The 55,833-nt window shown below is 71.1% G+C and carries 56 protein-coding genes and 3 pseudogenes (1 of these 59 only partly in view); 43 read left to right on the top strand and 16 right to left on the bottom strand.

Annotation, left to right across the window (positions count from 1 at the left end; translation table 11 throughout):
- Positions 1-154: 154 nt before the first annotated feature.
- The gene (locus tag LOK55_RS02140) at positions 155-1,660 is read right to left on the bottom strand and encodes a CBS domain-containing protein (protein WP_229934053.1); all 1,506 of its coding nucleotides are present in this window, start codon (positions 1,658-1,660) and stop codon (positions 155-157) included.
- A gap of 765 nt (positions 1,661-2,425) precedes the next feature.
- Between LOK55_RS02140 and LOK55_RS02145 the strand changes: the two genes are divergently transcribed.
- Both LOK55_RS02145 and LOK55_RS02150 read left to right on the top strand, forming a co-directional pair.
- A complete protein-coding gene (locus LOK55_RS02145) occupies positions 2,426-2,911 on the top strand; it encodes a VOC family protein (protein WP_229934218.1) in 486 nt (161 codons plus the stop codon).
- Complete coding sequence (locus LOK55_RS02150; protein ID WP_229934054.1) at positions 2,904-3,695, top strand: MerR family transcriptional regulator; 792 nt, start codon at positions 2,904-2,906, stop codon at positions 3,693-3,695. Before LOK55_RS02145 ends, LOK55_RS02150 begins: the two co-directional genes overlap by 8 nt.
- 318 nt (positions 3,696-4,013) lie before the next feature.
- Here the strand turns inward: LOK55_RS02150 and LOK55_RS02160 are convergent, their stop codons facing one another.
- Positions 4,014-4,361, bottom strand: coding sequence for a helix-turn-helix transcriptional regulator (locus tag LOK55_RS02160; protein WP_229934055.1), 348 nt, complete (start codon positions 4,359-4,361; stop codon positions 4,014-4,016).
- Positions 4,362-4,452: 91 nt separating this feature from the next.
- Between LOK55_RS02160 and LOK55_RS02165 the strand changes: the two genes are divergently transcribed.
- A complete protein-coding gene (locus LOK55_RS02165; RefSeq protein WP_229934056.1) occupies positions 4,453-5,772 on the top strand; it encodes an FAD-dependent oxidoreductase in 1,320 nt (439 codons plus the stop codon).
- 55 nt (positions 5,773-5,827) lie between these two features.
- Here the strand turns inward: LOK55_RS02165 and LOK55_RS02170 are convergent, their stop codons facing one another.
- Positions 5,828-6,226: a low molecular weight phosphatase family protein gene (locus LOK55_RS02170; protein ID WP_229934057.1), complete on the bottom strand. Its 399-nt coding sequence runs from the start codon at positions 6,224-6,226 to the stop codon at positions 5,828-5,830.
- A 21-nt stretch (positions 6,227-6,247) separates the two neighbouring features.
- Complete coding sequence (locus LOK55_RS02175; protein ID WP_229934058.1) at positions 6,248-6,922, bottom strand: helix-turn-helix domain-containing protein; 675 nt, start codon at positions 6,920-6,922, stop codon at positions 6,248-6,250.
- Between the two features lie 48 nt (positions 6,923-6,970).
- On the opposite strand from LOK55_RS02175, the gene LOK55_RS02180 reads away from it, so the two are divergent.
- The 6 genes and pseudogenes from LOK55_RS02180 (at position 6,971) to LOK55_RS14380 (ending at position 10,913) form a co-directional block, all read left to right on the top strand.
- Positions 6,971-7,732: an MIP/aquaporin family protein gene (locus LOK55_RS02180; RefSeq protein ID WP_229934059.1), complete on the top strand. Its 762-nt coding sequence runs from the start codon at positions 6,971-6,973 to the stop codon at positions 7,730-7,732.
- Between the two features lie 11 nt (positions 7,733-7,743).
- A complete protein-coding gene (locus LOK55_RS02185; RefSeq protein ID WP_229934060.1) occupies positions 7,744-9,129 on the top strand; it encodes an FAD-dependent oxidoreductase in 1,386 nt (461 codons plus the stop codon).
- 321 nt (positions 9,130-9,450) lie between these two features.
- A complete protein-coding gene (locus tag LOK55_RS02190) occupies positions 9,451-10,056 on the top strand; it encodes a hypothetical protein (RefSeq protein WP_229934061.1) in 606 nt (201 codons plus the stop codon).
- A gap of 63 nt (positions 10,057-10,119) precedes the next feature.
- A pseudogene (locus tag LOK55_RS02195) lies at positions 10,120-10,656 on the top strand (dihydrofolate reductase family protein); the annotation flags it as partial.
- A 19-nt stretch (positions 10,657-10,675) separates the two neighbouring features.
- Positions 10,676-10,720 (top strand): annotated as a pseudogene (locus LOK55_RS14375) (hypothetical protein); the annotation flags it as partial.
- An 85-nt stretch (positions 10,721-10,805) separates the two neighbouring features.
- Positions 10,806-10,913 carry a hypothetical protein gene (locus LOK55_RS14380; protein ID WP_374107608.1) on the top strand — a complete coding sequence of 36 codons (108 nt, stop codon included), beginning with the start codon at positions 10,806-10,808 and terminating at the stop codon, positions 10,911-10,913.
- 51 nt (positions 10,914-10,964) lie between these two features.
- Here LOK55_RS14380 and LOK55_RS02205 read toward each other — a convergent pair whose 3' ends face one another.
- From LOK55_RS02205 to LOK55_RS02220, 4 genes are read right to left on the bottom strand one after another with little or no spacing between them, the layout of a single operon-like run.
- Complete coding sequence (locus LOK55_RS02205; protein ID WP_229934062.1) at positions 10,965-12,683, bottom strand: glycoside hydrolase family 13 protein; 1,719 nt, start codon at positions 12,681-12,683, stop codon at positions 10,965-10,967.
- Positions 12,684-12,735: 52 nt separating this feature from the next.
- Complete coding sequence (locus tag LOK55_RS02210; protein ID WP_374107603.1) at positions 12,736-13,653, bottom strand: carbohydrate ABC transporter permease; 918 nt, start codon at positions 13,651-13,653, stop codon at positions 12,736-12,738.
- On the bottom strand, positions 13,653-14,564 hold the full coding sequence (locus LOK55_RS02215) for a carbohydrate ABC transporter permease (RefSeq protein ID WP_229934063.1): 912 nt from the start codon (positions 14,562-14,564) through the stop codon (positions 13,653-13,655). The genes LOK55_RS02210 and LOK55_RS02215 overlap by 1 nt, the downstream gene beginning before the upstream one ends.
- Positions 14,564-15,853: an ABC transporter substrate-binding protein gene (locus LOK55_RS02220; protein WP_374107609.1), complete on the bottom strand. Its 1,290-nt coding sequence runs from the start codon at positions 15,851-15,853 to the stop codon at positions 14,564-14,566. Before LOK55_RS02220 ends, LOK55_RS02215 begins: the two co-directional genes overlap by 1 nt.
- A gap of 119 nt (positions 15,854-15,972) precedes the next feature.
- Here LOK55_RS02220 and LOK55_RS02225 point away from each other — a divergent pair, with 119 nt between their 5' ends.
- The 5 genes from LOK55_RS02225 (at position 15,973) to LOK55_RS02245 (ending at position 21,313) form a co-directional block, all read left to right on the top strand.
- On the top strand, positions 15,973-17,193 hold the full coding sequence (locus LOK55_RS02225) for an ROK family protein (RefSeq protein WP_229934064.1): 1,221 nt from the start codon (positions 15,973-15,975) through the stop codon (positions 17,191-17,193).
- A 135-nt stretch (positions 17,194-17,328) separates the two neighbouring features.
- Positions 17,329-18,321, top strand: a complete 993-nt coding sequence (dhaK, locus tag LOK55_RS02230; RefSeq protein ID WP_229934065.1) for a dihydroxyacetone kinase subunit DhaK — start codon at positions 17,329-17,331, stop codon at positions 18,319-18,321.
- 1 nt (position 18,322) lies between these two features.
- Positions 18,323-19,009: a dihydroxyacetone kinase subunit DhaL gene (gene dhaL / locus LOK55_RS02235; protein WP_229934066.1), complete on the top strand. Its 687-nt coding sequence runs from the start codon at positions 18,323-18,325 to the stop codon at positions 19,007-19,009.
- Positions 19,006-19,758 carry an HPr family phosphocarrier protein gene (locus LOK55_RS02240; protein ID WP_229934067.1) on the top strand — a complete coding sequence of 251 codons (753 nt, stop codon included), beginning with the start codon at positions 19,006-19,008 and terminating at the stop codon, positions 19,756-19,758. The genes dhaL and LOK55_RS02240 overlap by 4 nt, the downstream gene beginning before the upstream one ends.
- A 43-nt stretch (positions 19,759-19,801) precedes the next feature.
- Positions 19,802-21,313, top strand: a complete 1,512-nt coding sequence (locus LOK55_RS02245) for an SDR family NAD(P)-dependent oxidoreductase (RefSeq protein ID WP_374107604.1) — start codon at positions 19,802-19,804, stop codon at positions 21,311-21,313.
- Between the two features lie 146 nt (positions 21,314-21,459).
- On the opposite strand, the pseudogene LOK55_RS02250 reads toward LOK55_RS02245, so the two are convergent.
- Positions 21,460-21,903 (bottom strand): annotated as a pseudogene (locus tag LOK55_RS02250) (NUDIX domain-containing protein); the annotation flags it as partial.
- Positions 21,904-22,121: 218 nt separating this feature from the next.
- On the opposite strand from LOK55_RS02250, the gene LOK55_RS02255 reads away from it, so the two are divergent.
- Both LOK55_RS02255 and LOK55_RS02260 read left to right on the top strand, forming a co-directional pair.
- Complete coding sequence (locus LOK55_RS02255; protein WP_229934069.1) at positions 22,122-23,210, top strand: serine hydrolase; 1,089 nt, start codon at positions 22,122-22,124, stop codon at positions 23,208-23,210.
- 1 nt (position 23,211) lies between these two features.
- Positions 23,212-23,643 (top strand): HAD family hydrolase, encoded by a 432-nt coding sequence (locus LOK55_RS02260; RefSeq protein ID WP_374107610.1) that lies wholly within the window; start codon positions 23,212-23,214, stop codon positions 23,641-23,643.
- 58 nt (positions 23,644-23,701) lie between these two features.
- On the opposite strand, the gene LOK55_RS02265 is transcribed toward LOK55_RS02260, so the two are convergent.
- The gene (locus tag LOK55_RS02265) at positions 23,702-24,613 is read right to left on the bottom strand and encodes a DUF808 domain-containing protein (protein ID WP_229934070.1); all 912 of its coding nucleotides are present in this window, start codon (positions 24,611-24,613) and stop codon (positions 23,702-23,704) included.
- Positions 24,614-24,733: 120 nt separating this feature from the next.
- Here LOK55_RS02265 and LOK55_RS02270 point away from each other — a divergent pair, with 120 nt between their 5' ends.
- The 7 genes from LOK55_RS02270 to LOK55_RS02305 all read left to right on the top strand — a co-directional run bounded on the left by LOK55_RS02270 (position 24,734) and on the right by LOK55_RS02305 (position 29,961).
- Positions 24,734-26,263 carry an MATE family efflux transporter gene (locus LOK55_RS02270; protein WP_229934071.1) on the top strand — a complete coding sequence of 510 codons (1,530 nt, stop codon included), beginning with the start codon at positions 24,734-24,736 and terminating at the stop codon, positions 26,261-26,263.
- A 233-nt stretch (positions 26,264-26,496) separates the two neighbouring features.
- Positions 26,497-27,003: an alpha/beta fold hydrolase gene (locus tag LOK55_RS02280; protein WP_229934222.1), complete on the top strand. Its 507-nt coding sequence runs from the start codon at positions 26,497-26,499 to the stop codon at positions 27,001-27,003.
- 31 nt (positions 27,004-27,034) lie between these two features.
- Positions 27,035-28,003, top strand: coding sequence for a Gfo/Idh/MocA family protein (locus LOK55_RS02285; RefSeq protein WP_229934072.1), 969 nt, complete (start codon positions 27,035-27,037; stop codon positions 28,001-28,003).
- Between the two features lie 68 nt (positions 28,004-28,071).
- Complete coding sequence (locus LOK55_RS02290; protein WP_229934223.1) at positions 28,072-28,374, top strand: helix-turn-helix transcriptional regulator; 303 nt, start codon at positions 28,072-28,074, stop codon at positions 28,372-28,374.
- A gap of 1 nt (position 28,375) precedes the next feature.
- On the top strand, positions 28,376-28,813 hold the full coding sequence (locus tag LOK55_RS02295) for an iron chaperone (protein ID WP_229934073.1): 438 nt from the start codon (positions 28,376-28,378) through the stop codon (positions 28,811-28,813).
- Between the two features lie 129 nt (positions 28,814-28,942).
- On the top strand, positions 28,943-29,626 hold the full coding sequence (locus LOK55_RS02300) for an acyl-CoA synthetase (protein ID WP_229934074.1): 684 nt from the start codon (positions 28,943-28,945) through the stop codon (positions 29,624-29,626).
- Positions 29,623-29,961, top strand: a complete 339-nt coding sequence (locus tag LOK55_RS02305) for an amino acid transporter (protein ID WP_229934075.1) — start codon at positions 29,623-29,625, stop codon at positions 29,959-29,961. The genes LOK55_RS02300 and LOK55_RS02305 overlap by 4 nt, the downstream gene beginning before the upstream one ends.
- Positions 29,962-30,121: 160 nt before the next feature.
- Here LOK55_RS02305 and purB read toward each other — a convergent pair whose 3' ends face one another.
- Both purB and LOK55_RS02315 read right to left on the bottom strand, forming a co-directional pair.
- Positions 30,122-31,507, bottom strand: coding sequence for an adenylosuccinate lyase (purB, locus tag LOK55_RS02310; RefSeq protein ID WP_229934076.1), 1,386 nt, complete (start codon positions 31,505-31,507; stop codon positions 30,122-30,124).
- 53 nt (positions 31,508-31,560) lie between these two features.
- On the bottom strand, positions 31,561-32,067 hold the full coding sequence (locus tag LOK55_RS02315; RefSeq protein ID WP_374107605.1) for a low molecular weight protein-tyrosine-phosphatase: 507 nt from the start codon (positions 32,065-32,067) through the stop codon (positions 31,561-31,563).
- 121 nt (positions 32,068-32,188) lie between these two features.
- Between LOK55_RS02315 and LOK55_RS02320 the strand changes: the two genes are divergently transcribed.
- On the top strand, positions 32,189-32,500 hold the full coding sequence (locus LOK55_RS02320; protein ID WP_141380622.1) for a hypothetical protein: 312 nt from the start codon (positions 32,189-32,191) through the stop codon (positions 32,498-32,500).
- Between the two features lie 3 nt (positions 32,501-32,503).
- Positions 32,504-33,913, top strand: coding sequence for a hypothetical protein (locus LOK55_RS02325; protein WP_229934077.1), 1,410 nt, complete (start codon positions 32,504-32,506; stop codon positions 33,911-33,913).
- Here the strand turns inward: LOK55_RS02325 and LOK55_RS02330 are convergent.
- A complete protein-coding gene (locus LOK55_RS02330) occupies positions 33,882-34,277 on the bottom strand; it encodes a phage holin family protein (protein ID WP_229934078.1) in 396 nt (131 codons plus the stop codon). The two genes, LOK55_RS02325 and LOK55_RS02330, sit on opposite strands and share 32 nt — an antisense overlap.
- A gap of 163 nt (positions 34,278-34,440) precedes the next feature.
- Between LOK55_RS02330 and LOK55_RS02335 the strand changes: the two genes are divergently transcribed.
- The 4 genes from LOK55_RS02335 (at position 34,441) to LOK55_RS02350 (ending at position 39,328) form a co-directional block, all read left to right on the top strand.
- A complete protein-coding gene (locus tag LOK55_RS02335) occupies positions 34,441-35,508 on the top strand; it encodes a histidinol-phosphate transaminase (protein WP_229934079.1) in 1,068 nt (355 codons plus the stop codon).
- 115 nt (positions 35,509-35,623) lie between these two features.
- Positions 35,624-36,754, top strand: a complete 1,131-nt coding sequence (locus LOK55_RS02340) for a thiamine pyrophosphate-dependent enzyme (protein ID WP_229934080.1) — start codon at positions 35,624-35,626, stop codon at positions 36,752-36,754.
- 95 nt (positions 36,755-36,849) lie between these two features.
- The gene (locus tag LOK55_RS02345) at positions 36,850-37,815 is read left to right on the top strand and encodes an alpha-ketoacid dehydrogenase subunit beta (protein WP_229934225.1); all 966 of its coding nucleotides are present in this window, start codon (positions 36,850-36,852) and stop codon (positions 37,813-37,815) included.
- Positions 37,816-37,900: 85 nt separating this feature from the next.
- Positions 37,901-39,328 carry a dihydrolipoamide acetyltransferase family protein gene (locus tag LOK55_RS02350; RefSeq protein ID WP_229934081.1) on the top strand — a complete coding sequence of 476 codons (1,428 nt, stop codon included), beginning with the start codon at positions 37,901-37,903 and terminating at the stop codon, positions 39,326-39,328.
- A gap of 90 nt (positions 39,329-39,418) precedes the next feature.
- Here LOK55_RS02350 and LOK55_RS02355 read toward each other — a convergent pair whose 3' ends face one another.
- Both LOK55_RS02355 and LOK55_RS02360 read right to left on the bottom strand, forming a co-directional pair.
- Entirely contained in the window at positions 39,419-39,967 is a 549-nt protein-coding gene (locus tag LOK55_RS02355; RefSeq protein ID WP_229934082.1) for a manganese efflux pump MntP family protein, read from the bottom strand.
- A gap of 25 nt (positions 39,968-39,992) precedes the next feature.
- Positions 39,993-42,143: a heavy metal translocating P-type ATPase gene (locus tag LOK55_RS02360; protein ID WP_229934083.1), complete on the bottom strand. Its 2,151-nt coding sequence runs from the start codon at positions 42,141-42,143 to the stop codon at positions 39,993-39,995.
- A gap of 145 nt (positions 42,144-42,288) precedes the next feature.
- On the opposite strand from LOK55_RS02360, the gene LOK55_RS02365 reads away from it, so the two are divergent.
- The 13 genes from LOK55_RS02365 (at position 42,289) to LOK55_RS02425 (ending at position 53,214) form a co-directional block, all read left to right on the top strand.
- The gene (locus tag LOK55_RS02365; RefSeq protein ID WP_229934084.1) at positions 42,289-43,293 is read left to right on the top strand and encodes a metal ABC transporter solute-binding protein, Zn/Mn family; all 1,005 of its coding nucleotides are present in this window, start codon (positions 42,289-42,291) and stop codon (positions 43,291-43,293) included.
- 2 nt (positions 43,294-43,295) lie between these two features.
- Complete coding sequence (locus LOK55_RS02370; protein ID WP_229934226.1) at positions 43,296-44,168, top strand: metal ABC transporter ATP-binding protein; 873 nt, start codon at positions 43,296-43,298, stop codon at positions 44,166-44,168.
- Positions 44,165-45,022, top strand: coding sequence for a metal ABC transporter permease (locus tag LOK55_RS02375; protein ID WP_229934085.1), 858 nt, complete (start codon positions 44,165-44,167; stop codon positions 45,020-45,022). The genes LOK55_RS02370 and LOK55_RS02375 overlap by 4 nt, the downstream gene beginning before the upstream one ends.
- A 47-nt stretch (positions 45,023-45,069) precedes the next feature.
- Positions 45,070-45,549, top strand: coding sequence for a Fur family transcriptional regulator (locus LOK55_RS02380; RefSeq protein WP_229934086.1), 480 nt, complete (start codon positions 45,070-45,072; stop codon positions 45,547-45,549).
- Positions 45,542-46,576: a permease gene (locus tag LOK55_RS02385; RefSeq protein ID WP_229934087.1), complete on the top strand. Its 1,035-nt coding sequence runs from the start codon at positions 45,542-45,544 to the stop codon at positions 46,574-46,576. Before LOK55_RS02380 ends, LOK55_RS02385 begins: the two co-directional genes overlap by 8 nt.
- A 97-nt stretch (positions 46,577-46,673) precedes the next feature.
- Entirely contained in the window at positions 46,674-47,456 is a 783-nt protein-coding gene (locus LOK55_RS02390) for a TIGR03943 family protein (protein ID WP_229934227.1), read from the top strand.
- Positions 47,446-48,861 carry a hypothetical protein gene (locus LOK55_RS02395; RefSeq protein ID WP_229934088.1) on the top strand — a complete coding sequence of 472 codons (1,416 nt, stop codon included), beginning with the start codon at positions 47,446-47,448 and terminating at the stop codon, positions 48,859-48,861. Before LOK55_RS02390 ends, LOK55_RS02395 begins: the two co-directional genes overlap by 11 nt.
- Positions 48,862-49,016: 155 nt before the next feature.
- A complete protein-coding gene (locus LOK55_RS02400) occupies positions 49,017-49,727 on the top strand; it encodes a DNA-3-methyladenine glycosylase (protein ID WP_141380633.1) in 711 nt (236 codons plus the stop codon).
- Positions 49,728-49,865: 138 nt separating this feature from the next.
- Entirely contained in the window at positions 49,866-50,102 is a 237-nt protein-coding gene (gene rpmB / locus LOK55_RS02405) for a 50S ribosomal protein L28 (RefSeq protein ID WP_005051771.1), read from the top strand.
- Positions 50,102-50,272 (top strand): 50S ribosomal protein L33, encoded by a 171-nt coding sequence (gene rpmG, locus LOK55_RS02410; RefSeq protein WP_005051772.1) that lies wholly within the window; start codon positions 50,102-50,104, stop codon positions 50,270-50,272. Before rpmB ends, rpmG begins: the two co-directional genes overlap by 1 nt.
- Before the next feature lie 4 nt (positions 50,273-50,276).
- Positions 50,277-50,582 (top strand): 30S ribosomal protein S14, encoded by a 306-nt coding sequence (gene rpsN / locus LOK55_RS02415; RefSeq protein ID WP_141380635.1) that lies wholly within the window; start codon positions 50,277-50,279, stop codon positions 50,580-50,582.
- A gap of 265 nt (positions 50,583-50,847) precedes the next feature.
- A complete protein-coding gene (locus LOK55_RS02420; RefSeq protein ID WP_196324560.1) occupies positions 50,848-51,126 on the top strand; it encodes an HU family DNA-binding protein in 279 nt (92 codons plus the stop codon).
- 93 nt (positions 51,127-51,219) lie between these two features.
- Positions 51,220-53,214 carry a cytochrome c oxidase assembly protein gene (locus LOK55_RS02425; RefSeq protein WP_229934089.1) on the top strand — a complete coding sequence of 665 codons (1,995 nt, stop codon included), beginning with the start codon at positions 51,220-51,222 and terminating at the stop codon, positions 53,212-53,214.
- Positions 53,215-53,262: 48 nt separating this feature from the next.
- Here LOK55_RS02425 and LOK55_RS02430 read toward each other — a convergent pair whose 3' ends face one another.
- Complete coding sequence (locus LOK55_RS02430; RefSeq protein ID WP_308066626.1) at positions 53,263-54,489, bottom strand: hypothetical protein; 1,227 nt, start codon at positions 54,487-54,489, stop codon at positions 53,263-53,265.
- 60 nt (positions 54,490-54,549) lie between these two features.
- Between LOK55_RS02430 and LOK55_RS02435 the strand changes: the two genes are divergently transcribed.
- Positions 54,550-55,833, top strand: the 5' portion of a protein-coding gene (locus tag LOK55_RS02435) for an ATP-dependent RecD-like DNA helicase (RefSeq protein ID WP_229934090.1). The gene runs 120 nt beyond the window's last position; the window shows 1,284 of its 1,404 coding nt (coding positions 1-1,284); the start codon lies at positions 54,550-54,552; its stop codon lies off the right edge, out of view.

The raw sequence follows: 55,833 nt of genomic DNA on the forward strand, positions 1-55,833 counted from the left end.
CCGACCACCGATCCGTGCAAGCGCTCGAGAGGGACCTCCGAGAGTGGGTCAAGGCATGGAACGAGAACCCGAAGCCCTTCATCTGGACCAAGACCGCAGACCAGATACTCGAATCCCTCGGACGACTATTGCAACGAATTAACGGCGGAGGACACTAGCTAGGGCTTTCAGAACGGCGGGAGCGCGCAGAGTCAACGGCGCGCAAGAGCCTGAGCGTCCCCTCGAGTTTGGCGAAAGTGTCGTCGGGGAGGGGGTCAGGGGAGAAGTGCATCAGGCTATTGCGGACGTCCGCAATGAGTGTCACGAGTGAGCGCAGTCGCTCCCGAGTGATTCCGACCCAGCCGAGCTTCTCCCAGTTCAGGTCATCATCGAAAAGATACGGATACGCACCGAGGGTCAATCGCCCGATCGTCTTGCAGTTGGCTGGTGAGCGCTCCACGTCTGCGTCGGTCAGCCGTAGCCTTACCGCGCGGCGCATCCGCATTTCGATTTCCTCGATCATCACGAGAGGTCGCCGATCACGCCCGAACTCGGCGGTGAGATCCGCGATGGTCACGATCCCACCGATTTCGTTGGCTTCGCCGCGTACGAAAACGTAGCCGCTCGACTCGATCTGAGCCACGACATCCAGCACATTCGCATAAGGCGCCACCGTCGGTGGAGACGTGGTCATGGCATCGCCGACCGTTGTCGGCTTGCCATGCATGTGGGCGATGGCGATTGATTCCCACGTAATAACGCCGACGAGCCCGCCCGCCTCGACAACTGCGAGTTGCGAGTAGTTGCCCTCGAGCATCGCCGTGCGTGCATCCGCGATGAGATCGTCTCGCGAAACGGACACAGGTGCGCGTCGAGCGGATGGAATCTGAAGCACGCGGTAGCCGACGGCGGGCTCAGCCTCATTTTCCTCTGTGAGAAACGTGCCAGCGTCGAGCTGGTCGTGCTGACCGCGGCGCGCGATGGGCGTGACGACGATCTGCTCATCCATGTCGGCCTCGGTGACTGCGGGCACAGAGGTCAGCCCCGTCTTGTGCAGCAGCTCATCGATCTGAGCCACTGTCTGGGCCGTCCGGCGGTCCACACCTGCAAGATCGAGGAGCTCGCGAACGGTCATGGGTGTTGGTTTGTCCGGGGGGAGCTCCTCGATGCTTGCCGGCAGCGGCCCACCGTCGCGAGACGGTCCAGGGTCGGCCCTTCCGTCGCGGACTTTCATCAGACGCTCGGCTGCCCCGAATCGAGCCAGCTCGCACACCGTGAGGAGTGAGCCTAGCGATGCGCGCAGGTCATGTCTCAAGGTCGCTCGATCGACGTCCGAACGCTGCCATGCGACCGACCTAAAGTGCTCGCCGTGCTCGTGTTCATCGAATCCGTAATCCGACCGCACAGTTCCGATTGCCAGTGCGCCATCGGACTTCAACGGCATGACGACGATGTCACCCACTTGCATCTCATTGACGAACCTGTCCAACTGTCCCGTCCAGTTGCCGATGAGGTAGTTCGAGGCGCTGGGGTGCACAGCGGTCAGGGCTTCTCTAATCTGTTCGCGAGAGAGATTAGTCAGGTCTCCGACTTCGGACCATCCGATCAAAGCTCGGCCAGCGCTCAAAGCAGCTTGTTCGCGCTGCCCCTTGCGTCCACCGCGTACCATCCATGCCCGCATCTCGCCATTGTGGGTGAGTACGCTCGCGGGCCGCAACCGTCAGTCGCGGCCCCCACATTGCGGGAGGCACGATAGCCGATGTAGCCACCCCAGGTATCCCGACGCATGTCAGTGCCCGAGGCTCGCGTTCACGATGACGAACCCGACGGGGGAGGCACAGCGGCGCCGATCTGCCAGCCGGCGGACATGAGCCCCCGTCCGACATCATCACGAGGAAGAGCGATGTCAACGCGAGCGCCGCGAAGCCGAGGATGCCGGCGATCATGAGGATCCCGGAGACGATCACGTCAGCGATGCGGCCGCCGGACCAAAATGCTCCCGGGACGGGTGGCTGAGCTGCGGACGAGAATGACGCGGGCGGCGTTGTCGATATGCCGGAAGTACGGGCATTGGGAACGTGCCTGCCACCGGAGCGCATCGTCGCCCGCGCCGAGGCATCCCATCACGTTGTGCGACGATCAATCCGTGGGGGAAACGATCGTGTTGCTGGCCAATGACTTGCAGCAGGAAGAGCTCGAGCGGGCCGGCTGGCACGTCAGCGCGCGGTCCTTCGGAGCCCAGCTCGACGTGGACCGCATCGATTCTGAGGGCCTTGCCCGACTCGTTACTCGCGCAGGGCCAGCTATCCGTGAGCTCCGCGCCGACGACGTCAATGCCATCCTCACGCTCGATGCCGCGACGAGCGGCGACTACCCCGGCGGCGTGGCGACCCGACACGACCCCCTCACACCACACAGCGCGGCCGACCTTCCCGACGCTTTCGACATCAGCCCCGTCCCCGCTCCGGGACCCGACGCCGTCGCCCCGCCTCTGTTTCGCGGCATCTACGGCATGCCCATGTTCGTGACGATCCCGACGGCCGATCTCGCGGCATCCATCGACTTCTGGACCTGCGGCCTCGGCTTCTTCGAGCTGTTCGGCATTCCGGGTCAGATGACGCACCTGCGCCGGTGGGCGTTCCAGGACGTCCTGCTCGTCGCGGGCGCGCCGGCCGACACCGCCCCGGCTGCGAGCGTGAGCTTCGCCTGCGTGCTCGACCAGATCGATCCGATCGCCGAGGCCCTGCGCGCCCTCGGCGTCGACGCCCACCTGCGCGACACGATGTGGAACACCCGCGACATCGAGGTCATCACCCCCGAAAACACCCGCGTGATCTTCACGGCGGGCAAGGTGTTCGACCCCGACAGCGTCGAGGGCCGCACCCTCCGTGCGGTCGGCATCGGCACCGACGACAATGAGTCCCATGTCTGACGACGGACTGCCGGTGGGCGAGACGGCCGCGCGCCTGGGTCTCACCGTGCGGACGCTCCACCACTGGGACGAGATCGGCCTCGCGAGTCCCGCGGAACGCTCGCGGGCCGGCTACCGGCTCTACACGGATGCCGATGTCGAACGCCTCCGGCGCATCGTCGTGTACCGCGAGCTCGGGCTCGACCTCGACGCGATCCGGGCCATCCTCGATGAGCCGGCGGGCGGTGTCGCCGACCAGCTGCGGGTGCAGCGCGCTCAGCTCGCGCAGCGCATCACCCAGCTGCACGACCTCGACGACGATCTCGCCCGCATGATCGAGGCGCAGGAGCGCGGCATCCTGCTCTCCGACGACGAGCAGCGCGAGATCTTCGGCCCCGACTGGAACACCGACTGGCCCGCCCAGGCGCGCGACGCCTACGGGCAGTCGGCGCAGTGGCAGCAGTACGCCGAGCGTGCGGCGGCGCGCTCGGCCGGCGACTGGGCGACGGTGACCGAGGCGATGGTCGCGTTCGAGGCGGAGCTCGGTGCCGCGGTCGACGACGGAGCGACATCCGGGGATGCCGTGTCGAACAGCCTCGTCGAGCGACACCGCACCCTGTTGTCGCAGTTCTTCCCGATCACCCGGCAGATGCAGGTGTGCCTCGGGCGGATGTACGTCGCCGACCCGCGGTTCTCGGCGCACTACGACGCCGTGCGGCCGGGGCTTGCCGTATGGCTGAGCCGGGCCATCGATGAGAGCGCGCGCGCCGCGGGCATCGACCCCGATACCGCCACCTGGGAGTAGCGTGCCGGGTGGCTGCGGTGCGCCGAATCGCGGCGCCGGCACCGCGCCCGCGAGCCTTGTTCGCGACATAGACCGAGTGCTCGACCACGCTCCGGTAGACCTCACGAGACGACACCGGTGAGGCGGCGACCCATCCGATGACGACCCCGGCGGCGTCCTCGGCAATGAGCCGCCCCAGGGCGAGTTTCCCCGAGTCGAAGGCCGTCCACGTCGGCGGCTCCGCCTCGAACGTCGCGTTGCCGGTGGCGATGCCTTCTCGGTAGATGGATTCCACCGCCGTCCAGTCGGTGGCGGTCATCGCGCGGATGAGAACGCCGCTCATGGGCGCAGCGTGCGGGAGGCCTGTTCGAGGGCGTCGGTGACAACGCGGTAGTAGGCCCACCGGCCGCGTTGTTCGCGGGTGGCGAGGCCCGCGTCGACGAGCAGTTTCATGTGATGGGAGACGGTCGGCTGGGATAGCCCGACGGGCTCGGTGAGGTCGCAGATGCATGCTTCACCATCGCCGGATGCGGCGATCAGCGAGAGAAGTCGCACCCGTGTGGGGTCGCCTAGAGCCTTGAACGTGCGCGCGATCCGCTCGGCCTCGTCGGGCGTCAGCACCCCGCCGGTGACCGGCGAGCAGCACGCCGCCGCGTCGGTCGGGAGGAGGGGAAGCGTCGTGGGCATGGAACGATTCTGGCACGTCACATTGACATTCGTTGATGCATCGAGGATTCTCGATCCATCGAGTTCTGTCGATGCGTGAGGAGTGAATGTAATGGAGAGCGCGTTGCCCGTGGTTGTGATCGGTGCCGGCCCGCAGGGGCTCGCAGCCGCCGCCCACCTGGTCGAGCGAGACGTGCCGGTCGTTGTGCTGGAGGCTGGAACCGGCCCGGCGTCGGCAGTTGCCGAGTGGGGTCATGTGCGCCTGTTCTCGGAGTGGCCGGAGCTGATCGACGCGGCGGGTGCGCGGATTCTCGAGCCCACCGGCTGGGCCGCTCCGACGACGGGGTATCCCACGGGCGCGCAGTGGATCAGCGGCTATCTCGCGCCGCTTGCCACCGAGCTGGGCGAGCGCGTGCGGTACGACGCTCGGGTCGTGGGGGTGTCCCGCCTGGGCCGTGACCGTCTCGTTGATGCCGGCCGCGGCGATCAGCCGTTCACCGTGCACGTGCAGCAGAGCGATGGGGAGGAGTACCGGTTGCAGGCGCGCGCTGTGATCGATGCCTCCGGTACGTGGTCCTCACCCAACCCCGCGGGCGCGGATGGTCTGCCCGCACTGGGCGAGCGGGCCGCCGCGAAGTTGCTGTCGTACCGCATCCCCGACTTCCGCGACCGGGAAGGCTTCGAGGGGAAGCACACGGTCGTCATCGGCTCCGGGCATTCGGCAGTGACCGCGGTCCTCGCGCTGGCGCGCATGGCGCGCCGTGACCCGGACACGACGGTTACGTGGGCGCTGCGCCGCGCCACCGCCGGTAACGCCTTCGGCGGCGGCGAGGCTGACGAGCTGCCGGCACGTGGGGCGCTGGGGATCAAGGCGAAGGAGTTCGTCGATGCCGGCCTGGTGTCGCTCGTGACGGGGTTCCGTGTCGAGCGCGTCACCACGGACGGGGACCGGCCGGTCCTGGTGGCAGAAGACGGCCGCACGCTCACCGGCGATCGCGTCGTCGTGCTCACCGGGTTCCGTCCCGACCTGTCGTTCCTGTCGGAGCTGCGGTTGGAGCTGGACCCCACGTTGCAGGCCCCTGTGCGTATCGCTGCGGAGGTCGACCCGAACGTGCATTCCTGTGGTTCGGTCGCGGCGACCGGCGCTGCCGACCTCGCCCAGCCGAAGCCTGACTTCTACCTCGTGGGCGCAAAGTCCTACGGGCGGGCACCGACCTTCCTCGCCCTCACCGGGTACGAACAAGTGCGTAGCGTCGTCGCGGAGCTCGCGGGCGACCACGATGCCGCCCGCCGGGTGGAGCTGGTGCTCCCCGACACGGGCGTCTGCGGCGGCGCCGGCCTGTTCGACGCTTCCGGTGCATCCCTCGGCGGCGCGTGCTGTGCCCCGCCGGCTCAGGTGCTCCAGATCGGGCGCGCCCCGGCCACCGTCTGACAAGACGCACGAGAGGGGGCGAGTCGCATCAGCGATCCGCCCCCTTGCTCGGTGCTCAGCGTGCGAGGAGGGTGGTCTGAATCTTCTCGGATACGGCTTCGCGCAGCGGCCGCACGGCCTCGGCGTCCCAGGTCTCCGGGTTGGGGAAGGACCACTCCAGGACCTCACCGCGGGGCGTGGACGGCAGGGCGAGGCCGGGCTTCATCAGAATCACGACGTCCGCCTGATCGAGGTCGTCCGCGGTCACGGCACGGGGCACCCGGTCGGTGATGTCCATGCCTAGCTCAGCGACCGTGGCGGCCACGGCGGGGTTGACTCGGCCGGCGGGCGACAGTCCCGCCGACGTTGCGGTGAACCGGTCGCCGGCCAAGTGCTCCAGGAGCGCGGCGCCGAGCTGGGAGCGGCCGGCGTTGTGCTGGCAGATGAACAGGACGGTCGGAGTGGTGTCAGTCACGGGTTCTCTTTCTGGGAGGGGTTAGGTGGCGGCGAGCCGGGGCGCGAGTTCCGTGATGCGGCGCTCCAGCTCGTCGTAAGCGGTGTCGAAGGCGTCATCGGTGCCGACGCGCACCGGGTCAGGGATTGACCAGTGCAGATGCGCGTTCACACCGAGTTCTTCGTGCGCGTTGTCGCACACGGTGACCACGAAGTCCGAACCGGTCAGCACCGTCTCCAAAGCCCGAGGCGACTCGTCGGAAAGGTCGAGCGCGTGACGATCCGCCGTCGCGATCGCGCCGGGGTCGATCCGGTCTGCGGGGTGAGTGCCGCCGGACGCGGCAGGGATGCTGCTGCGGGTCGACCACAACGCTGCGGCCAACTGCGATCTGGCCGAGTTCGCCGTGCACACGAACACCACCCGGCTCGCCCGCTCGACTCGACCGGGAGTGAGGCCCTGCAACGCGGTATCGATCAGGTGGACGTAGCTGCGTCGCTTGTCCGCTTCCGACCGCGACCGGGCCACCATGCCCGCCGCCTCCAAGACGTTCAGGTGGTGAGCAACGAGGTTTCCCGGCATGCCCAGAGCCGTCCGAATCTCCGACGGCGACAGGTCACCCAGCGTCAGGAGGTCCACGATCCGCAGGCGCGACGGGTCGCTCAACGCCGCGTGCCGAGCTGCGCGTGCCTCCAACGTGTCCATTCGTTCGATGTTCATTGATTCAATGTTGACTGATCTATCCGGTTCGGGTCAAGATGAGCCGACATGAAAACCACCACTCGCTCCTACCCGGCCGTGACGCGGCCGCACGTGCTGCGCCGTGCCGCTGCCGAGTTCGTCGGGACGGGGCTGCTCGTCACCGTCGTGGTCGGGTCGGGGATCGCCGCGCAGCGTCTCTCCCCAAATGATGTGGGGTTGCAGCTTCTCGAGAACAGCCTGACCACGGCGCTCGGCCTGACGGTGCTGATCCTCATGCTCGGCCCGGTGTCGGGGGCACACTTCAACCCCGTGGTGTCGCTGGCCGACTGGTTGCTTGGCCGTCGCGCGGGGACCGGCCTGCCGCCGCGCGATCTCGCCCCGTACCTCGCCGCGCAGATTCTCGGCGGCATCGCCGGCACCCTCCTGGCAGGAGTGATGTTCGACACCGCGCCCGCGCTCTCCGGCAACGACCGTGCGACCGGCGGGCACCTGGTCGGGGAAGTGGTCGCCACCGCCGGGCTCGTGTTGCTGATCTTCGCGCTCGCCCGCACCGGGAAAGGCTCAGTGACCGCGGCAGCGGTCGGTGCCTACATCGGCGCCGCGTACTGGTTCACCAGCTCCACATCGTTCGCCAACCCCGCCGTGACCATCGCCCGCATGTTCACCGACACGTTCGCCGGCATCGCCCCCGCATCGGTGGTCCCGTTCATCCTTGCCCAGCTCGTCGGCGCGGCCCTTGGGCTCGCGCTGCTGCTCGTTTTCTACCCGACCGCCGCGCGCACCGCGGGCGACGTCGTGGTGCCCACGCAACCCGAAACCACGTCCTGAAAGGCACCCCCATGCACCTCGTAGCGATCGGCGGAAGCGACGCCGGCATCTCCACCGCCCTGCGCGCCCGCGAACTCGACCCCTCCGTCGACGTCACCGTCGTGGTCGCGGACGCCTACCCGAACTTCTCCATCTGCGGCATCCCCTACTACTTCTCCCGCGAAGTGCAGCCCTGGCAGTCCCTCGCCCACCGCACGCACGCCGACCTCGAAGCAACCGGCATGAACCTGCGCCTAAACACTCTCGCCACCAGCATCAACGTCGACGGCCGCACGCTCACCGTCCGCGACGCCGCCGGCACCGAATCGACGATCGCGTACGACGAGCTCATGGTCGGCACCGGAGCATCCCCGTCAACCGCCGGGATCGCTGGCCTCGACCAGCTCGGCCCCGATGACGGTGTCCACCTGCTGCACTCGATGGGCGACACCTTCGCCCTCGAGCGCTACCTCGACGAGCACCAGCCCGAAACCGCGATCATCGTCGGCGCCGGCTACGTCGGCCTCGAAATGGCCGAAGCCCTCACCGTCCGCGGCCTGCACGTCACCCAGCTCCAACGCGGCCCCGAAGTGCTCTCCACCCTCGACCCCGAACTGGGCTCCCTCGTCCGTGAGGAACTCACCCGCCACGGCGTCGACGTGCTTACCGGAACCCGCGTCGAAGCTGTCACCCGCGACGCGGGCCGCCTCACAGTGACCGGCATCCGCGACGGTGACACTTTCTCCCGCAGCGCCGACCTCGTGCTCGTGGTCGTGGGCGTGCGCCCCAACACCAGCCTGCTCACCGCCGCGGGCGCGGCCACGGGCGCCGGTGGTGCGGTCGTCGTCGACGAGCACATGCGCACCGGCCTGCCGAACGTGTGGGCCGCCGGAGACGGCGTGGTCACCCACCACCGCCTGCTCGGCGTCACCTACCTGCCCCTCGGCACCACGTCCCACAAGCAGGGCCGCGTCGCCGGAGAAAACGCCATCGGCGGCAACGCCCGCTTCGCCGGCAGCCTCGGCACACAGGTCGTGAAGGTCTTCGACGTCGTAGCCGCCCGCACCGGCCTCCGCGACCACGAAGCCGCCGCCGCCGACTACGCCCCCCACAGCTACACCGCCATCGCTGACGACCACAAGCGCTACTACCCCGGAGCCACCCCCATCAGCATCCGCATCACCGGAGACACCCGCGACGGCCGCCTCCTCGGTGCACAACTCGTCGGCACCCGCGGCGCCGAAATCTCCAAGCGTGTCGACACTTACGCCACCGCCCTGCACCACGGCATGACGGTGGCCGGAATGAGCGACCTCGACCTCTCCTACACGCCCCCGCTCGGCTCCCCATGGGATGCCGTGCAGATGGCAACCCAGGCATGGGAGCGCGATGCGCGCTCGTTGACGGCCGCGATCTAGCCGCTACGACCCCTTCGCCGTACACGACGAGGGCCTGCACGTATGCGCGTGAAGGCCCTGCGGTCCGGTCAGACGCGCTGGCTGAAGTAGTGCCCCATAAGGTGGTGTAGCCCGCGGTGGCCGGCCTCGTCGTGGACGTGGGCGCGGTCACCGTGTGATCCTTCGAGGAAACTCTCACATCCCACTCGAAAGGCATCATCACGATGACCGCACCTCATATTGTCGACCCTGCTGGCCTGCTCGGCGAAGCCCTCGCCGATTCGTCTCCGGATCTGATGCGCGGGCGACGGCGCGCAGTTCGACGGCGCCGTCGCCGACGCCGTGATCGCGGCGTTCTCCGGCACCGGAAAGCCCTACGTCCACACCGGGGGGCTCTGGATCCACGGACCCTCCGACGACCTCACCGAAGACACCCCCTTCAACCCGCCCGCGCTCGTCGCGTGGCGCGAGGGCGTGGAATCCCGCCTCGAAGCCGCCGACCTGGAGCTGTCGATCGTCGAGCCCGGCATGGTCTACGGGCATGCGGCGGGCATCCCGGCATCCCTCGCCGATGCGCCGAAGGATGCCGAGGGCCGTCTCACCGTCGTCGGACTCGGCACCCAGCACTGGCCGACCGTGCATGTCGACGACGTCGCCGACCTCTACGCCTTGATCGTCGAGAGCCCGTCGCCGGCCAGCCGCGTCCTGGCGCTCAGCGGGCAGAACCCGACGGTCGCCGAGCTCGGCGAGGCCTTCGCCGGCGGCCCGGTCGCGCCGGAGGGGGTGGATGCCTCGCGCGCCCGCCTGGGCGCGGCATATGCCGACGCGCTCATGCTCGACCAGCAGGGCAGCGGCGCGAAGGCCCGCTCGATCGGTTGGGCGCCCTCGCGCCCGTCGCTTCTCGAGGAGATCCGGTCGGGGCAGTACGCCGCCACGGCCGCCGACTGACCCGGTTCCACCGGCGCCGCCCCGGGGCTACGCCCGGAAGGATCCTCGACGGAGAGGCACGGCATGAGAACCCTGCGCTACGCGATCGGCGTCAGCCTCGACGGTTGCGTGCACCACGAGGCGGGCGTCGCACCCGACGAAGAGCTGATGCGCTTCTGGACCGATGAGATCGCCCGCGCCGACGCGCAGATCTACGGTCGCGTTACCTACGAGATGATGCAGGGCGCCTGGCACCGGCCCGACGACGGCGTCTGGCCGGAGTGGACGGATGCCTGGGAGGTGCCGTTCGCGGAGACCCTCGACGCGGCGAAGAAGCACGTCATGTCGAGCACGCTCCCGTGCGTCGACTGGAATGCCGAGCTCGTCCGCGGCGACGTCGTCGAGGCGGTGCGCGCGCTCAAGGCCGAGCCGGGCGGTGCGCTCTCCGTCGGCGGGGTGACGTCGCCGACCGCGCTCGCGAACGCGGGCCTCATCGATGAGTACCTCTTCGCCGTCCATCCGTTGGTCGCCGGCCACGGCCCACGGTTGCTCGACGGCCTGCACGAGCGCCTCCACCTCGACCTCGTCGAGCGCCGCGAGTTCGGCTCGGGCGCCGTCGCAACTGACGCGCGACGAAGGCATCCGCGACGACGCGTCGGTCGAGAAGCTCGCCGGCCTCCGCGCGCTGTTCGCCGCCGACGGCACGGTGACCGCCGGCAACTCGTCGTCGATCAACGATCGGGCACTCGCTCGGGGTCTCGGGCGGCCGCATCACCGGCCACGCCGCGCACGAGCTCGCCCGCCGCGGCGGGGGCGTCGCCGTCGCCGCGATCTGCATCGGCGGCGGGCAGGGCCTCGCCGTCGTCCTCGAATGCTGAGCCCGGGCACGGGCCTTGCGACCCGCGCCCGTAGCCGGGAGCGTCCGCGCGTCAGGCCGGCGCGAGCCAGACGGTCGTCTCGCCCGGCACGAAGCTCGCGGCGTCGGAATCCGGGCCGGATGCCGCGTCGCCGCGCGCGCTCGTCGCGACGACCTGCCCCGACGCTGCTGACAGCTGATACGGCTCGACGCCGAAGTTCGTGATGACCTGCCACCCGTTGGGGCGGGCGAAATGCAGCACATCGTCTCGTCCCGTCTCGATCCATTCCAGCTGTTCGCCGGTCTGCAGCTCGTGACGCAGGGCCAGTGCGCGCCGGTACATCGACAGGGTCGAGTCGGGGTCGGCCTCTTCGACGGCGACCGCGTGCTCGGCGAACCACGCCGGCTGCGGCAGGTGAGCGCCGTTCTCGCCGAAACCGAACGACGAGCCGTGCGCCGTCCAGGGGAGCGGGACGCGGCATCCATCCCGCCCGTACTGCTCCCGGTTCGTGCGGAAGAACGTCGGATCCTGACGCTCGTCTGGCGCGATCTCGGCGACCTCGTGGAGCCCGAGCTCTTCGCCCTGATACAGGTAGGCCGATCCCGGCAGCCCGAGCAGGAACAGCGACGCCGCTCGCGCCCGACGCTCGCCGCCCTCGCGGTCGAGAGCGGCTTCGTCGGCGCCCGACTCGAGCCAGCCGCCGCCGTGGCGGCGCGGCACCGCCCCTTCTTCGTCGGCGGACGGCAGGGTGCGCAGCCCGTAGCGGGTCGCGTGCCGGAACACGTCGTGGTTCGAGAGCACCCACGTCGACGACGACCCCGATCGGGCGGCGAGGGCGATGTTGTGCGTCACGATGTCGCGGAACTGCGCCGCGTCGAAGTCGGCGACGAGCAGGTCGAAGTTGAACGACTGCCCGAGGCTCTCGGGGCTCGCGTACTTCGGTACGCGGTCGGAGGCGACCCACGCTTCGGCGACGGCCGTACGCGGCGGGTCGTACGAATCGAACACCTCGCGCCACTGCGCGTACACCTCGTGCACGTCGTCGCGGTCGAGGAGCGGGTGGTTGCCGTCGACCGGGATCGCGGCGAGCTCGGCCGCCGAGGGCAGCGGCTCGGTGAGGTCTTTCGTCAGCATGTGCGCGACGTCGATGCGGAACCCGTCGACCCCGCGGTCCGACCAGAAGCGCAGCGTGCGCACGAAATCGTCGCGCACGTCGGGGTTCGACCAATTCAGGTCGGGCTGCTCGATCGCGAAGCTGTGCAGGTACCACTGTCCGTCGTCGACGCGCTGCCAGGCGCTGCCTCCGAACGCCGCGGTCCAGTCGGTCGGCGGCTCGGATCCGTCCGGCCCCGTGCCCTCGCGGAAGATGTACCGCTCGCGTGCCGCCGAGCCGCGCCCCGCCGCGAGCGCCTCCTGGAACCAGACGTGCCGGTCGGACGTGTGGTTCGGCACGATGTCGATGACGACCCTGATGCCGCGCCCGTGGAGGGCCGCGAGCGTCGCGTCGAAGTCCTCGAGTGTGCCGAGCCGCGGGTCGACGTCGCGGTAGTCGGCGACGTCGTAGCCGCCGTCGGCGAGCTCCGACGGATAGAACGGGCTGAGCCACACCGCGTCGATGCCGAGCTCGGCGAGGTAGTCGACGCGCGAGAGGATGCCGCGGATGTCGCCGAGGCCGTCACCGGAGGCATCCGCGAAGCTGCGCGGATAGATCTGGTACACAGCCGCCTGGCGCCACCAGGGCGCGTCGGTGGGGGCGGAGTCGTCGTGGACGACTGCGGCGGGGAGGGTCACGCGGGTCCTTTCGGAGGATCGGGCAGGCAGGTGATGGATGCCGGATGGGCGCTCAGCCCTTGACGGCACCCTGCGTGACGCCCTCCATCACCCAGCGCTGTGTGAACAGGTAGGCGACGATGGCGGGCGCCATCGCCATGAGGTACGAGGCGAACGACACGTTGTAGTTGTTGCTGAACTGCGTCTGGAAGAGGTTCTGCCGCACGGGCAGGGTCTGCAGCGCCGGGTCGGAGATGATGAGCGAGGGCATCATGAAGTCGTTCCAGGCGTAGAGGAACGCGAAGATCCCCACCGTCGCGCTCATCGGCGCGAGAAGCGGGAAGATCAGCCGCCAGAACGTCTGCCACGTCGTCGCGCCGTCGATGCGCGCGCTCTCTTCGAGCTCGATCGGGATCGAGCGCAGGAACGCGGTGAACAGCAGCACGCTGAAGCTCAGCTGGAACATCGTGGCGAGGATGACGACGCCCGCAGGGTTGTCCAGACCCACCCGACCCGTCAGCTGGATCTGCGGGAGGGCGACGACGGGGAACGGGATGAACATCGCCGCGAGCAGGTAGAAGAACGAGTAGCGGAACAGGCGCCTGTCCCAGTTGCGGACGATCGCGTAGGACGCAAAGGCGGCGAGGATGATCGTGGCGCAAACCGTTCCGGCGGTCACGACGAGCGAGATGGCCGCGCCGACGGGGAACTTCGTGAGATTCCACGCCTGTACGAACCCGTCGATCGAGAAGGGTGCGGGCAGCGAGAATGCGTTGCCGTCGACTGCCTGACCGGTGGTCTTGAAGGCCATCGAGATCGTGACGTACAGCGGCAGCAGCACCGTGACGGCGCAGAGCATCAGAATGATCGTCGTCGACCAGTTGACGCGTTCGAGCATCGGCGAACGGCCGCCGCGGGTTCTCCTCGTCCCCGTGCGCGGCTCGGTCGCTTCGGCGGCCTCGAAGGCGAGAGCGGGCTGTGTCGTGGACATCAGAACTGGTTCCTTCCCCGCGTGAGCGAGAGCTGGAGGACGGAGATGATGATGGCGACGATGAAGAAGATGGTCGCGTTGGCCATCTGGTAGGCGTAGTCGCCGCCGTTGAAGCCCGCGATGATCGTCATCGCGACGCTGCGGGTGGCGGTGCCAGGCCCACCGTTAGTCAGCCCGACGATGATGTCGTACGCGTTGAGAAAGCCCTTGAAGCCGAGGATCACGTTGATGACGACGTACCCGGCGACGAGGGGCAGGGTGATGCGCAGCAGCTGCTGCCGCTTGCTGGCGCCGTCGAGATCGGCGGCTTCGTACACGTCGGCGGGCACCGAGAGGAGTCCCGCGATGTAGATGAGGAGCGTGCCGGGGATCGCCTGCCACGCCGTCACGATGACGATGGCGACCCAGGCGAAGTCGGGGTTCGCGAGGATGCTCGTCTGGAGCCACGGGATGCCGAGCGCCGTGCCGGCGGCGGGCAGCGAGTTGGAGAAGAGGAAGTTGAAGACGTAGGCGATGATGATGCCCGAGATCACCATCGGGATGACGAAGATCGTGCGCAGGCCCGTCTTGAACCGGATGCGCGAGGTGAGCCCGACCGCCAGCAGGAAAGCGCAGACGTTCACGACGATCACCGTCGCGATGGAGAATCCGAGGGTGAACAGATAGCTCTGCAGGATCGCGGGATCACTGAACAGGGCGATGTAGTTCGTCAGCCCGATGAAGTGCCAGTCGCCGATGCCGATCGAATCGGTGAAGCTGAAGAAGATGCCGATGACGCCCGGCACCGTGATCGCCAGCGTGAACAGCACGAGGCTCGGCAGCAGGAAGAGGTAGTAGATCGGCTCGACACGACGGGTGCTGCGGCGCGCTCGCCGGTCGTTCCGGGTGACGGTCGTGCTGGTCGTGGCCATCACTGACCCTCCTTGTCGGTGCTGGCGGGCTGGCGGAACGCGAGTCGCGCCCAGTCCTGATCCATGGTGCGCAGGACGGATGCCGGGGACTGCCCGAACACCATCGCCTGCGCGTAGTTGAAGACCGGGATGGTCTTCGGCACGAGCACCGACGGCCCCTGGTAGACCGCGCCGGAGCTGTAGTAGGGGATCATCCCGGCGATGCGCGGATCGCTCGGTTCGGGGCCATCCTCGACCGGGCTGAAGCCCAGCTGCGACTCGTTGTAGGTCTGCACGCGGTCGGGCTCGAAGAGGTACTCGAGGAAGTCGCGGGCCGCCTCTTTGTGCCCCGATCCCTCCGGGATCATCGCCGCGAGGTCCATGTTCACGCGGACCTTCAGGTCGCTCGGGTCGTCGGTCATCGGCAGCGGGAACGTGCCGAGATCGAGGTCGGGCGACGTCTTCGCGATCTCGCTGAAGGCCCACGGCCCCTGCAGGTACATCGCCGCCTGTCCCTTGGCGAAGGCCAGGTTGCCGTCGCCGTACCCGCGGCTCGAGGCATCCTTGTTCACGTATGTCGACGTCAGCTGCAGCATCTTGTCCATCGGGGCGGCGAAGTCCTTCTCGAACGAGACTTCCGAGTCGGGCCCGACGTCGGCGCCCTCGGCCTTCAGCCGGTCGAAGAAGTCGAGCACGTCGAGCGAGCCGCCGACCGAGTAGTCGTACCAGCCCTGGCCGATCGTCCAGTCGTCCTTGAATGTCGCGTAGAACGGGGTCACGCCGGCGGTCTGCAGCACGTCGCAGACGTGCAGCAGCTCGCTCCACGTCGTCGGCACCTCGAGGCCGTTCTCGGCGAAGATCTGCTTGTTGTAGATCACCGAGGCGGCCATGACCGAATAGGGCAGCGCACTCGTCCGCCCCGCGCAGGAGCCGTACTGATCGAGGAGCGGCTGCAGGTCGTCGCGGCTGTGCCGTGCGGCATCCGTGCCCGCCAGGTCGCTCAGGGCGCACCGCTCGACGAACCGTGCGACCTCGTAGTTGTAGTTCGCGAGCATGATGTCGGGCGGGTTGCCGCGCACGAAGCTCGCCGACACGACGTCGACGCCCGAGGTGTCCATGACGACCTGGACCTTGTCTTGCGACGCGTTGTAGTCGGCGACGACCTTGTTCATGAAGTCGATCGCCTCGCGTTTGCTGAACGTGAAGCGGATCGTCTCACGCCCGTCGGCGGAGCAGCCGCTCAGGGCGGTTGCGGCCAGCGTCGCCGCCGCGACGACCGCGACCAGCCGCCGCAGCGCTCGGGTTGTCACAGACACCTTCGTCCTCCGTTCGCGTCGGCATCACCGCCAACGTCGATGAGTAGATTTACTCGCCAAATCAATTGGATGCAGGCAGTATTGCAGCAGCTTCATCGAAAGGTCAAGAGCCCGTGTCTGACTTCTCGCCCGCCCCGACGGGCGCGCCCGCGATCGCGGCTGCGCCTGCGGTTCGCTCCCCCAGCCAGGAGGCCGCGTGGGAGTACGCGTGGACGGTGCGCGAGTTCACGGCGAGCGATGCGATGGCGGCCACCGGCATGACCCGATCGACGGTCATCGACGCGCTCGAGAACCTCGTCGGCACCGGCCTGCTGCGCGAACTGCCGAACGCACGTGACGCCGGCGTCTACCGCAAGGGGCGCCCCGCGCGGCGGTTCGAGCTGCGAGACGACGCGGCGCTGCTGGTCGGGGTGGATGCCGGTCGCACGCACATCACCGTCGTCGTCGCCGATCTGCGCTCGCAGCCGCTCGCGACCCATCGCGTGGTCGCAGACGGAACGAGCGAGGACGTCGCTCAGCGCCGCCGCGTGCTCGCCGGAGCCGTCGACGAGGCACTCGTCCTCGCCGGTCGCACACGCGATGAGGTGGGAGCCCTGTGCGTCGGGGTGCCCGCGCCGGTGGATGCGGCGGGGCGCTCGCCGAGGCATCCTGAGGGCTTCTGGGACCTCATGAATCCCGACCTCATGTCGCTGTTCGACTGGGCCGTGCTGCGACGGGTCGACAACGACGCGTCGCTCGCGGCGGTCGCCGAAGGGGCCGCCGGGGCGGCGGCCGGACGCCGTGACTACATCGCGCTGCTCGCCGGCGACCGACTCGGGGCGGGGGTCGTGCTCGACGGGCGCTTGCTGCGCGGCGCGCACGGCGGAGTCGGCGAGATGATCGCCTTCGACCACGTCGAGGGGGTGGGCTCGGCGCACGGCCTCGGCCAGATCGCGGCCCAATGGGCGGCCGAGGCCGTCGCGGCGGGTGAGGTCGACCCCGCCAGCCCCCTCGCGCTGGCGCCCGAGATCGACGGGCGTGTGGTGCTCGAACTGGCCGCGGCCGGCGATCCCGACGCGCGTCGCATCACTGCGCGGGTGAGCCGCGTGCTCGCGCTGATCGTGAGCGTGCTGGGGAGCATCTTCGACCCGAGCCTCGTCGTGGTCTCGGGAGCGGTGGCGGCGGGCGTCGATGAGGTCGCCGACGCGGCGCGCCGGTCCCTGCCGACCGACCTGCACCTGCCCGCGCCCGAACTGGTGGTTTCGACGCTCGGCGCCGACGTCGTGGTCATCGGCGCGGTGGCCGCCGCAGCGGACCTCGCCCGCGAGTGCCTTCTCGAGCGCTGGTCCGCCTGACGCGCCCGCGCGTCAGGCGCGTGCGCGGCTCTCGACCGGCGGGCGCCAGACCAGGAAGGTCGACAGCGCAGCTGCGAAAGGGGAGGATGCGAGAGGGAGCGCACGCTCACGACTCGACGAAGAGGAGACTCGCGCATGAAAAAGCTCATCAACTCGCCCGACACGGTGGTCGCCGATGCCCTGCGCGGCGTTGCGGCCGCCCATCCCGAACTGACCGTCGATCACGAGAACCGCCTCGTCATCTCGAACGCCCCGCGCGAGAACCGGGTGGCGCTCATCTCGGGCGGCGGCTCCGGCCACGAGCCGCTGCACAGCGGATTCGTCGGCGCGGGCATGCTTGACGCGGCGTGCGCGGGCGAGATCTTCACCTCGCCGACTCCCGACCAGATGCTGGCCGCGGCGCAGGCCGTGGACTCCGGAGCCGGCGTGCTCTTCATCGTGAAGAACTACACCGGCGACGTGCTGAACTTCGAGATGGCGGCCGAGCTCGCCGGCGACGAGAACATCCAGACGGCCTCGGTCGTCGTCGCCGACGACGTCGCCGTGCAGGATTCGACATATACCGCCGGACGCCGCGGCGTCGGCACCACCGTGATCGTCGAGAAGATCGCCGGCGCGGCCGCCGCCGAGGGCAAGAGCCTCGCCGAGGTCGCCGCCATCGCCGAGAAGGTGTCGTCGGCCGGCCGGTCGATGGGCGTCGCACTGACCAGCTGCACGGTGCCCGCCGTCGGGCATCCGAGCTTCGACCTGCCCGATGACGAGATGGAGGTCGGCGTCGGCATCCACGGCGAGCCCGGCCGCAAGCGCGTGCCCCTCGAGGACGCCAAGGGCATCGCCCACGACATCGTGACGGCCATCACCGACGACCTCGACTTCACGGGGGCCCCGGTGATCGCGCTGCTGAGCGGCCTCGGCGGCACGCCCCTCATCGAGCTGTACGTCGTCTACGCCGACATCGCCGCGGCGCTCGCCGAGCGCGGCATCGAGGTCGCGCGCGTGCTCGTCGGCGACTACATCACGAGCCTCGACATGGCCGGCTGCTCGCTCACCCTCGTGAGAGCCGACGACGAGATGCTGCGGCTGTGGGATGCCCCGGTGAACACGACCGCGCTGCGCTGGGGGGTCTGACGTGGCCGACACCACCGTCGTCACCTCCGCCCAGGTGGAGGCGTGGCTGCGCGCCGCCGCGGGCGAGCTGAACGCACACGCCGACGAGCTGACCGCGCTCGACTCGGCGATCGGCGACGCCGACCACGGCACGAACATGGCGCGCGGCTTCGCGGCCGTCGTCGACAAGCTCGACGCCGCGGGCGATGACAGCCCCGGCATCCAGCCTCTGCTGAAGTCGGTCGGCATGACCCTGATCTCCAAGGTCGGCGGTGCGAGCGGATCGCTGTACGGCACGCTCTTCCTCAACATGGGAAAGGCGGCACCCGACGCCGCTGAGATCGGGGTGGCCGACTTCGCCTCGGTCGTCGCGGCCGGGGTCGCGGGCGTGGTCGGCCGCGGACACGCCGCTGTCGGCGACAAGACGATGATCGACGCGCTCGAGCCGGCGGTGTCGGCCCTGACAGAGGCCGCGGCCTCGGGTGCCTCGGCAGCAGACGCCGTACGGGCCGCCGCCGAGGCCGCCGCGATCGGCCGCGACTCGACGGTGCCGCTCGTCGCCCGAAAGGGGCGTGCGTCGTACCTCGGAGAACGCAGCGCCGGGCATCTCGACCCGGGCGCGGCGTCGGCGACGATCCTGGTGCAGACGCTCGCCGACACCCTGGGCGACGCTGGCGGGTCGCAGGCAGGCGACGGAGGCGCTGCATGATCGGGTTCGTCGTCGTCTCGCACAGCGAACCGCTCGCGCAGGCTGCCGTCGATCTCGCGATGCAGATGATCCACGGCGAGGCGCCACCGGTCCGCGTCGCCGCCGGCGCCGATGGCGGGTTCGGGACGGATGCCGCCGCGATCGCCGCCGCCATCGACGATCTGGCCGACACCGACGGGGTGCTGATCCTCACCGACCTCGGATCGGCGGTGCTGAGTTCGGAACTCGCGCTCGAGCTGCGCGAGAGCACGCAGCCCGTCGTGATCAGCGGCGGTCCGTTCGTCGAAGGCGCGACCGCCAGCATCGTGCGCGCCGCGACCGGCGGCACGCTCGCCGACGTCGCCGCCGAGGCGGCGGGGGCCCTCGCCGCCAAGCAGCCGCACGGGGCTGCCGCCGAGGGCGACGGGGGTGGCGCCGAGGGCGACGAGGGGGCGCCCGCGGCGGCAGAGGCGTCTGCGCCCGGCGCGGAGGCGGTCGAGCGGGAGGTCACCGTCGTCAACCCCGTCGGGCTGCACTCGCGCCCGGCATCCCTCATCGTCAAGGCGGCGACGGGGTTCGACGCCGTGCCGACGATCACGGATGTGACCACGGGGAAAGGCCCCGCGCGCGCCGACAGCATGATCGCGCTGCTCGCGCTCGGGGCCACGCAGGGTCACGTGCTGCGGGTGCGCGCCGAGGGGCCCGACGCCTCGGCCGCCGTCGACGCGATCGCCGACCTCGTCGAGGACGGCTTCGGCGAGGGCGAGTGACCCGCGCCGTCGAGGTGTCGTCTTCTGTCGCGATCTCGCCCGGATGGCGCCGAAACGCGGCACCTCGGCGGCGACTCAGGAGCGATCGATAGACTTTCCTGTGCCCGAAAAAACCTCCATCGACCCCGCCGAGCTCGAGATCGCCCTGCGCGTGATCGCGGCGACCGCCGATCTCGACCCGGAGGACCCCGACTACATCGCCCTGCGCCGGGCCACGGGCAAGATGTACAAAGACGTCAAGCGGCTCGCCCGCAAAGACAAGCGTCAGCGCATCGCGGACGCCGACCGCGCCGTTGTCGCGGCGACCGCCACCGGCGCGCCCGACCGCATCGACGACGAGACGCGCGGCATTCCGCTCGCGAGCCGGGCGACCACGCCGCACGCCGGCGAGCTGATCAAGCCGCGAGCCTGCTACATATGCAAGCAGCCGTATACGCTCGTCGACGCCTTCTATCATCAACTCTGCCCCGAATGCGCCGCGATGAGCCACGAGAAGCGGGACGCGCGCACCGACCTGACTGGCAAGCGCGCGCTGCTGACCGGAGGACGCGCCAAGATCGGCATGTACATCGCCCTGCGGCTCCTCCGCGACGGCGCGCACACGACGATCACGACCCGCTTCCCCCGCGACGCGGTGCGCCGGTTCACGGCCCTGCCCGACTCGGCCGAGTGGATCCACCGGCTGAAGGTCGTCGGCATCGACCTGCGCGACCCGGCCCAGGTGATCGGCCTCGCGGATGCCGTGGCATCCGCCGGTCCGCTCGACATCCTCATCAACAACGCGGCGCAGACGGTGCGCCGCTCGGCGGGGGCGTACAAGCCGTTGGTGGATGCCGAGTTGGCGCCCCTCCCGCAGGGCCCGCTGCCCGAGCTGCTGACCTTCGGGCACACGAACGACGCGCACCCGCTCGCGCTCGCGCAGTCGGTGTCGAGCCACCCGATCCTCGCCGCGGCCGCTCACGATGCCGAGACCCTCACCGCTGAGGCGATGGCCGCGGGGTCGTCGTCGCTCGAGCGACTCGCCGCGGGCACGGCGATCGACGCGGGCGGGCTCGTGCCCGACGAGAACCACATCAACAGCTGGACGCAGCACGTCGATCAGGTCGAGCCGCTCGAGATGCTCGAAGTGCAGCTCGCGAACATGACCGCGCCCTTCCTGCTCGTGAGCCGGCTGCGGCCGGCGATGGCCGCGTCGCCCGCGCGACGGAAGTACATCGTCAACGTCTCGGCGATGGAGGGCGTCTTCGGCCGTGGGTACAAGGGCCCGGGGCATCCGCACACCAATATGGCGAAGGCCGCGCTGAACATGCTGACTCGCACGAGCGCGCGCGAGATGTTCGAGACCGACGGCATCCTCATGACCGCCGTCGACACCGGCTGGATCACCGACGAGCGCCCGCACTTCACGAAGGTGCGCCTCGCGGAGGAGGGGTTCCACGCGCCGCTCGACCTCGTCGACGGCGCCGCGCGCGTCTACGACCCGATCGTGCGCGGTGAGGCCGGTGAAGACCTGTTCGGCATCTTCCTGAAGGACTACCGCAAGAGCTCGTGGTGACGCCGGTGTCACTCCCCTTCGACCAGGGGTGATGCGAGGATCTCGGCGACCTCGGTGATCGCCCGAGAACGGCGTCGCGGTGCCGACCCGTGCGCCTCAACTGAGTCGTCGCCGACCAACCTCGGATCCTCACCAGGCTCCTCCGCGGGCAGGAAGTAGGCGGCGGCCAACGGGGCGACCTCGAGGGTGGATGCCTCGGCGCGGGTGACCCAGCGGAGCTCCTCGATCTCGGCGGCCGTCACCGGCGTCTGTGCGCCGATGTCGACCCGGAAGACGTCGGCGACGACCGCGAAGCCGGGCTCGTTGGCCGCCGCGGCGGTGAACTCGCCGAGCGGCGTCAGGTCGCCCGGTTCGACCTCGAGACCCAGCTCTTCCGCGAGCTCGCGGATGAGCGTCTCTGCGGGAGTCTCGCCCGGTTCGGGTTTGCCGCCCGGCTGCATGAACGCCGTCGTGCCGGTCTTGCGCACGAGGAGCAGACGCTCCGCGCCGCCGGCAGGCCCCGCGCCGTCGGCGTCGGCCGCCGCGGCGACCGAGGTGATGACCGAGGCGGAGACGCGGATCTCCCGCGGCCCGTCAGTGGATCGAGGCATCCGCGGCCCTCACCCGCCAGGCGTGGAATCGCACCGCGAGACCCTCGCGGGTGGGCGCCGCGAGAAACGGACCGCGGAGTCATCGACGGCGACGGGCGCGTGGGTCCACGCGCCGGCGCTCCACGGAATGTCGTGGGGAGTCGTTGAGGTCATGACTTCATCGTGGCATCCCGCCCCGCCCGGCCGCGCCGTCCGGACCGGTGCGTAGGGTCGAGAGCATGCCCGCATCGCTTTCGCGACCCCTCGTCCGCCGCGCGCCCGAAGAGGTCGGCATCCCGTCGCCCGCCACGCACGCGCTGTCGGCGATCGTCACCGCCGTCACGGGCGAGCCGCTCACCGCGTACCTGCGGCCGCGGCTGCTCGACCCGCTGGGCATCGGCGACCGGTGGATGAGCGCCGTCGGCGGCATCGAGCACGGGGCATCCGGCTACCACCTCACCGTCGACGACCTCGCCCGCACCGCCACCATGCTCGGCGCGGGCGGCGTGTGGCAGGGCCGGCAGGTCGCGCCGGCCTGGTACGTCGAGGAGATGAGCCGTCCGTGGGCGACGACGGCCGCCTTCGACGGGCCGCCCGCCGGTGAAGGCGAAGTGAACGACTGGAGCCTCGGCTACGGTTACCAGGTGTGGCGCGGGCGGCACGGATTCCGCCTCGACGGCGCCGCCGGGCAGTTCGGCCTCGTGCTGCCCGAGCACGATCTCGTCATCGCCTACCAGGGCGCGACCCTCGACACCCAGGCGACGCTGCGCGCGTTCTGGGCGTTCGTCGAGGCCGCCGAGGTCGCGGCAGCGGCCGGTGGTGCCGACGGGATCGGTGAGGCGGTCGACGGGGCGCCGGCGGTGCCGGCGCCGCACGACACGTGGGATGCCCGTGACCTGCTCACGATCATGGCCGAGGCCCCGTTCGACGCGGCCGGTCTCGCCCTCGTCGACGCGGGCGACGGGTGGGCGCTGACACTGCCGACCGTGGGTGAGCTCCCCGTCGGCACGGCGTGGCAGGAGGTCGCGGTCGACGCGGATGCCGATGTGGTTGCCGGTGCTCCCGGCGTCGGCGACCCGGCGACCCGGCTGGCGATCGCGACGCGTGGAGAGGCCCGCGGCGACGGGTCGGTGCTCGTGCACGTCGTCGACACGACGTCGCCGCACCGCGCGATCGTCGTGCGGGAGGCGGATGGCACGCTCCGTGCGGGCTGGCACATCCCACCGCTCGGCGGCGGCTGGGCTGCGCTGCGCGTGCCGGCATCCGTCATCGCTGCGGACGACGCCAACACCGCCGCCGCACGAGGAGAACCTCGCCGAGAACCGTGAGCTGTTCGCCGCCGAGACGGCCCAGACGGACGGCGTCGTCGCGATCGCCGGCGCCGCGCGGCTGCTCGCCGACCTGCGCGGGCTGCCGCACGCGCTCGTCACCTCGGCCAGCCGCGACCTCGCGCACGCGCGGATGGATGCCGCGGGCCTGCCGATGCCGGGGAGCGCCGTCACCGCCGAAGACGTCGCGCGCAGCAAGCCCGACGCCGAGGGGTTCGTCGCGGCCGCCCGCGCGCTCGGCGTCGACCCGGCCGACTGCATCGTCGTCGAGGACTCCGCCAACGGCATCGCCGCGGGGCTCGCCGCGGGCATGCGCGTGATCGGCGTCGGTCCGCACGCCGCCGAGGGCGAGCCGACGTGGCTCGTGACGGATGCCTCAGGCATCCACGTCGCCCCCGCCGCGGACGGACGGATCGCGGTCACGATCGGCTGACGCCGGGCGCCGGGTGGGCGCGCCGTCTGCCGCAGGCGCCGGGCGAACCCGCCGGCGCTCAGTGCTCCGCGGCGGCCGCGTGGCCCTCGGAGAAGCTGAGGTTCTTGCCGAACGCCTTGCCGATGACGAGGACGATCCCGACGATCACGAGCCCGAGCGCGAGGCCGGCGATCGCCGAGACGAGGGTGTCGCCGATCCAGACGACGACGGGCCCGGCGGGCTCGAGGAAGTGCTCCACGGCGTGCAGCACGTCGAGCGGTGCGTGCCAGCCGACCTCGGCGAGGTTCGCAATCACGAGGTGACCGCCGACCCACAGCATCGCGATGGTGCCGATGATCGAGATCACCCGGAAGACGCCCGGCATCGAGCGCACGATGCGCATGCCGGTGTGGCGCACCCGCGGCGAGTCGCCGCGCGCCATCCGCAGGCCGATGTCGTCGAGCTTGACGAGCAGCGCGACCGTGCCGTAGACGAGAGCGGTCATCGCCAGGGCGATCACCGCGAGCACGGCCAGCCGCGACCAGAAGTCGAGTTCCGGGTCGATGTTCGACAGCCCGATCAGCATGATCTCGGTCGAGAGGATGAGGTCGGTGCGCACGGCGCCGAGCACGAGGCGCTTCTCGTCGCGTCCGCCCTCGTCGTGACCGCCGTGATGGAAGCCGAACCACTCGAGCACCTTCTCGGCGCCCTCGAAGCACAGGTAGGCGCCGCCGACGATGAGCAGCCACGGCAGCACCCACGGCGCGAACGCGGTGAGCAGCATCGCGAGCGGAATGATGATGAGGAACTTGTTCGCGAGCGAGCCGAGGGCGATCCGGCCGACGACGGGCAGCTCTCGGGCGGGGGACAGCCCCTGCACGTACTGCGGCGTGACCGCGGCGTCGTCGATGACCACCCCCGCCGATTTGGCGGATGCCTTGAGCGCGGCGCTCAGGATGTCGTCGACAACGGCGAGCAGACCCACAGACATAGGAGCCACACTACCGGGCGCGCCGGCGGTCTCGATTTGACTCCGTTCGAATCGATTCGATACAGTGGTGTCGCAGCGCCCTGTCCGGGGCGCTTTCGTCGTTCCCCCGAAGAGTCCCCCATGCCCCGCACCCTCACCACCGGTAGCCCGTGGCGCGTCATCCTGGCGTTCTCGGTGCCGCTGCTGATCGGCAACGTCGTGCAACAGCTCTACCAGTTCGTCGACGCGATCGTGGTCGGGCGGCTGCTCGGCGTCGACGCCCTCGCCGCCGTCGGCGCCACGGGCGCGCTGCTGTTCCTGCTGCTCGGGTTCACCTGGGGTCTGACGAGCGGTTTCGCGATTCCGACGGCGCAGGCCTACGGGGCGAGAGACTTCGCCGCGGTGCGCCGCTCCGTCGCGACGGGCGCCGTGCTGTCCGCCGCGACGACCGTCGTGCTGACGGTGTTCGCGCCGATGCTCGCCGGCCCGCTGCTGGCACTTCTCCAGACCCCCACCGAGCTCCTGCCGGGGGCGACCGTGTTCGCGCAGATCAGCTTCCTCGGCACGGGCGCGATCGTGGCCTTCAACTTCCTCGCGTCGATCATCCGCGCGATCGGCGACTCGCGCACGCCGCTCATCTTCCTGACGATCTCATGCCTGCTCAACGCCGGTCTCGTCATCGTCATGGTCGGCCCGCTCGGCTGGGGCATCGCCGGCGCCGCCCTCGCGACCGTCGTCGCCCAGGCCGTCTCGGTGCTGCTGTGCCTCGAGTACGTCCGCCACCGCGTGCCCGTGCTGCACGTCCGCCGCTTCGACTGGCGCGTCACGCGCGCCGACCTCGCCGAGCACCTGCGCCTCGGCCTGCCGATGGGGTTCCAGGCATCCATCATCGCGATCGGCACGCTCACCGTGCAGGTCGCGCTGAACACCCTAGGCGCCGAGGCGGTCGCCGCCTACACCACCGCGTCGCGCGTCGACGGCCTTGCGGTGGCGCTGCTGCAGTCGCTCGGCCTCGCGGCATCCATGTACGCGGCGCAGAACCTCGGCGCGCGCCGGCCCGATCGCATCCGCCGCGGCGTCCGCCAGGCGCTGCTCATGGCGACGGTCGCGGGGCTCGTGCTCGGCGCGCTGCTGATCACGTTCGGCGGCGATCTGGTGCGGCTGTTCGTCGGCGACGGCTCGGAGCGGGTCGTCGACCTCGCGACGCTCATGCTGCACATCAACGGACTCTTCTACTGGGTGCTCGCGGTGCTGTTCATCCTGCGCGGTTCGCTGCAGGGGCTCGGATCGACCGTCATCCCGACCGTCACGGGGCTCATCGAGCTCGTCATGCGCGTCGGTGCGGCGGTCATCCTCGGGCACCTCATCGGGTTCGAGGGCGTCGTGTGGTCGAACCCGCTCGCCTGGATCGGCGCGTGCGTCGTGCTCGTCCCCGCGTTCCTGCGCGCGAACCGCCGGCTCGCCGCGCTGCCGGTCGACCCGATCGAGGTCACCGAGACGACCGCGATCCCGATCGTCGGCCCCACCGACGGGTCGATGGTGGTGGATGCCGTGGTCACGGCCTCGATGCCGATCATCGCGCCGCAGGACACCGGTCGCGGCCGCGGGCGACGCCGCGGCGAGTCCGCGCGCGGGACGGGGCGGAGCCGGAAGGTCGGGACGCGGGATTAGCCTCTCGTACAGGCGAAAGGGGCTCCCATGAAAGCCGTTCTGAACGACACCGTCATCGCCGAGGCTCCCCGACCGCGCCTGGAGCTATCCGCACCCGTACCCGTCCGGAATAGATCGGGTCGGCAAGGACTTCTCCGACTATGTCGCGTTCTGGAAGGAGATCCGTGTCATCGAATGAGCAGGCGCCCACCGCTCTCGCCGGGCTGACGCAGCTGCCCGACCCGCAATTCATCATGGTCGGCGACGGCCTGCGCATCGCGACCTATTCGTGGGGCGATGAGGCAGACCCCGTGGTCGTCGTCGTGCACGGGTTCGCCTCGAGCACGAAGGACAACTGGGTCGCGACCGGATGGGTGCGCGACCTGCTCCGCGCCGGCTATCGGGTGATCGGTCTCGACCAGCGCGGGCACGGGGCGAGCGACAAGCCGCACGAGCCGGGCGCCTACTCGATCCGTCAGCTCCGGCTGACCGAGCGCGTGGCGGGCAACGACCTGCGCGCCCTGCTCGCGATCGCCGGGGGCATGCGCGAGTCGAAGACCGTCGATCCCGATGCCCGGCACGCCCCGCAGCAGCCCGTGCTGTTCGCGACCGGATCCCTCGACGCGATCATCGACGGCTCGCGGGCGCTCGCCGCCGCGACCCCGCAGGCGCGCTTCCTCGAGATCCCCGACCGCCACCACTTCAACGCCCCCGGATCGCGGGTCTTCCGCCAGGCCGCGATCGAGTTCCTCGGGGAGTGACTCCCGCCGGCCCGCGCCCTAGGCTGACGGCATGATCCGGGTCGCGACCATCGGCACGAGCAGTATCACGGAGCGCTTCGCCGGCGCCGTGGCGGAGGTCGACGGCATCCGCGTCGACGTCGTCTTCTCGCGGAGCGCCGAGCGGGGCGCCGCCTTCGCCGACCGCATCGGCGCGCCGCGGGCGAGCGACGACCTCGATGCCCTGCTGCGCTCGGGCGAGATCGACGCCGTGTACGTCGGGTCGCCCAACGGCGCGCACGCGGCGCAGGCGCAGGATGCCATCGACGCGGGCGTCCACGTCTTCCTCGAGAAGCCCGCGACGCCCGGCTCCGCCGAGTTCGCCGACCTCGTCGCCGCGGCCCGCGCGCGCGGCGTCGTCGTGTTCGAGGGCATGCGCAACGTGTACGACCCCGGCATGGCCCGGGTCGCCGAGCTGCTGCCGCACATCGGGCCGGTGCGGCTCGTCTCGTTCGGGCAGTCGCAGTACTCCGCACGCTACGACCTCGTGCTCGCGGGCGAGACGCCGAACATCTTCGACCCCTCGCTCGCCGGCGGCGCCCTGTTCGACCTCGGCGTCTACCCGCTCAGCGCACTCGTCCACCTGTTCGGCGCTCCGACGTCGGTCAGCGGGTCGACCGTCACGATCGCGACCGGCGCCGACGGGGCGGGGGCCGCGGTGCTCGCCTACCCCGACATGGTCGGGCAGGTCTCGTTCTCGAAGATCGGGGTCTCACACCGGCCGAACGAGATCCAGGGCGAGTGGGGCACGATCGAGATCGACGAGATCACCGCGCCGCGCGAGATCGCCCTGAGCCTGCGCGCCCGCGGCGGGGCGCCCGGATCGCACACCGCCGACCGTGTCGAGGGCGCCGCGAACAACATGGTCTACGAGGTCGCGCGGTTCGCGGCGCTCGTGCGGGGAGAGGCCGATCCGACCCCCGACCAGGAGCGCACGCTCGCCGTGCTCCGCGCGGTCGAGGCGATCCGCGGCAGCGGGTGAGAAGGCGGCGCGTGGCATCCGGTCAAGACCTCGACACTCTCGCGCGTCTCCGGCGTGTGCGCGACCGGATGGACCGCGACGACGCTCGCCCGCTCGACATCGAATCGCTGGCTCGGTCGGTGCACCTGTCGGCCGGTCACCTCTCGCGTCAGTTCCGCCTCGCCTACGGCGAATCGCCGTACGCCTATCTCATGACGCGGCGCATCGAACGGGCGATGACGCTGCTGCGCGCGACGCCGGCGACGGTCACCGAGGTATGCTTCGCGGTGGGATACCAGTCGCTCGGGACCTTCTCGACCCGGTTCCGCGAGCTCGTCGGCGTCTCGCCCAGCGTCTACCGGCGCACGACGCACGAACAGAGGGAGAGCTGACATGGCCGACACCGAGAGCGGATTCAGCGCCGACGAGCGCGCCGCGATGAAGCAGCGCGCCGAAGAGCTGCGCACGACCAAAGGCCTCAAAGGCGCGGCCAAGCTCGCCAAGGAGTTCGAGGCGTGCGTCGCCGCGATCGACGCGCTCGAGGGCACCGACAAGGCCGTCGCCACCGCCCTCCACCGCATCGTCCTCGAGGTCGCGCCGCAGCTCGAGCCGAAGACCTGGTACGGGTTCCCGTCCTATGCGCAGGGCGGCAAGGTCGTCGTGTTCTACCAGCCCGCCTCGAAGTTCGACTCCCGCTACGGCACGGTCGGCTTCCAGGAGGACGCGCACCTCGACGACGGGCCGATGTGGCCCACCTCGTTCGCCGTGATCGAGGTGACGGATGACGTGGAGAAGCGCCTCCGCGACCTCGTCGCCCGCGCCGCGGGCTGAGCGGGCCCCGCGCCGGGGGCTGAGCGCCGCGGGCTGAGCGCCGCCCACGCGACCCCCTCCGCCGCGGCCGATTCGTGATCACGACCTAGACTGGAGGGGTTCCCTTCCGCCTGCCTGGATGAGCCCCACGTGACCGACGCGCCGACCCGCACCTTCGAGGTGCGCCATCTGCAGCTCGCGCGCGCGTTCCTCGCCGCGATGGCGGCGATCATGATCACCTTCTCGGCCGACCACTCCGCGGCGGTCGGGCTCGCCGTCTTCAGCGGGTTCGCGATCGCGACCTCGCTCGTCTTCTTCGCCGCCGCGTGGCTCGTCTTCGCCGCGGGAGAGCGCGCCCCGGCGGTGCTGCTCGGCGTCGTCACCCTCGTGACCGGCATGATCACGGGCCTGCCGGCGCTCCGCACCACGACGATGTTCTTCGTCGTCGTCATCGTGTGGGCCGCGGCGTCAGGGCTCATCGAGCTGATCGCCGGCCTCCGCGCCCGGCGCACCGGCGACCCGTACGCGCGCGACGCGATCCTGATCGGCGCGGTGACCCTCGCCCTCGCGATCGCGCTGCTGCTCGTCAACCCGGCCTACAGCCTGGACTACTTCATCAAGGAGGCCGGCGCGAGCTTCACCCTCACCGGCATCACGATCGGGGTGGGGCTGTTCGGCGGCTACGCCGCGATCGTCGCGGTGTTCCTCGGCATCGCCGGGTTCTCGCCGCGGCGCACCGCCCCCGCGGGCCCGGCGCAGCCGGCATCCACCCCGACCACACCGACAGCGGAGCCCGGCGACGCGCCGGTGCGCCCCGCAGGAGAGACCGCATGACCGACCCCCGCCCCACCCGTCGCGACCTGATGAAGCCGGTGCAGCTGCTCGGCTTCGGCTTCGCCGCGGCGGCGTTCGGCGGGCTCATCACGCTCGTGTCGATGGGGTTCTTCCAAGACCTCGACGGCGACGAGCGCATGCACGTCATCGTCGTCTCGCTCATCGTCGCGGGCATCGCGTTCATCGCGACGCTCGTGATCATCGCCCTGCTGATGCTCGCGGTCGATCCCGCACAGGTCGTGAAGCCCGTCGACCGGGCCGTGCTGCTGCCCGAGTCGGAGGATTCCGGCGACGCGGGCGACGCGGATGCCGAGGCATCCGACCCCCGCCCCTGACCCGGTCGCCTCAGCCCCTCAGCGACGGCCGCCCCTCCGCGACTCGCGCCCCAACTGCAAGGCCGTCGAAGCGACACGCCGCTGACAGGGCCGCCGCCGCGGCGTGTCGCTCACGATCCCTTGCAGTTGCGGCGCGCGCGGGCCAGGGTGGACCGGCGGGTCAGAGCTCGTCGACGAGGCGGTCGGCGAGGCCCGTGTAGGTCGCGGGCGTCAGCGCGACCAGGCGCGCCTTGGCATCCGCGCCGATGTCGAGGCCCTCGACGAACTCGGCCAGCTCCGGCCCGCCCACGCGCCGGCCACGGGTGAGGTCCTTGAGTAGCGCGTAGGGGTCGGTGATCTGCGAGCGCCCGGCGACGATCTCGGCGCGCACGACGGTCTGGATCGCCTCGGCGAGCACCTCCCAGTTCGCGTCGAGGTCGGCCAGCAGCACGTCGCGTGCGAGCAGGATCTCGGTGAGGCCCCGCTGCAGGTTGTCGAGCGCGAGCAGCGAGTGCCCGAACGCGACGCCGATGTTGCGCTGCGTGGTGGAGTCGGTGAGGTCGCGCTGCAGGCGCGAGGTCACCAGGGTGGATGCCAGGGTCGCGAACAGTCCGCCCGCGATCTCGAGGTTCGCCTCGGCGTTCTCGAACCGGATCGGGTTGATCTTGTGCGGCATCGTCGACGATCCGGTCGCGCCCGCGACGGGGATCTGTGCGAAGAAGCCCATCGAGATGTAGGTCCAGACATCCGTCGCGAGGTTGTGCAGGATGCCCCCCGCGTGCCGCGCCCGGTCGTACAGCTCGACCTGCCAGTCATGCGACTCGATCTGCGTCGTGAGCACGTTGAAGTGGATGCCGAGGCCCTCGATGAACGTGCGGGAGAGCTCGGGCCAGTCGACGTCGGGAGCGGCGACGACGTGCGCCGACCAGGTGCCGGTGGCGCCGGAGAACTTCGCGAGATATTCGCCGGCCTCGATCTGATCGGCGACGCGGCCGAGGCGCCACGCGAACACGGCGAGCTCCTTGCCCATCGTCGACGGGGTCGCGGGCTGACCGTGCGTGCGGGAGAGCATCGCGGCGTCGCGGTGCTCGCGGGCGAGGTCTGAGAGCGCGGCGATCACGGCGCGCAGCTTCGGCAGCCAGACGTTCTCGACGGCGCGCTTGACGGTGAGGGCGTACGAGGCGGAGTTGATGTCCTCGCTCGTGCAGGCGAAGTGGGTGAGCTCGGCGATCGCGTCGAGGCCGAGGGATGCCAGTCGGTCGCGCACGAGGTATTCGACGGCCTTGACGTCGTGGCGGGTGACCGCCTCCTTCTCGGCGAGCCAGTCGATCTCGGCCTGACCGAAGTCGCGGTACAGGGCGCGCAGGCTCTCCTTCTGGGCATCCGTCAGCGCCGTCGCCCCGAACAGACCGCGGTCGGCGAGGAGGATGATCCACTCGACCTCCACCTCGACGCGCGCCCGGTTGAGGCCCGCCTCGGAGAGGTAGTCGGCCAGGCCCGAGACGGCGGCGCGGTAGCGCCCGTCGAGCGGGCTCAGCGGCTGCGGCGGCAGGGAAGGAGTGGTCACGAGGCTCCGATCGTGGCGGGTGCGCGGGTCGCGCAGCGGATGCGTCGCCGTCGTCAGATGTTCGGGCGGATCGCGGGTTCGAGCTGCCGGAAGAGCGCCCGGCTGGCACTCTCGATCATAGCGAGCACGTCGTCGAACATCTCCGGGCCGGCGTAGTACGGGTCGGGGACGTCGAGGGTGTCGCCGGCTGCGTCGTCGAACGCCAGCAGCAGGGCGAGTTTGTCTGCGTCGTCGGGCGTGCGCGCCCAGCTCGTCAGAATGCGCTCGTGCGAGCGGTCGAGGGCGACGATGAGGTCGTTGCGGTCGAAGTCTTCGAGGGTGAACTGGCGCGCGCGGTGCCGTTCGCCGTCGTACCCGCGGCGGTGGAGCGCCTCGATCGTGCGCACGTCCGCGCGCTCGCCGACGTGCCAGTCGCCGGTGCCCGAGCTCGTCGAGACGACGTGCGAGCCGAGCCCGGCGCGCTCGGCGAAGTCGCGGAAGACGATCTCCGCCATCGGCGAGCGGCAGATGTTGCCCGTGCACACGAAAGCGACGCGATAGGGCGAGTCGCTGCGGGGCACCACCCCATTGTGTCGCTCCCACGCCGTCACCGCCTCCTCCCCAGACGGGTTCTCGCGCGATCCCTCCACCGATCGGCCCTCCCGGCGCCCGCGCACGCCCCCGGCCGGGCAGGGTCGAGACATGGATGCCACCTCGCCCGCCCCCTCCGTCGACTCACCCGACGTCGCGCAGCGTCAGGTCGCCCTCGGCGCGGCGCGGCGCATCGTGCAGAACGCGCTCGCCGATGCGATCGCGCTGCGCGGGCGCGTGATGATGCTCGCGGATGCCACCGACTGGCGCGCCCGCGGCGCCGAGGGCTACCGGGCCGGAGTCGCCGCGCTGCAGAGCGACCTCGATCGCCTGGTGCAGGCCGTCGCGGCATCCGACGACGACCTCGCCGCCGCGCAGCGCGAGACGTGGTCGGCCGCGCCCTTCACCCCGATGGGGTGGTGACGCGTGGCATCCGACGACCTCGACATCCGCAGCGGCGGCATCGTCGCGGTCGACACCGAGACCCTGCGCGCCGCCGCCGCGCGGCTCGTGGCCGAAGGCGTCGCGTGCGAGGAGCTGCGCGCGAGCCTCGACCGGGCGCGCCGGCTCGTGAGCGCGGAGGGGGTGTGGTTCGCACCGCCCACGGGGGCGGCCATCGACGCGGGCGAGCGCTGTCGCCGCCTCGCGCACGATCTGCAGGCGATGGCGAACACCTACGAGGTCGCCGAGCTGGCCTCGGCGGCGGCGATCGCCGAGGCGGCGGGCGACGCCGACCTCGCCGCGAGCCTGCGCGGACGGGCGGCGGAGATCCTCGTCGCCGATCCCGCGGCGATCGCGAAGCTCGCGGCCCTGGCGGTGCACTGGCGCGGCCAGAACGTGACCGCCCTCATCGGGCAGTACTCGGCGCCGGGCATCCCAGGCGCGCCCTCCCCGTTCGACGCGGGCGGGTTGATGGTCGTGGCGACGACGCTCATCTCGATCATCGGCCGCGGCACGGTGGAGCAGGGTGCGCGGCTCGGCGGCACAGGCGATCCGGTGCGCATCGCGCGACGGGGTGAGGGGCGCACGACGGCGCCGACGTCGCTGACGCAGGTCGTCGACCGCATCCCGCAGGGCGAGAACCGGGTGCGGGTCGAGCGGTACACGCTGCCGAGCGGCGAGCGGCAGTTCATGGTCTACGCGACCGGAACGGCGGGCCTCGGCGTGCGCGAGGTCGCGAACTGGCGCGCCAACACCGACCTCTACCTGGGTCGCGGACGCGCCGCCTCGTTCGAGGCGACGATGGCCGCGCTCGCCGACGCCGGCGCGCGGCCGGGTGACACGGTGAACGTGGCCGGCTATTCGCAGGGCGCGGCGGTGGCCTCGTTCATCGCCCTCGACGACACCTACGACGTGCCGATGCTGATCACGTTCGGCGACCCCGTGCAGGCCGACGTCGGCGCCGACACGCTGAGCGTGGCCGTGCGTCACAACGACGACCCGGTCTCGGCGCTCGCCGACGGCGGGTTCGCCGCGGGCGTCGGGGCGGAGGGCAGTTTCGTCGCGTCGCGCGAGACGCCGGGGACGGCGTGGACCGGCCAGGGTCCGATCGGCTCGCACCTGCTCGACACCTACCGCGAGACCGCGGGGATGCTCGACACCTCCTCCGACCCCCGTATGGACGGGGTGCGCGAGCGGTGGCAGGCGCTCGCGCAGGCGACCTCGGTGGAGGTATTCGTCTACGAGGCGACCCGCGGCACGGGCGAGTCGGTCGACGTGGGCGCGCCGGCCGTGCCGGGGGCGCCCGCGGTGCCGGGCGTCGGTGGTGCGCCGGCGGCGCCCTGGCCGCGGAGCGGGGGCGGTGTCAGCTCCGGCGCGTCTGCGGACGCAGGATGATGCCGAACACCCAGTTGATGAGCGAGATGATCAGCGCCGCCACCACGCCGAGCCAGAAGCTGCCGAGCGAGAGGCCCCAGCCCCACCACTGCGTGAACCACGCGGTGATCCACAGCAGCAGTCCGTTGATGAGGAGCGAGATGAGACCGAGCGTGAGGATGTAGAGCGGGAAGGCGACGATCTTGATGACCGTGCCGATGATCGTGTTCACGAGGGCGAACACCGCCGCGATGGCGAGCAGTGTCAGTACGAGCTGCAGGGTCTCGCCCGGAGGGAAGGGCGTGACCACGACCTGCAGCGCGGTGATGAGGGTCACGACCCAGATGGCGAAAGCATTGACGACGACGCGGACGATGAAGCGCATAGTGGCTCAGTCTTCCACGGCGGAGGCGTCGTCGGCAGGAGGACTGCGAACGTCAGGGAGAGCGAGAGGTGCTTGTTTCCGTCGAACGGGGGATGATTCTGCGCGAGAGAGCTACCGATCCGGTATCACCCGGGTGGATGCTTCGCCCTCGTAGACTGCTCGCGTGAGTGACCTCCCCGTGCGCATCCGTCCCGAGATCGCGGCGCTGCCCGCCTACAAGCAGGGCAGGCAGGCCGGCGCCGACGTGTTCAAGCTCTCGAGCAACGAGAACCCGTTCGATCCGCTCCCGGGTGTCGTGCAGGCGGTGCAGGCGGCACACGGCTTCAATCGCTATCCGGATGCCACGGCCGCGCGCCTGCGCGCGCGCCTCGCCGAGCGGTTCGGCACGACCGACGACCACGTGCACGTCGCGGCGGGCTCGGTGTCGATCCTGTTCCAGCTCGCTCAGGCGACGAGCGGCGCGGGCGACGAGATCCTCTTCTCGTGGCGGTCATTCGAGGCGTACCCGAGCCTCGCCACCGTCGCCGGATCGACCGCGGTCACCGTGCCGAACGACGCCGACGGCCGGCACGACCTCGACGCGATGGCGGACGCCGTCACCGACCGTACCCGCATGATCATCGTCTGCACGCCGAACAATCCGACCGGGCCCGTGGTCACGCAGGCGGGGTTCGACGCGTTCCTCGCCCGTGTCCCCGCCGACGTGCTGATCGTGCTCGACGAGGCGTACGCCGAGTTCGTCACCGACCCCGACGCCGTCGACGGTGCGCGCGTGCTGGCGGCCGGGCATCCGAACGTCGTCGTGCTGCGCACGTTCTCGAAGGCGTACGGGCTCGCCGGGCTGCGGGTGGGCTACGCCGTCGGCGACCCGCGCGTGCTCGCCGCGGCGCGGTCGGCGGGCATCCCGCTGTCGGTGACGGCCGCCGCCGAAGAGGCCGCCCTCGCGAGCCTCGACGCCGAGGATGAGCTGCGGGAGCGCGTCGCCGAGCTCGCCGCGCGTCGTGATGAGCTGGCCGCGCGGCTGCGCGAGACCGGCTGGGATGTCCCCGAGGCGCAGGGCAACTTCGTGTGGCTGCCCGCGGGCGACCGCGCCCTCGAGGTGGCGGAGGCCTTCGAGGCGGCGGGGCTCATCGTGCGCCCCTTCGCCGGCGGCGGCGTGCGCATCTCGATCGGCGAGGCCGAATCGCTGGGGCACATCGTCCGCGTCGCAGCATCCGTCGCCCCGCGCTGACCCCCGCGCACCCCCAAAACGACCCACCCCGGTTGTGCCGGGTCGACGGCGGTTCGAGGCATCCGTGGTGCTCGTCATGCAGACCCGCGCATACGTGCGGGTCTACCGTGGATACATGACCCCGCCTGACGACCCGGCACTCGTGCGTGTTCTGGCCTCCGACGGGACGTTCGCGCCGACGCCCGAAGCGGAGCGCTACCTCCCCCTGATCGACGCGCTCACCGACAGCGACCTCGAGACGTTCTACCGCGACATGGTGACCGTGCGCGCGTTCGACCGGCAGGCCACCAACCTGCAGCGCCAGGGCCAGCTCGCCCTCTGGCCGCCCTCCTTCGGCCAGGAGGCCGCGCAGGTCGGCTCGGTGCGCGCGACGCGCCCGCAGGACCACATCTTCCCGAGCTACCGCGAACACGTCGTGGCGACCACCCGCGGCGTCGACCCGATCGACATCATCCGCGTGATGCGCGGGCTCACGCACGGCGGCTGGGACCCGACCGACCCGAAGAACGGCAACACGCACATCTACACCCTCGTGCTCGGCTCGCAGACCCTGCACGCCACCGGCTACGCGATGGGCCTCGCCTTCGACGGCAAGTGCGGCACCGGCGATCCCGAGCGCGACACCGCCGTCATCGTCTACTACGGCGACGGCGCCTCGAGCCAGGGCGACGTGCACGAGGCGATGGTGTTCGCGAACACCTACCGCACGCCCGAGGTGTTCTTCCTGCAGAACAACCAGTGGGCGATCTCGGTGCCCGTCGCCACCCAGTCGCGCGCCCCGCTCTACCGGCGCGCCGAAGGCTACGGCATGCCCTCGACCCTCGTCGACGGCAACGACGTGCTCGCCAGCTACGCCGTCTCGAAGCTCGCCCTCGACGAGGCGCGCACGGGCGAGGGCCCCCGTGCCATCGAGGCGATGACCTACCGCATGGGCGCCCACACCACGAGCGACGACCCCACGAAGTACCGCACCTCCGACGAGGAGCAGTCGTGGGGCCGACGCGACCCGATCGTGCGGATGCGCGTCTACCTCGAAGGACGGGGCGCCTCGGGCGCGTTCTTCGACGACGTGGATGCCCAGGCCGCCGCCGCTGCCGACGACGTGCGCGTCCGCACCAACGAGCTTGGCGGGCTCGAGGCATCCACGATGTTCGCGCACGTCTACAGCGATCCGCACCCGCTCATGCAGGAGCAGGAGCGCTGGCTCGCCGATTACGAGGCCTCGTTCGAAGGGGGTGCCGCGTGAGCATTTCGACCAGCGACACGACGAGCGCGTCGACCAGCGGCGCGACCGGCGGCGCGACGCAGACCGCCCCCGCCGCGGAGGCCGCGGTCGTGGCCATGCCCTTCGCGAAGGCCCTCAACGCGGGCTTGCGCGCGGCGATGGCCGCCGACGATCACGTGCTGATGATGGGCGAGGACATCGGCAAGCTCGGCGGCGTCTTCCGCGTCACCGAGGGGCTGCAGGCCGAGTTCGGCGACCGCCGCGTGCTCGACACGCCGCTCGCGGAGTCGGGCATCGTCGGCACCGCGATCGGCCTCGCGATGGCGGGCTTCCGCCCCGTCGTCGAGATCCAGTTCGACGGGTTCGTGTTCCCCGCGTTCGACCAGATCACCACGCAGCTGGCGAAGATGACGAACCGGCTCGAGGGCGCGGCATCCCTGCCCGTCGTCATCCGCATTCCCTATGGCGGCCACATCGGCGCGATCGAGCACCACCAGGAGAGCCCCGAGACCTACTTCGCGCACACGCCCGGCCTGCGGGTGGTCAGCCCGTCGACGCCGAACGACGCGTACTGGATGATCCAGGATGCCATCGCGTCGAACGATCCCGTGATCTTCCTCGAGCCCAAGGCCAAGTACTGGATGAAGGGCGAGGTCGACCCGAGCCAGCGCGCCCTGCCGCTGCACGCGTCGCGGATCGTGCGTCGCGGCACCGACGTGACCCTCGTCGGTCACGGCGCGATGGTCGCGACGCTGCTGCAGGCGGCCGCGCTCGCCGAGAGCGAGGGCACCTCCTGCGAGGTCGTCGACGTGCGCTCGCTGTCGCCGATCGACTACGCGCCGATCCTCGACTCGGTGCGCCGCACCGGGCGGATGGTCTACGCGCAGGAGGCCCCGGGCAACGTGTCGGTGGGCTCGGAGGTCGCCGCGACGGTCATGGAGCGCGCCTTCTTCGCCCTCGAATCGCCCGTCATCCGGGTGTCGGGCTTCGACGTGCCCTTCCCGCCCGCGAAGCTCGAGGGCACGTACCTGCCCGACGCCGACCGCATCCTCGAGGCCGTCGACCGCGCCCTCGCCTACTGACCGTCCCACCCCGACCATGCCCCCACGCGCCCCCGCCTCTTCGGCGAGAACAGGGTGGCGGCGTGGCATCCCTGAGGAGAGCGCCATGAGCACGCAGACCTTCCACCTGCCCGACGTCGGCGAAGGCCTGACCGAGGCCGAGATCGTGCAGTGGCGGGTCGCTCCGGGCGACGCCGTCGAGGTCAACGACGTGCTCGTCGAGATCGAGACCGCCAAGTCGCTCGTCGAGCTGCCGTCGCCGTTCGCGGGCACGGTCGGCGAGCTGCTCGCCCCTGAGGGCGACACGGTCACCGTGGGCGCCCCGATCATCACGATCGCGGGCGGTGCCGGTGCCGCAGGCAGCACGGGCGGCGCGGGCGACACGGCCGGCGGAGCCGCGCAGCAGGATGCCTCGGTGGGCCTGTCGGCGCACGGCGAGCCGGCCTCCCCGCCCGAGCCCGAGGGCGAAGGTGCGGTGCTCGTCGGTTACGGCACGGGCGGCGCGGTCGCCTCGCGCCGCACCCCGCGCGCGGCGCGCGGCGCCGCCGGCCGGAGCGCCGCCGTCAAGGCGTCGGTGGGCGTGGTCGCCAAGCCCCCGGTGCGCAAGCTCGCGCGCGACCTGGGCGTCGATCTGGCGCAGGTGACCCCGAGCGGACCGGCGGGCGAGGTCACGCGCGACGACGTCGTGACGCACGCCGAGCAGGCGAGCGTCTTCCGCAACATCGCGACCCCGGCGGCCCCCGCCGTGCGCGAGCACACGATCCCCGTCTCGCACGCCCCGGCGGCCGTGTCGGCGCCTGCCTCGTCGCCGGCGCCGGCGCTCGTGGAGGGCCGCGAAGAGGCGATCCCCGTCAAGGGGGTGCGCAAGGCCACGGCATCCGGCATGGTGCGCTCGGCGTACACGGCGCCGCACGTGTCGGTGTGGACCGATGTGGATGCCACGCGCACGATGGAGCTCGTCAAGCGCCTGAAGGCGTCGCCCGACTTCGCCGACATCAAGGTGTCGCCGCTGCTCATCATGGCGAGGGCGGTTATCTGGGCCGTCCGCCGCACTCCGCTCATCGGTGCCGCGTGGATCGACAAGGAGGACGGCTCGGCCGAGATCCGGGTGCGCAACTACGTCAACCTCGGCATCGCCGCCGCGACCCCGCGCGGGCTTCTCGTGCCCAACATCAAGGACGCGCAGGATCTGTCGCTGCGCGAGCTCGCCCGTGCGCTCGAGAAGCTGACGCTCACGGCACGCGAGGGCAAGACGACCCCCGCCGACCAGCAGGGCGGCACCATCACGATCACGAACATCGGCGTGTTCGGGATGGATGCCGGGACCCCGATCATCAACCCCGGCGAGTCGGGCATCGTCGCGATGGGCACGATCCGGCAGAAGCCGTGGGTCGTCGACGGCGAGGTGCGCCCGCGGTTCGTCACGACGGTGTCGGGTTCGTTCGATCACCGCGTGATCGACGGAGACGGCATGAGCCGGTTCATCGCCGACGTGGCATCCATTCTCGAAGAGCCCGCGCTGCTGCTCGACTGATCACCGGGCCCGATCAGGGCGCCTGGAAGCTCGCGGGCTGAGCGCCGCGCGCGGGCGACCGCCCTGTACCAGCGGCGCGGACGCCCCGGATCAGGCGGTCAGGTGCTCGATGAGGATCTGCGTGCCGATGCCGATCAGCACCAGGCCGCCGAGGATCTCGGCGGGGCGGCGGAACCGCGTGCCGATGCGGTAGCCGATCAGCACCGCGACGAACGAGAGCACGAAGGTCACGAGGCCGATCGCGGTGATCGCGACCCGCACATCGATGTCGAGGAACGCGAACGAGACCCCGACGGCGAGGGCGTCGATGCTCGTCGCGATCGCGAGCAGCACCACCTCGCGCGCGCTGTACGCCTCGGTGTCGTGCACGTGGCCCGGGTGCTCCGCGTCGGCCGGCGGGTCGGGCGTGAGCGCCTCCCAGATCATCTTGCCGCCGACGAGGGCGAGCAGACCGAACGAGATCCAGTGGTCGAACGGGGCGATCGCCTCGGCGAACGTCGAACCGAGCAGCCAGCCGAGAAGCGGCATGACCGCCTGCGCGACACCGAACGCCAGGCCGAACACGAGCGCGGTGCGCAGCACGCGCGAACGCAGCTGCAGCCCCTTGCCGAGGGCGACGGCGAACGCGTCGGCCGACACTCCCGGCCGCGGTCGTCGGCCGGTGTCAGCGGTCGAGGATGCGACGGGTGGAGGCCTCGGGGGAGAGGTCCAGGCGTCGCAGCAGCTGCGCGTTGAGCGCCACGACCACCGTCGACAGCGACATCAGCACCGCGCCGACCGCCATCGGCAGCACGAACCCGACGGGAGCGAGGACGCCCGCCGCGAGCGGCACCGAGATCAGGTTGTATCCCGCCGCCCACCACAGGTTCTGCCGCATCTTGCGGTACGTCGCCCGCGACAGCTCGATCACCGACAGCACCGAGCGCGGGTCGGAGCTCGCCAGGATGATCCCCGCCGACGCGATCGCGACGTCGGTGCCCGCCCCGATCGCGATCCCGACGTCCGCCTGGGCGAGCGCGGGCGCATCGTTCACGCCATCGCCGACCATCGCGACCCGCCGGCCCTCGTGCTGCAGCTCGGCGATGCGTGCCGACTTGTCCTCGGGGCGCACGCCGGCGAACACCCGGTCGATGCCCAGCGCGCCTGCGACCGTCCGGGCGACAGCCTCGGCGTCGCCCGTGATCATGACGACCTCGATCCCGAGCGCGTGCAGGGCCTCCACCGCCTCGTGCGACTCCGGCCGCACCGCGTCGGCGAGGGCGAGCGCCCCCACCACGTCGCCGTCGACCGCGACGTGCAGGATGATCGCGCCGTCGCGCCGCCACGCGTCCGCGGCATCCATCTCCACAGCTCCGATGTCGGACAGCAGACGCGGCCCGCCGACCCGCACCTCGCGCCCGTCGACCGTCGCGGTGACGCCGACCGCCGGTGCCGAGCGGAAGTCCGAGGCATCCGGCACGGCCAGGACGCGATCGTCCGCAGCGCGCACGATCGCGCGGGCGAGGGGATGCTCGCTGTCGGTCTCGGCCGCCGCGGCGAGGGCGAGCACCTCGTTGGCGGTGCGACCGGCGGCCGGTGCGATCTCGGTCACGGCGGGCGCCCCGGTCGTGAGGGTGCCGGTCTTGTCGAAGACGACGACGTCGACGGTGCGCATGCTCTCCAGGGCGCCGCGGTCCTTCACGAGCACGCCGCCGCGCGCCGCGCGCTCGGTCGCGATCGAGACGACGAGCGGGATCGCCAGGCCGAGCGCATGCGGGCAGGCGATCACCAGCACGGTGATCGTGCGGACGACCGCCGCGTCGGGGTCGCCGACGAGAGTCCAGACGGCGGCGGTGATCGCCGCCGCACCGAGCGCGAACCAGAACAGCCACGCCGCGGCGCGGTCGGCGATCAGCTGCGCGCGCGACGTGGAGTTCTGCGCCTCGCTGACGAGCCGGCGGATGCCTGCGAGCGTCGTGTCATCGCCCGTCGCGGTGACCTCGACGCGGAGCCCCGAGTCGGTGGCGACCGTCCCCGCCGTGACCGCGTCGCCGACACCGCGGGAGACCGGGCGCGACTCGCCCGTGACCATCGACTCGTCGACATCGGCCCGCCCGTCGACGACGCGCCCGTCGGCGGGCACGCTGCCACCCGGGCGGACGACGACCACGTCTCCGACACGGAGGTCCGACGGGGCGACGCGCACGACCGTATCGCCCTCCACGCGCTCGGCCTCGTCGGGCAGCAGTGCCGCGAGCGAATCGAGCGCCGACGTCGTCTGCGCGAGGGAGCGCATCTCGATCCAGTGTCCGAGCAGCATGATGACGATGAGGAGTGCGAGCTCCCACCAGAACTCGAGCTCGTGATGCAGGATGCCGAGGGTCGCGCCCCACGACGAGAGGAACGCCACGGTGATCGCGAGCGCGATGAGCATCATCATCCCGGGGCGCCGCGTGCGCAGCTCGGCGGCGGCGCCGGTGAGGAACGGCCACCCGCCCCACACGTACATCACGGTGCCGAGGACGGGCGAGACCCACAGCAGGCCCGCCGGGACGGTGTAGCCGAGGATCATCGCGAACATCGGCGAGAGCGCCACGACGGGCACGGCGAGGATCAGGTTGATCCAGAAGAGCTTGCGGAAGCGGGCGACGTGCCCCGCGTGGTCGTGGCCGCCGTGGCCGCCGTGGCCGGCGTGCCCGGCGTGCCCGGCGTGGCCGGCGTGGCCGCCGTGGCCGGCGTGGCTCGCGTCGTGCTGCCCAGCGTGGCCGCCGTGCCCGGTCTGGCCGCCGTGGTCCATCGGCGCGTCGTGGTCGTGGTCGTGTGTCGGCATCGTCATCGTCGCTCCTGCAGGGTTGTCGAGGCCCGATGCAAGCAACGGTATACCCCCAGGGCGTATTCCGCTGCACGACCCGACGTCGACTCCGCGCTCGTGCCTGTCGTGCGATTTGAGAACGATTATCAATAACGCCTAGACTGTCTTCATGACCTCGCGATTCCTCCCCGCCGCCGCGCTCGTCGCGGCCTCCGTGCTCGCACTCGCCGGCTGCGCCGGTGGCGCCACAGGCGAGCAGACCGGCGACGGCAAGCTGCAGGTCGTGGCCTCGACCAACGTCTACGGCGACATCGCCGCGGCGATCGCCGGCGACCTCGTCGACGTGCAGTCGATCATCACGTCGGTGGCCCAGGATCCGCACTCCTACGAGGCATCCGCCCGCGATCAGCTCACCGTCTCGCGCGCCTCCCTCATCATCGAGAACGGCGGCGGTTACGACGCATTCATGGACGCGATGATCGAAGGGACGGGCACGGAGGCCCCCGTCATCACGGCGGTCGAGTTCTCGCACGACTGGCCCGGCAACGCCGGCCACGACGCGGCCGACCACGACGACGCCACAGACGACGCCACCCCCGAATCCGACGCCACCGACGATCACGATCACGACGGCCACGACCACATCGAGGGCTTCAACGAGCACGTCTGGTACGACCCGCACACCATCGCGCACGTCGCGGAGGACATCGCGCACGAGCTCGGCGAGCTGGATGCCGCGAACGCGGCCACCTACCAGGCGAACTACGAGACGTTCGCCGCGGGGATCGACGGCATCGAGACGAGCCTCGACGAGCTCAAGACGCGGGTCGGCGGCCAGAAGGTGTTCGTCACCGAACCCGTGCCGCTGTACCTCACCGCCGCCGCGGGCCTCGAGAACGCGACGCCCGCCGCCTTCAGCGAAGCGGTCGAGGAGGGGCAGGATGTCCCGCCCGCGACCCTGCTCGAGGCGGTGCGCATCCTGACCTCGGGCGAGGTGCGCGTGCTCATCGTCAACGCGCAGACCGGCGGGGCCGAGACCGACGAGGTCGTGGCCAGGGCCAAGGGCGCAGGCATCCCGGTGCTCGAGTTCACCGAGCTCGTGCCCGACGGCGACACCTACCTGACCTGGATGCAGGCGAACGTGGCCGCGCTCGCGGATACGCTGTCCCGGTGACCATCGACGCCGCCCCCGAAGGCCCCAGCGCCGCGTCGCAAGGGAGCCCGGCGACCCCGCCGGTGCTGCAGATCAGTGGTGCCGCACTCCGCCGCGGCGACCGCACCCTGTGGGAGGGCCTCGACCTCACCGTCGCGCCGGGCGAGCTGATCGCCGTCCTCGGGCCGAGCGGCTCGGGCAAGACGACGCTCCTGCGCGCCATCCTCGGGCTCGAGCCGCTCAGCGCGGGCACGATCACCGCGCTCGGCGAACCCGTGCGACCCGGTGGCCACGGCCGCAAGGGTAACCGTCACATCGGGTACCTGCCGCAGGCCCGCCCGCTGCCCCGCGACACCGCGATGCGCGGCCGCGACCTCGTCGCCCTCGGCGTCAACGGGCACCGGTTCGGCCTGCCGATCACCCGACGCGCCGACCGCGAGCGCATCGACGCCCTCATCGACGCCGTCGGAGCGCGCAGCTTCGCGAACGAGCCGGTCGGGGTGCTCTCGGGCGGCGAGCAGCAGCGGCTGCGCGTCGGGCAGGCGCTCGCCGACGATCCGCGCCTGCTGCTGTGCGACGAACCGCTCACGAGCCTCGACCTCGCCAACCAGCAGGCCGTCGTACGCCTCATCGACCAGCACCGCCGCACGGGCGCCGGCGTGCTCCTGGTGACCCACGACATCAACCCGGTGCTCGACAAGGTCGACCGCATCCTCTACATCGCGAACGGCCGGTTCATGCTCGGCACCCCGAAAGATGTGCTCACCTCGCCGGTGCTCACCGACCTCTACGGGGCGCCCGTGTTCGTGCTGCGCGCCGGCGACCGGCTGGTCGTCGTGGGTGCGCCCGACGCCGAGGCATCCCACCACCACCACGACAACGAGGAGCACGCGTGAACTGGTCGGACATCGGCGACGCGATGTTCGGCGGCCTGCCGGACTACGCCGAGATCCTCGCGCTCGTCTCGAACTCCGTGTGGGCGGGCGCCGTGCTCGGGCTCGTCGGCGGGCTCATCGGCGTGTTCGTGATGCAGCGCGACATGGCGTTCGCCGTGCACGGCATCAGCGAGCTGTCGTTCGCGGGCGCCGCGGCGGCGCTCCTCGTCGGCGTCGACGTCGTCACCGGCTCGATCGTGGGCTCGCTCATCGCCGCCGCGCTCATCGGCGTGCTCGGCGCGAAGGCGCGCGACCGCAACTCGATCATCGGGGTGCTCATGCCGTTCGGCCTGGGCCTCGGCATCCTCTTTCTCTCCCTCTACAACGGGCGCAGCGCCAACCGGTTCAGCCTGCTCACCGGGCAGATCGTGTCGGTGCAGAACGCGCAGCTGGGCTGGCTGATCGTGATCTGCGCGTTCGTGCTGGTCGCCCTGCTGCTGATCTGGCGCCCCCTCGCCTTCGACTCGCTCGACCCGCAGTCGGCGGCCGCGCGGGGCGTTCCCACCGTCGCGGTCTCGCTCGGGTTCATGCTGCTGCTCGGACTCGTCGTCGCCGTCGCGGTGCACATCATCGGGGCGCTCCTGGTCATGTCGCTCGTCGTCACCCCGGCGGCCGCCGCCGCGCGCATCACGAGCGGCACCATCGCGCTGCCGCTCCTCTCGGCCGCCTTCGGTCTGGTCTCGGCGGTCGGAGGCATCCTGCTCGCCGTCATGGGCACCCTGCCGGTGAGCCCGTACATCACGACCCTCTCCTTCCTCGTCTATCTCGTCTGCCGCATCGCCGGCTCGCGGCGCGGCCGCGTGTCGCGCGCATGAGCCGGGGCGTCCAGCCCGCTCCAAGACGGTCTCGCTAGGATCTCGGCATGGCCCAGCGCAACACCTGGCAGCGCGATCGCGTGCGCGAGGCCCTCGGCGACGCCGCAGGGTTCGTCAGCGCGCAGGACCTGCACGCGACGCTGCGCCAGGGAGGCAGCGGCATCGGTCTCGCGACCGTCTACCGCACCCTCGCGACGCTCGCCGCCAGCGGCGAGGCCGACCAGCTGCAGAGCCTCGAGGGCGAGGCCATCTACCGGGCCTGCTCGAGCACCGGCCACCACCACCACCTGATCTGCCGTTCGTGCGGCCGCGCCGTCGAGATCGAGGCGCGCGAGGTCGAGGCCTGGGCGCAGCGCACCGCCGCCGCGCACGGCTTCACCCAGGCCGAGCACGTCGTCGACATCTTCGGCCTGTGCGGGACGTGCACCGCTGCGCAGGCCGCGCCCGCCCCCGTCACTGCCACTGCCGCTGCTGGCCCGCAGGGCGCCGCCGCGACGGCCGCCGCCCCCGCAGAGATCCGTGACTGAGCAGACCCTCGCCCCGCGCACTGCGCGGCTGGAGCGCGACCCTCGCCTGCGGCGGGGCGGGCTCCTCCTCGCCGGCGCGCTCGTGGTGGTCGGGCTCGTCGTGCTCGCCCTCGTCTCGCCCGGGCCGGCGCTCCCGACCCGCCTGCAGGACGGCCTGACCCTCTCGATCAGCGTGCTGATCGAGTCGATGCCGTTCGTGATCCTCGGCGTGCTGCTCTCGATCGTCGTGCAGGTGTGGGTGCCTCCGGGGATGATTGAGCGGTGGATGCCCCGCCGCGCGTGGGCCCGCCGCATGGCGCTGTCGCTGCTCGGCATGTTCGTGCCGGTGTGCGAGTGCGGCAACGTGCCGTTCGCGCGCGGCCTCATGATGCGCGGATTCACCGTGCCCGAGACCCTCACCTTCCTGATCGCCGCCCCGATCGTGAATCCCATCGTCATCATCACGACGCACCAGGCGTTCGGCTTCGACGACTGCATCCTCATCGCGCGGCTCGTCGGCGGGTTCGCGGTCGCGAACCTCATCGGGTGGCTCTACAGCAAGCACCCCGACCCCGACGCGCTCGTCACCGAGCGCTTCGCCGCGTCCTGCGAGCTGGCGAACGATCCGGATGCCACGCGGGGCCTCGACCGCGGTCGCCGCAGCCTCGCCCAGTTCGTCGTCGAACTGCGGGCCGTCATGCCGGCCCTCATCATCGGGTCGGCGCTCGCCGGGGCCGTACAGGTGCTCGTGCCGCGGTCGGCGCTGCTCGCGATCGGATCGAACCCGGCGCTGTCGATCGTCGCGATGATCGCGCTCGCGATGATCGTCTCGATCTGCTCGAACGTCGACTCGTTCTTCGCGCTCTCGTTCGCCTCGACGTTCACGCCCGGCTCGATCGCGGCGTTCCTCCTCGTCGGGCCCCTCGTCGACGTGAAGATGCTGGCGCTCTTGCGCACCACCTTCCGCACCAAGGTGCTCGTGGGCCTCGTCGTGATCGTCGTGCTGTTCGCCGTCGCCGTCGGATCGGTGGTGAACCTCTTTGTCTGAGTCGGTGCTGTCGGAGTCGCGTTCGTCTCGGTCGTCCGCCTCCGCGGTCACGTGGGGCGGCGCGCACCGCGACGCCCCACGTGTCACGGGGGCGCGCCTGCTCGGCGTGGGTCTCGCGGCGGGGCTCTCGGCCGTCACGATCGCGCTGTGGCTGAGCGGCAGCCTCGGCCTCTACATCAACCCGGAGTCGACGTGGTTCGCGGTGTCGATGGCGCTCATCGCGCTGGTCGGCTGCGCCGTGAGCTTCGCCCTCCCGCGCGGCGCCGAGAACGACCACGGGCACGATCACGGACACGCCGCCCCGAAATCGGCGGCCGGTCGTGACCATGACCACGGTCACGGTCACGACCACGCCGACCACGACCACGACCACGGCGCCCCCGCCGGGTTCTGGGGCGGTGCCGCGACCCTCACCGGAGGCATCCTCGCCACCGGCGTCGTGGCCGCGATCGTGCTGACCCCGCCCGCGACGCTGTCGGCGGAGTTGGCGATGCAGCGCGACACCGGCACGCCGCCGCTGTTCCAGGGTGCCGACACGGTCGCGCTCGCCGCGACCGGCGACACCGCGAGCTTCGGCGTCGGCGAGTGGGCGAGCGTGTTCGCGACGGCGACCAACCCCGAGGCGTTCGACGGCAACGAGGTCACCCTCACCGGATTCGCGACGCCGGCCGACGGGGGATTCGCGCTCACCCGGCTCGTCATCACGCACTGCGTCATCGACGCGCAGCCGGCGAGCGTGACGATCGCCTCCTCCGATGGCGTCGAGACGGGCCAGTGGGTCACCGTGACCGGCACGATCCGCGACGACGACGGACGGCTCGCCGTGCATCCGTCGTCGATCGAGGCGATCGACCCGCCGAAGGACCCGTATGAGTTCTGACGCGGGAACCCGGCGCGCGCGCACCCGCCGCCGGCGCTCGCGGGCGTTTCTCGTCGCGTTCGCCGCGGTGATCGCGGTGCTCGGGATCGTCGGCCTCGCCGGCGCCGCGGTGACGACGGCGCAGGGCCCGCGCGTGACGCGCGTGAGCGTCGATCCGGATGCCGCGGTCAGCGCCGCCGGGTCGCGGCTGATCTTCACCACGACGCAGTCGCTCGCCGAGGTCTCGCCCGACCAGGTGTCCGTGAGCCCCGCGACCGCGTTCACCGTGGACACGTCGGGGCGCAGCGTCGGCGTGCGCTTCGCGATGCCGCTGTGGGACGAGACCGAGTACACCGTGACCATCGCCGACGTGACCGGTGTCGGCGGCGGGGCATCCACGACCATCACGAAGAGCTTTCTGACGCCACCGCTGCAGTCGTACATCCTGCAGCGAGGCTCGGACGGCGACACGATCTTCCGCACCGACCTCGCCGGCGACGCCGCGGTGCCGGTGTTCACCGACCCGCAGATCGAGGACTTCCGGGCGACCGCCGGCTATCTCGTCGTCTCGACGATGGATGCCGACGGGCATTCGCACCTGGTCGTCACCGACCTCGACGGGCAGAACCAGCGTGAGCTGACGCTCCCCGGTGAGGGCATTCTGTCGAATCTGCAGAGCGCCGACCGCGGCAACCTCGTCGGGTACACGTTCAGCGATGCCGACGTCGGCGCGCCGGGCGCCCGGGCGAGCATCCTCTTCACGGCGTCGCTGGCCGAAGCGCAGCAGGGTGACGAGCCCACGCAGGTCACGCGCACCGGCGGCGACTCGCGCGTCGACGACTGGCGGTTCGTGCCGGGCACCGACAGCCTCCTCACGCTGACGTACGACGGCGCGCTGACTCTCGTCTCGCCCTCGGGCGGCGCCCCCGTCGCGCTGGGCAACGCGGTCGCGATCACGGGCATCGCCCGTGGCTCGACCACGGTCGTCGTCGAGCGGGTCGACGGCCCCGTCGCGATCGACCTCGCGACGGCGCAGGAGGCGGCGCTGGCGCCGACCGACAAGGCACTCGGTCGGGTCAACAGCGTCATCCCCCTCGCCGACGGGCAGACGCTGCGGGTGCTCGCGCAGCTCGACGGCTTCACCGTGCGCTCGACGACGGTGCACCTCGTCGACGAGCAGGGCGCGGCCCGCCCGGTGTTCTCGGTCGAGCCGGGCGACACCCTCATCGAGACCTGCGTGTCGCCGAGCGGGCGCTACGCCGCGTTCCTCGTCGCGCCCGACGCGGTCGACAACCCCTACGACGGTCACCAGCTGCCGCTGCCCGAAAAGATGCAGACCCACGTGGTGTCGCTCGCCGACGGCCGCGAGCAGGTCGCGCTCGCCGGCTTCGACATCTCGTGGTGCCAGACCCCGCCGCGCCTGTGACCGGGCGGGTGGGGGGCGGCCCGGACGGGGCGGCCGGTCGGGGCGGCGCTGCCAGGGGGGCCGCCGCCAACGGTCGGAGCAGTGGGGCGGGTGCTGACCCGGCGGTCGCACCCGACAACACAGGCACCACCGGTCCGACGGTTGGTGAGCCGCTCGTGCCGGCGACCCGCGAGGCGCTCGCCGGTCTGCCGGTCGACGTCGCGCCGCGCCTGCTCGGCGGGGTGCTCGAGGTGACCTCCGGCGGCGAGACCGTGGCGGTGCGGCTCACCGAGGTGGAGGCCTACCACGGAGCCGGCACCGGCGACCGGCCCGACCCCGGGTCGCACGCCCGGATGGGCCCGACCGCCCGGAACGCCACCATGTGGGGTGAGCCCGGGCATCTGTACGTGTACCTCAGCCACGGCATCCACTCGTGCGTCAACGTGGTGTGCGGACCCGAGGGGACGGCGGGCGGAATCCTGCTGCGCGCCGGCGAGGTGATCGACGGCGTGGATGCTGCGGAGCGCCGCCGCCCCGCCGCGCGCGTGCGCCGAGATCTCGCCCGCGGCCCCGGCCGGCTGGGCGATGCGGTGGGCCTTCGCCACCCCGTGCACGACGGCATCGACGCGGTGACCGGGGTCGAGCAGGCGCGCGCCGTCGCGCGGCTGTGGTTGCCGGCATCCGTCGACCCGCGCGTCGTCAGCGGACCGCGCGTGGGCGTCGCCGGCGTCGCGGGGACGGATGCCTTCCCCTGGCGCTTCTGGATCGACGGCGACCCCACGGTGTCGCCTTTCCGCTGGGGCCGCGGCGCCGGCCCGGCGGCCGATGCGCAGCCCGGGGCTCAGCCCGGCGCCCGCAGGGCGGGCGGGGCATCCGTGCTAGACTGACTCCTTGTCTGCGCGCAGAAGACTCTCCCTCGAGTGCGCAGTTCGTATCCCACCACCGAAATCCACCGGTGATCGGGGTGCAGACAAGGGATCTTGGGTGGGGCCGTCCGGCCTCACGGTACAGAAGGAGTAACCACCATGGCAGCAGTGTGCCAGGTGACTGGAGCGGTTCCCGGCTTCGGTCACAACATCTCGCACTCGCACCGCCGGACGAAGCGCCGCTTCGACCCGAACGTGCAGAAGAAGACCTACTACGTTCCTTCGCTTGGTCGCAAGATCACGCTGAACGTCTCGGCTAAGGGCATCAAGGTCATCGACGCCCGCGGCATCGAGTCGGTCGTGAAGGACCTCATCGCGAAGGGTGTGAAGCTCTAATGGCGAAGAAGGCTCAGGACGTCCGTCCGATCATCAAGCTCCGTTCGACCGCCGGCACGGGGTACACCTACGTGACGCGCAAGAACCGTCGCAACAACCCTGACCGCATCGTGCTGAAGAAGTACGACCCGGTGATCCGCAAGCACGTCGAATTCCGAGAGGAGCGCTGATCTCATGGCCAAGAAGAGCAAGATCGCGCGCAACCACCAGCGCGAAGAGGTCGTCGCCCGCTACGCCGAGAAGCGTGCCGAGCTGAAGAAGACCCTCGTCGACCCGAACGCGACCGACGAGGCCCGCGAGGCCGCCCGCGTCGGCCTGCAGAAGCTGCCCCGCAACGCGTCGCCCGTGCGCCTGCGTGGCCGCGACGCCATCGACGGTCGCCCCCGCGGCTACCTGTCGAAGTTCGGCATCTCGCGTGTCCGCTTCCGCGACATGGCGCACAAGGGCGAGCTGCCCGGCGTCACCAAGTCGAGCTGGTAAGCACCACAGCACACAGAGGCCCGTCCCCGCGAGGGGGCGGGCCTCTCTGCATGCGCCGGCCCGAGCCGCGATGCCAGGGCCACAGACGTCACACAAACCACACCAGACACGCGACACGCCGGTGAACATGACGGGAGAAGGCCGGAAATCCGCGGATTTCCGCGGTTCGTGGGTATATTCGGGACCGGTCCATCCGACCGACCCGGGCGATCGCCCGGTCCGATGTAACTGAAGTCGGCACACGCTGCCGTCTGGAGGAAACCCCATGGCTATCACCAAGACCGAGCTCGTCGCCAGCATCGCCAGCGCGACGGGCGAGAGCCAGGCCACCGTCGGCCGCGTCGTCGACGGTCTGTTCTCGGCTGTCTCCGAGGCCGTCGCCAAGGGCGAGAAGGTCACCATCCCCGGCTTCCTCTCGTTCGAGACGGTCAACACCGCCGCTCGCACGGGCCGGAACCCCCAGACCGGCGCCGAGATCGCCATCCCGGCCGGCAAGCGCGTCAAGGTGACCGCCGGCTCGAAGCTCAAGGCTGCCGCGAAGTAACCCGCACCAGCTGACGAAGGGGGGATGCCACGTGGCATCCCCCCTTCGTCGTCTCTGGCTGTCCGCCCGAGCAGGCCCGCGTAGGCTGGACGGGTGCCCACCCGTGCCTACCGGGTCGCAGGTCTTGCGATCCTCCTGATCGCCGCGCTCGCCGCGATGATCATCGGGCTCCTCTACGGCGGGGGCGCGGATGCCCCGCTGATCGCCGATCCCGGGCCGCTCGTGCGCTGGGGGCTTCCGACCGCGACGCTCGCGGTGAACCTCTCCGCCGCCGGCATGGTCGGCTCGCTCGTGCTCGCCCTCTTCGCACTGCGCGCCGGCAGCCGCCCGTTCGACACGGCGCTCGATGTGGCCTCGGCCGCCGCGGCGATCTTCACCGTCTCGAGCGCCGTCGTCGCCTTCCTGACCTTCGTCAACATCTTCAACGCCGCCCCCAGCGCGGGCGCCGAGTTCGGCCAGCAGCTCGGCCGCTTCCTCGTCGACACCGAGGTCGGTCGCGCCTGGGCGCTGACGACGATCGCCGGCGCCGCCCTCACGGTGCTCACCTTCGCCGTGCGCGGCTGGACGCCGACGCTCCTCGTCACCGCGCTCGCGGTGGCCGCCCTCATCCCGATGGCCACGCAGGGCCACGCGGGCGACGAGGCCGGCCACAACACGGCCGTCGTCTCGCTCTCGCTGCACATCATCGGCGCGGCGGTCTGGCTCGGCGGGGTGGTGCTGCTCGTGGCGCTCCGCCCGCGCCTCGACCGCGCCGAGCTCGCCGACGTGCTCGCCCGCTACTCGTCGATCGCCCTCGCCGCGTTCGTCGTGGTCGCCCTCTCCGGCGTCGCGCGCGCGATCGTCGGCGTCGTCGCGTGGCAGAACCTGTTCTCGCCGTACGGCGCGATCCTCGCCGTGAAGGTCATCGCCCTGATCGCGATCGGCGTGCTCGGCGCCGCGTACCGCCTGCGACTCATCGCCCGCATCAGAACGGATGCCGAGGCATCCAGCGCCCGCGCCGCCGGACGGTTCTGGGGGCTCATCGCGCTCGAGCTGGCCTTCATGGGCATCGCGTCGGGCGCCGCCGTCGCCCTCTCGCGGACGCCCCCGCCGGTGGACACGAAGCTGCCCGCCGTGCCGAGCCCCGCCGAGGTGCTCACCGGGGCGCCGCTGCCGCCCGAGCTCACCCCGATCCGCTGGATCACGAGCTGGGACATCGACGTGCTGTGGGCCTTCGCCGTCGGGTTCGGCGTGTTCTTCTACCTGGCCGGGGTGTGGCGGCTGCGTCGCCGCGGCGACCGCTGGCCGCTCTACCGCACCGTGCTGTGGCTCGGCGGCCTGGCGCTGCTCCTCTGGGTCACGAGCGGCTCGGTCAACGCGTACCAGGACTACCTGTTCAGCATGCACATGGTCGGGCACATGCTGCTGTCGATGGCGATCCCGATGATGCTCGTCTTCGGGGCTCCGGTGACCCTGGCATCCCGCGCCATCGTCAAGCGTTCGGACGGCACCCGCGGCGGCCGGGAGTGGATCCTCTGGGCCGTGCACACGCCGTTCTCGCGCGTCATCACGCACCCGCTGTTCGCCGCGGCGATGTTCATCGGCTCGCTCTGGGCGTTCTACTACACCGACCTCTTCCGCTGGACCCTGTACGACCACCTCGGGCACGAGTGGATGGTGGCGCACTTCCTCATCTCGGGATACCTGTTCGTGCAGTCGCTCGTCGGCATCGACCCGGTGCCGTACCGCCTGCCCTACCCGTTCCGCCTGCTGACCCTCATCGGCGTCATGGCGATGCACGCGTTCTTCGGCATCTCGATCATGATGTCGACCGGCCTGTTCGTCGCGGAGTGGTTCGGGTCGGTGGGGCGCACGTGGGGCGATCCGCCGCTCGTCGATCAGTACGCCGGCGGCGGCGTGGCGTGGTCGATCGGCGAGATCCCGACGCTGATCCTCGCGATCACGGTCGCGATCCAGTGGAGCCGGTCGGATGACCGTGCCCAGCGCCGCTCCGACCGCCAGGCCGAGCGCACCGGCGACGCCGAGCTCGAGGAGTACAACGCGCGCCTGCAGGCGCTCGCCGACCGCGACGCCCGCGCGCGGCGCTGACCCGCGGGAGTGGGCGGCGGGCGGCCCGGGCGGCGGGCGGCCGCCGGGTCAGCTGCCGTCGGTGATCGTGATGGCTGCCGTGCCGTCGGGCAGGATCGTCACGGTGCCCGCCACGGAGAAGGGCACGGCCTCGTCGAGGTGACGCACGCTGCCGTCGAAGATCGACTGGATGTCGACCTGGATCTGCGCGACGGCCTGCACGCGCTGGATGGCCCAGTTCGCGCCGTCCGGTACGAGCGAGACGACGGGCTGCTGCACCATCGCCCACACGGGCGCCTCTTCGATGCGGTTGCGGACGACCAGGCCGAACGGGCATCCCGTCGGCTGCAGCACCTGCTGCGTCGCGCACGCGGTGAGGAAGTCTTCGACCTGCTGCTGCACCGCCGCCTCGAACTCGGGCGTCGGCTCGGTCTGCAGGTCGACCGGGATGCTCGCCTGCGGCTTGTCGGAGAGCACGGCGACCCCGCGCGAGGTCGACACCGGGGTATCGACCTCGATCGAGTACAGCCCCGGCGAGAAGACGAGAAGCGACACCGGCTCGAGCGGGTCGGCGTCGACACCGGCGGCGGCGACCTGCCGGGTGTCGAGGTCGAAGCCGTTCACCGTGAACCGGGTCGCGCCGCGCAGCGTCAGTTCGATCGCGGCGAGCGGGCTGGTCGAGAAGCGCCAGGTGGGGGCGACGCCGACCCAGCCGGCGCGTTCGACGCGGAACGCGGTCGTTCCCTCGTGCGGACCGGCCTGGTAGTGCACCGTCACCGTCGTGACGCCGTCGGCGCCCTCGTCGGTGCCGACGACTGTGGCGTCGGTGAGCGGGGCGAGGGCCGCGGCACGCAGGAGCGCCTGATTCGACTCGGAGGGCAGGCCCGCTGCCAACAGCTGCGCCGAATCCACGGCGACGCCGGGCAGGGCGAGGGCGTCGGCGGCCTGCTTGCCGGCGAGCAGGTCGAGGTAGCGGGTGACGAACGCCGACGGGCTGTAGAGATCGCGGTAGAGCACCGCCCCGGTCGCGCCCAGCGCGCCGACGAGCAGCACCCCGACCACCGCGAGTGCGGTCAGGTCGCGCCCGAGTGTGCGGCGCCGCCGCGAACCGCCGCGCGTGCGCGTGCCCGTGCCGGAGCCTGTGTCCGTGCCCGTGCCCGTGCCCGTGCCTGTGCCTGTGCCCGTGCCCGTGCCCGTGCCCGTGCCGGAGGCCGTGGCTGTGGCGACGACGACGTGCTCCGAGGCGCCCAGGCGCGGCGAGGCATCCACCTGCCCGTGCTCTGCGCCGCTCTCCACCCGCCCAGTCTAGGAAAGCCGGCCTGAGAGGACGCGGCATTTCCCTCTACCATGGAACGAATGAGCCTGCCGCCCCTCTCTGCCGAGCAGGAGGAGCTGTTCCGGCTCATCGAAGACACCCGCGAGCACGTGTTCGTCACGGGGCGCGCCGGCACCGGCAAGTCGACGCTGCTGCAGTACCTGGCCTGGAACACCGAGAAGCAGATCGCGGTGTGCGCGCCGACCGGCGTCGCGGCGCTCAACGTCGAGGGGCAGACGATCCACTCGCTGTTCCGACTGCCGATCGGGCTGATCGCCGACAGCGAGCTCGAGCAGTCGGAGCCCGCCCGCAAGATCCTGAACGCGATCGACACGCTCGTCATCGACGAGATCTCGATGGTGAACGCCGACGTGATGGATGCCATCGACCGCTCGCTCCGTCAGGCGCGGCGCCGGCGCTCCGAGCCGTTCGGCGGGGTGCAGATCGTCATGTTCGGCGACCCGTACCAGCTGGCCCCGGTGCCGCCGCGCGGCGACGAGCGCAAGTACGTCGACGACCACTACCGCTCGTTCTGGTTCTTCGACGCCCAGGTGTGGGCGGGGCCGCGGCCCGACGCCGCCGGGTCGCTGGGCGGAGCCATCCGCTCCGACGGGCTGCTCGACCTCGGGCGGGTGGGGGCGCCGCTGAACATCCGCGAGCTGCGCGAGATCCACCGCCAGGCCGACGACGGGTTCAAGGCGATGCTCAACGCCGTGCGCTACGGCGTCGTGACGGCCGACATCGCCGGTCAGCTGAACGCCGCGGGTGCGCGGCCGGTGCCCGAGCCGGTCGAGGGGGAGCCCCCGATCATCACGCTCGCGACGCGCAACGACATCGTGAACCGCATCAACCAGCGGCACCTCGACGCCCTGACCGGGCCCGTGCAGACGGCGCGGGCGGAGGTGTCGGGCGACTTCGGCCGCGGCGAGAGCGGCTACCCCGCCGACGCCGAGCTGCAGCTGAAGGTCGGGGCGCAGGTGATGTTCCTGCGCAACGACATCGCCGGGTACGGCGCGCCCGGCGGCGGCGGCCCGCGCTGGGTCAACGGCTCGATCGGCACGGTGACGCGTATCGCCGGGGGCACCGTGCGCGTCGAGCTCGACGGCGAGGAGCACGACGTCGAGCCGGCGGTGTGGGAGAGGTTCCGGTACGCGTACGATCCCACGACCCGCAAGCTCACCCGCGACATCGTCGCCGAGTTCACGCAGTTTCCGCTGCGGCTCGCGTGGGCGGTCACGATCCACAAGTCGCAGGGCAAGACGTACGACCGCGCCGTGATCGACCTCGGGTCGGGGGCGTTCGCCCCCGGTCAGACGTACGTCGCG

The organism is Microbacterium sp. F2E (assembly GCF_020905435.1).
GTDB lineage: Bacteria > Actinomycetota > Actinomycetes > Actinomycetales > Microbacteriaceae > Microbacterium > Microbacterium lacticum.

Excerpts from the sequence above, each read along its gene's own strand:
- LOK55_RS02160 (WP_229934055.1), bottom strand. The coding sequence starts at position 4,361 with ATGCCCACGACGCTTCCCCTCCTCCCGACCGACGCGGCGGCGTGCTGC.
- LOK55_RS02285 (WP_229934072.1), top strand. The coding sequence starts at position 27,035 with ATGATCCGGGTCGCGACCATCGGCACGAGCAGTATCACGGAGCGCTTC.
- LOK55_RS02330 (WP_229934078.1), bottom strand. The coding sequence starts at position 34,277 with ATGCGCTTCATCGTCCGCGTCGTCGTCAATGCTTTCGCCATCTGGGTC.
- LOK55_RS02245 (WP_374107604.1), top strand. The coding sequence starts at position 19,802 with ATGGCGCCGAAACGCGGCACCTCGGCGGCGACTCAGGAGCGATCGATA.
- LOK55_RS02350 (WP_229934081.1), top strand. The coding sequence starts at position 37,901 with ATGAGCACGCAGACCTTCCACCTGCCCGACGTCGGCGAAGGCCTGACC.
- LOK55_RS02295 (WP_229934073.1), top strand. The coding sequence starts at position 28,376 with ATGGCCGACACCGAGAGCGGATTCAGCGCCGACGAGCGCGCCGCGATG.
- LOK55_RS02395 (WP_229934088.1), top strand. The coding sequence starts at position 47,446 with ATGAGTTCTGACGCGGGAACCCGGCGCGCGCGCACCCGCCGCCGGCGC.
- LOK55_RS02340 (WP_229934080.1), top strand. The coding sequence starts at position 35,624 with ATGACCCCGCCTGACGACCCGGCACTCGTGCGTGTTCTGGCCTCCGAC.
- LOK55_RS02305 (WP_229934075.1), top strand. The coding sequence starts at position 29,623 with ATGACCGACCCCCGCCCCACCCGTCGCGACCTGATGAAGCCGGTGCAG.
- LOK55_RS02175 (WP_229934058.1), bottom strand. The coding sequence starts at position 6,922 with ATGAACATCGAACGAATGGACACGTTGGAGGCACGCGCAGCTCGGCAC.
- rpsN (WP_141380635.1), top strand. The coding sequence starts at position 50,277 with ATGGCCAAGAAGAGCAAGATCGCGCGCAACCACCAGCGCGAAGAGGTC.
- rpmB (WP_005051771.1), top strand. The coding sequence starts at position 49,866 with ATGGCAGCAGTGTGCCAGGTGACTGGAGCGGTTCCCGGCTTCGGTCAC.
- LOK55_RS02150 (WP_229934054.1), top strand. The coding sequence starts at position 2,904 with ATGTCTGACGACGGACTGCCGGTGGGCGAGACGGCCGCGCGCCTGGGT.
- LOK55_RS02360 (WP_229934083.1), bottom strand. The coding sequence starts at position 42,143 with ATGACGATGCCGACACACGACCACGACCACGACGCGCCGATGGACCAC.
- rpmG (WP_005051772.1), top strand. The coding sequence starts at position 50,102 with ATGGCGAAGAAGGCTCAGGACGTCCGTCCGATCATCAAGCTCCGTTCG.
- LOK55_RS02255 (WP_229934069.1), top strand. The coding sequence starts at position 22,122 with ATGCCCGCATCGCTTTCGCGACCCCTCGTCCGCCGCGCGCCCGAAGAG.
- LOK55_RS02365 (WP_229934084.1), top strand. The coding sequence starts at position 42,289 with ATGACCTCGCGATTCCTCCCCGCCGCCGCGCTCGTCGCGGCCTCCGTG.
- LOK55_RS02290 (WP_229934223.1), top strand. The coding sequence starts at position 28,072 with ATGGACCGCGACGACGCTCGCCCGCTCGACATCGAATCGCTGGCTCGG.
- LOK55_RS02380 (WP_229934086.1), top strand. The coding sequence starts at position 45,070 with ATGGCCCAGCGCAACACCTGGCAGCGCGATCGCGTGCGCGAGGCCCTC.
- dhaK (WP_229934065.1), top strand. The coding sequence starts at position 17,329 with ATGAAAAAGCTCATCAACTCGCCCGACACGGTGGTCGCCGATGCCCTG.
- LOK55_RS02165 (WP_229934056.1), top strand. The coding sequence starts at position 4,453 with ATGGAGAGCGCGTTGCCCGTGGTTGTGATCGGTGCCGGCCCGCAGGGG.
- LOK55_RS02215 (WP_229934063.1), bottom strand. The coding sequence starts at position 14,564 with ATGGCCACGACCAGCACGACCGTCACCCGGAACGACCGGCGAGCGCGC.
- LOK55_RS02420 (WP_196324560.1), top strand. The coding sequence starts at position 50,848 with ATGGCTATCACCAAGACCGAGCTCGTCGCCAGCATCGCCAGCGCGACG.
- LOK55_RS02345 (WP_229934225.1), top strand. The coding sequence starts at position 36,850 with ATGCCCTTCGCGAAGGCCCTCAACGCGGGCTTGCGCGCGGCGATGGCC.
- LOK55_RS02280 (WP_229934222.1), top strand. The coding sequence starts at position 26,497 with ATGGTCGGCGACGGCCTGCGCATCGCGACCTATTCGTGGGGCGATGAG.
- LOK55_RS02320 (WP_141380622.1), top strand. The coding sequence starts at position 32,189 with ATGGATGCCACCTCGCCCGCCCCCTCCGTCGACTCACCCGACGTCGCG.
- LOK55_RS02210 (WP_374107603.1), bottom strand. The coding sequence starts at position 13,653 with ATGTCCACGACACAGCCCGCTCTCGCCTTCGAGGCCGCCGAAGCGACC.
- LOK55_RS02140 (WP_229934053.1), bottom strand. The coding sequence starts at position 1,660 with ATGCGGGCATGGATGGTACGCGGTGGACGCAAGGGGCAGCGCGAACAA.
- LOK55_RS02240 (WP_229934067.1), top strand. The coding sequence starts at position 19,006 with ATGATCGGGTTCGTCGTCGTCTCGCACAGCGAACCGCTCGCGCAGGCT.
- LOK55_RS02270 (WP_229934071.1), top strand. The coding sequence starts at position 24,734 with ATGCCCCGCACCCTCACCACCGGTAGCCCGTGGCGCGTCATCCTGGCG.
- LOK55_RS02185 (WP_229934060.1), top strand. The coding sequence starts at position 7,744 with ATGCACCTCGTAGCGATCGGCGGAAGCGACGCCGGCATCTCCACCGCC.
- LOK55_RS02265 (WP_229934070.1), bottom strand. The coding sequence starts at position 24,613 with ATGTCTGTGGGTCTGCTCGCCGTTGTCGACGACATCCTGAGCGCCGCG.
- LOK55_RS02180 (WP_229934059.1), top strand. The coding sequence starts at position 6,971 with ATGAAAACCACCACTCGCTCCTACCCGGCCGTGACGCGGCCGCACGTG.